The organism is Bacillus coreaensis, assembly GCF_050586445.1.
GTDB lineage: Bacteria > Bacillota > Bacilli > Bacillales > Cytobacillaceae > Robertmurraya_A > Robertmurraya_A coreaensis.
Window position 1 is genome coordinate 1 of sequence record NZ_JBOCCY010000018.1, and the last position, 57671, is coordinate 57671.

Consider the following 57671-nt stretch of genomic DNA (forward strand, 5'->3'; position numbering starts at 1 on the left):
AAAAAATGAAAGTAATTAATTGGTATACAATTAGCTTAGTGATAGTCGGATGTATATCATTTATCTTTTCTCTCACTCAACTCGAATGGTCTGGAATGAAAATCTTTTCCATAATGACATTCATAGTTATTATATTAGAAATTTTCCCTGTTAAATTACCTAGTGGGTATAAATATGCTGCAGGAAGTATTGGATTTCTATTTTTATTAATATACCTTGGTTTTTCTTATGCAGTTCTTGCCATATTTATTTCAACAGGTACCTACTATTTTATAAGTTTAAGAAAAAGGGAAATTCCAATCATACGACTATTAGTTACGATTGGCATGTATGTAATTTCTATTTTGGCAGCGTTTATTTCATGGAAATTCTCATTTCAAATAAATATATTTTTAGGAGTTAGTTTGGTTGCAATCATTTTTGAGCTGGTGAATTTTGTTGTAATGGAAGGAATTGAAGCAACTGTATTTCGAAAAAAGATGTTTTCTAACCTCAGGGAAAAATTAATCGAGTTAATAATACCTATAATAGTGAGTATTCTTGTCATTTCTCGACTTATTATAATTAAAACCGAGACACAATTAATTCTTTCCATACTCTATACTCTTTTCTTCCTATTAATTGTTATCTTCTTTTCACATGAGTTCACTAAACAATTTATGCTCCGAAAATCAACTTCAAATGCCTTCATGCAAATATTAGAGGATAGAATTAATCCCAGTTTAAAAGGGCACGGGAAACGAGTGGGACAGATCTGTGAACTTCTTTTAGAAGATTTAGGATATCCAAAAAGAAAACGAAATATGCTAATACAAATTGCTTCTATTCATGATATTGGTAAAGCTTTAATTCCAACTTATATTTTTAGAAAACGCGGGGATTTAACTTTATCGGAGGAACGTGAATACAAAAGTCACGTAGAAAAGGCTGAAGAGATATTAAAAAATATATATTCCGATGAGTCTTTAGGCAAATGGACACTACATCATCATGAACGTTGGGATGGAAAGGGCTTTCCAATTGGTTTAAAAGGGGAGGATATCCCTCTTGAATCAAGAATAATTGCTTTAGCAAATGAGTTGGATCATATCCTTTCACGCCATAACGATCCGGAAACGATATTTAAATTATTACATGAGAAGTCAATTACTATATTGGACCCCAATTTAGTAGCAAAGTTGGACTTAGGTCATATCATAATGTTGGTTGATAACATAAAATATCCATTAAAACATAAAGTGGTTACATCTGAAGATTTTTTAGATAATCAGTATGTAATGGAAAATTCATATACTAGTATAGGAGAATCATTTTTTGTTCAAATCAAAAAGGGTATAATTCTTTCTCCTCAACCTAAAATTCCAGAAAGTTTTTTCAAATCTCTCACTGAAATAGCAAAAGAACGCATGGAAATTGTTCATGATACTTTTACCTTTGGTCAATTGACATTGGATATCTATGCTCAATCTCTTGGAAATGGAGATGTCACAATATTTGCACATGATTTGTCACCATATCTAGGGTATAGAAGTAAATTAGAAAAAGGGATTTTAGAATCTTATGTAGGATTAGTAAATATATTATCGGAAGGTAAGATCATCCTGCATGTTTCTTCTAAAGAATTAATAACTCAGCTTGGTGAATTTGTTTGTGATATTCAAGTCTCAAAAACCCCGGATGTGCCAAAGAGTAGAGAAATGATTAAACAAGTCATTGAAAATTATGCTCCTCATTTAGATTCTATGAAAGTGCAGATCGCAGTAACCGAGGCAGTGACCAATGTTTTAAAACATGCAACAGGTGGTGGATTATTCATCTACCATAAAGAAAAACATTTGCAATTCTTTATTTCCGATACAGGTTCTGGAATCCCATTACATGAAATTCCAAAAACAATCTTGGTTTCGGGCTATTCAAGCAAAAAATCATTAGGACAAGGATTTAAAATGATTGCTAAATTCTGCGATAAGGTGCATATCCAAACTTCTCCAGAAGGAACAAATGTTCTAATTGAATATAATATTTAAAAGATTTATTTAGTAGTAATTGTTTTAGTGAAAATTGATTCACAATAAAGGTATAAATTTTTGCACTTTAAGTATTGGGGTTGTTCTTTAGATTAACTCCTTTTTTTTTTATTAAGATAATTTCCAATCGCAGTATGGGGATTTAGTTTAAAGAAAGTAAAGAAATTGTTTTAAAATTATACCTTATTAAGAGAAAAGTTTTGCTACTTGGTGGTTCTTAGCTTTAGAGCGGTGGGCTTTATAAAAATTTTAGTTTATGTCTAGGATAAGGATAAATTATCTAGACGAAGAAATAAAAAGATATTATCCTTTTTATAAGAGTGCTCATAATGCAGCTAAGAAGCTTATTAATTAATGCAGAGTTGAAAAAGTCGGATTTTAGTTCTGACTTTTTTTGTATTGAAAATCTCAACCCTTTTCGTTGTGTTTCCAACTTTATTTTTTATTATTAGTTTTTGATGATTGGAGTAAGGCCAAAGATAGAGGATTATTGTTTCCAAGTTTTTTTTACTAATACAACAATCCTTTATTGGAATGTGTCTTTTTTGTCTTTATATGTAACACTGCATTATATGATTATAACCATTATTATCCATCATTATTAATAACTGTTTATCCTTTTTTGAGTCAGCCTATATTGCGGCTAATTTTATCACACGTTCCAATTTAGGAGACGCTGTGATGAAAACCATCATTGAGATATTATCTTTACAATAAAATGATAGAAGAAGGACAAAAAAGTTGGATCATGGTTCCGACTTTTTTGCCCTGAAAATTTTTACCTTTGTGGTTATATATTTCTTTCAAGCCCTCTTTCAAACGCTGCAAGATGATTTTTGGATGCATTGCGTAATTGAGTAAACACCATTCTAATATCATTAGGAAGTTCATATGATAGGAACTTTTCATACATCGCTATATTGTTAACTTCTCCTTCCACACTAGCTGCAAACGCAGACTTTACATTTCTCGGTGTTTTTACGAACGATTGGGATATATCTTCTGGAACTGGTACTTGGTATTTTTCAAAAAGAGGTAAAAGTGCAGAGATATGTCTTAATTCTGCTTCTTTGATTTGTGCAAATGTACGTATATCTCCAAAAGTTTCAAGAACATTTTTATACCTTGATTGAGCTAAGTGTTCGTCTTGAAGCGCATAGGTTAGCATTTGGGGTATGGTTAAACTGGTATCATTTAATGCACCTTGAGCTCCATAATTATTAGGCTGGCGATTTGCATTTGTCACCATTTGTTTATTTAATAAAAAGTATAAAAACCATACGGCGTGATTTTGCTCATCAGCAGCAGCGCGACGAAAAGTCTCTTTAATAACGGGATTTTGGGACTTATCTGCAATATCTAGGTAAAAGTCTACCGTTTCTTGTTCATCTCTAAATGCAAACTCTACACCCTCTTTATACTGATCAGGACACTTTTCAATGCTTTCAGCAACCGGTTGTCTGCCCGTTAACTCTCTGTAAATTCTACTGAACTCCTCAAAGTGACGTATCTCATCCTGACGTATTTCAAGAATTTGATCTTTTTCAACCTGAGTTTTTGCCATTCTAGCTAATTTACCGTAACATTCTATGGCTCCATATTCCCCGTTGATTGCTTTTTTAATATCGTTTATTAAACTGACGTCAAAAGTATTTCGAAAATTAGTATGGTAAAAGGGATAATTATGATAGATATATTGCATGCCAGCTCCACCCCCCAGGGTAATTTATCAACTTATCATATGCTCAAATATCGGATAGGTGTCTAAAAGGGAGATACGATGACTATAGGGAGTAATTGTGAAGAAAAAGTGAACTTATACCCAAAGGGGTTTACATTATTTTTTAATATTCTATAATACCCATATAGGTATTATTGATTACCTTAAACGTATTAATAAAGTTAGTTGTTTATATAAAAAATTAATTATTGGAGGAATAGATATGACACAGAAAGTGGTTATTGTAGGCGGGGTAGCTGGGGGAGCAACAGCAGCAGCAAGATTAAGAAGAATTAGTGAGGATGTAGAAATCGTTCTTTTCGAACGTGGTGAGCATATTTCATTTGCAAACTGTGGATTACCTTATTATATCGGGGAAACGATTAAGGATAGAAGCAAGCTGTTGGTACAAACCATTAAGGGTATGTCAGAACGCTTTAAGCTAGATATTCGTAACTTAAGTGAAGTAGTGAGCATTGATCCGGATAACAAACAGGTGACAATAAAGAACCTTCAAAGTGGGGAAGTTTATGAAGAGTCTTTTGATAAGTTATTATTATCTCCCGGGGCAAGACCAATCGTACCACCGATTCCAGGGCTAAAGGAAAATGAGACCTTATTTACATTAAGAAATATTCCGGATACAGATAAAATAAAAAACTATGTAGATAATGTTCAACCGAAAAAGGCGGTTGTTATTGGTGGTGGTTTTATAGGTATTGAAATGGCGGAAAACCTAGTAGATCGAGGAATTGAAGTAACACTTATTGAAATGGCCAATCAAATTATGGCACCAATTGATTTTGAAATGGCAAGTATTTTACATGCTCATTTAAAAGAAAAGGGAGTTCACCTTATTCTAGAAAATGGTGTAAAAGCGTTTGAAGATCAAGGAAAGAAAATCATCCTCTCTGATGGTTTGGAAATTTCTACAGATATGACCATTCTTTCTATCGGTGTCATTCCTGAAAATGAGTTGGCCAAATCAGCTGGCCTTGAATTAGGACAGCGAGGAGGTATTATTGTAAATGAGTATCTTCAAACGTCAAATGAGGATATTTACGCAGTGGGTGATGCTGTGGAGGTAGTGGACTATATTAGTGGCACAAAGGCAATGATTCCACTTGCTGGCCCTGCAAACCGTCAAGGACGAATTGCAGCAAATAATATCATGGGTAAAAAAGAGAAATATCAAGGAACGATGGGGACTTCTATTGCAAAGGTGTTTGATTTAACCGTCGCTGCTACTGGGAATAATGAAAAAACACTAAAACGACTTGGGGTCTCTTACGAAGTCGTTCATATTCACCCAAGCTCTCATGCTGGATACTACCCAGGAGCTGCACCGATGTCCCTTAAGTTAATTTTTGATAAAGAAACAGGAAGAATATTCGGTGCTCAAGCGGTTGGAGCAGATGGGGTAGATAAACGAATGGATGTCATAGCTACAGCGATCAAAGGTGGATTAACAGTAGAAGACTTAACAAACTTAGAATTGTCATACGCTCCACCGTATTCATCAGCTAAAGATCCAGTCAATATGGCTGGTTATGTAGCAACAAATATTATGGATGGTGAATTGGAACATATTCAGTGGTTTGAAGTAGATCAAATCGTTGCTGAAGGTGGTTTACTGATTGACGTTCGTGAACCAATGGAACGTGAATTTGGCTTTATTGACGGTTCAATTAATATTTCGTTAAATGAACTGAGAAATAAATTAGATGAAATTCCTAAAGATCAGACCGTATATGTAAGTTGTCAGGTAGGGTTAAGAGGGTATTTAGCAAGCCGTATTTTAAAAAATAATGGATTCAAAGTAAAGAATGTTGATGGTGGCTGGAAGACCTATTCGTCCGTATTTGGAAGCAATATAGCCAATCAAGTTGAAACAAAAACAAACGACCTGGGAGAAACGGTTATCGAAGAAACCACCGATGACTTACAAGTGGATTCATTGGTAGATGTTAGTGGTTTAACCTGTCCAATGCCTATCGTGAAATTGAAAAAAGGAATAGAGGTATTAGGAAGTGGTCAGGTGCTAGAGCTTCATGTAACGGATAAAGGGGCATTAAACGATTTACCAGCTTGGTCAAAAAATGCTGGACACACGATCCTAAAAACGGAACAAGATGATAAGTTAATTAAGTTCTGGATTAAAAAGAAATAACATAACAAACGCGTGACTCAAATACGGGAGTCATGCGTTTTTTTTCGTAAAAAAATATGGTAGGAGGTATCTTGGCATGGAAAAGTCAAAAGGAAAGATAATAATTCAAGAAAGACGGATAAACGTTTATGAAGGAGGCAGAAAATGACTACTGAAACAGCGGTGAAAACGATCTCCGTAGAGGAAATTGCCAAAAAAGTGATCAAACATGAGGAAGTGTTTATTTTAGATGCAAGAAATACGGATGATTTTGATGATTGGAAGATCGAAGGGAAAAGTGTTCACATCATTAACGCCCCTTACTTTGATCTATTAGAAGGAGTTGACTCTATTAAGGAAAAATTACCAACAGATAAGACTATTTATGTCATATGTGCTAAAGGAGGATCCTCACAATTTGTGGCTCAACAGATCGCAGAAGCGGGCTTTACAGATGTATATTCTGTTGAGGGTGGAATGAAAGCATGGAGTGAATATTTAGAACCTATCAAGATTGGCGATTTAAAAAATGGAGGAGCATTATATCAATTTGTTCGGATAGGCAAAGGTTGTTTATCATACTTGATTGAATCAAATGGTGAAGGTGCGATGATTGATACAAGCCGTATGATTGAACCGTATGAAACTTTTATCAAAGAGCATCATATTAAATTGACGCATGTACTTGATACTCATCTACATGCAGACCATATTTCTGGTGGGAGAAGGCTTGCTGAAAAAATGGGAGCAACCTATTATCTTCCACCTAAAGATGCCACCGAAGTAAATTTTACGTATCAACAAATTAATGACGGGGATGAGTATCAAGTTGGTAAAACGACAATTAAGGCGGTTTACTCTCCGGGTCATACCATAGGGAGTACCTCTTTTGTCATCGATGACCAATATTTATTAACAGGAGATATTCTGTTTATTGACTCTATTGGACGCCCAGACCTTGCTGGAAAAGCAGAAGATTGGGTAGGCGATTTAAGAAATACGCTATATACGCGTTACAAGGACTTGGCAGATGACCTGCTAGTCTTGCCTGCTCACTATATGGGAATAAATGAAATGAATGATAATGGAAGTATTTCTGAAAAACTTGGTGTACTATATCAACAAAATCACGGACTAAATATTGTTGATGAGAATGAATTTAGAAAAGTGGTAACAGAAAACCTACCACCTCAGCCGAATTCATACCAGGAAATTCGAGAAACAAATATGGGGAAGATCATGCCAGATGTAGAACAACAAAGGGAAATGGAGATTGGCCCGAATCGTTGTGCGGTAAGATAGAAGAGAAATTAAAAATGAGGAAGGTAACTACTTCGGTTACCTTCCTTTTTATTTGAGGTAGAAATTTCCTGGTTGACTTTATACCCAATGGGGTATAGTATGTACATATCGACAAACTTCTAAGGAGGTATTTCAAATTACTTTTGTAACCATTCTACTGTTAGTGATTGGATATGTGTTATTTGAAAGGTATTTTCCGGTTTTCTCTGTAGCTTATATTCCCAGAGAAGAGATCGAAACAAAATCCACTATCATTGATTTAAGAGATTATAACCAATCAAGTAAATTCTCTGTACCGGGTGCAATAAACATACCTGTTGCTTATCTCAATAGATTTAGCACTACCATACCCAATCGTAAACTATATATTATTGCTTCAAACAATCTAGAAAAAAATGTAGGTATTCGTCTTTTACGTAAGAAAGGGTTTCAAGTGATTGGATATACCCTTGCTAGTCATCACTCAAAACTATTGAAAGAAGATAAACTTAGTATAAAAAATCTTTGTTAAAAGGAGGTAAGGATATGGAATACAATACTCAAATTCAAAATAGAGTAAAGCGTATGGAAGGACAGCTTAGAGGGATTTTAAGAATGATGGAAGAAAATAAGGACTGTAAAGAAGTGATAACACAATTATCAGCTGTTCGAACGGCTGTTGATCGTACAATGGGTGTAATTGTAAGTTCTAATTTAGTTGACTGTGTACAAAAAGCTAAAGAAAACGAAGAAACAAATGCAGAGGATCTGATCAAAGAAGCGGTTAACCTGCTTGTAAAAAGTAGATAAAAAAAGGTTGACATCGTTGAGTCATTCATTTAACATTATACCCGTAGGGGTAAATTGAAGTTTAAGGCATTAAACACAATTTATATTTTTTTAAACAATAATATACCTATACGAGTATACGTAAATATAAATAGAATTAAAAATCTAGGAGGTAACAGTATGTCAGAAAAGAAAAAAACTACGATTGTGTTATTTAGTGGAGATTACGATAAAGCAATGGCAGCTTATATTATTGCAAATGGTGCAGCAGCCTACGATCATGAAGTAACCATCTTCCATACATTCTGGGGGTTAAATGCTCTCCGTAAAGAAGAAAATATGATGGTGAAAAAAGGATTCATGGAAAAAATGTTCGAAAAAATGATGCCAAGAGGCGCAGATAAGATGGGTCTTTCTAAAATGAACTTTGCTGGTATGGGTCCAAAAATGATTAAAGGTGTGATGAAAAAGCACAACGCCATGTCGCTACCTCAGTTAATCGAAATGGCACAAGAGCAAGATGTGAAATTAGTGGCATGTACGATGACAATGGATCTGTTAGGTCTTAAAGAAGAAGAGCTTCTTGAAAATGTCGAATATGCGGGTGTAGCTGCTTATCTGGCTGATGCAGAAGATGGGAATGTAAATCTATTTATTTAATGAAAGATAGGGGATTTTCCCCTATCAATAAGGAGAGAGTAATATGGAATATGTAAATTACATTCTCATTGGATTGTTCTTGCTACTCATGATCCAACGAATGATTCCGACAAAGGGTGTTAGACATATAACAACAGCTGAATTAAAAAAGGAATTAATAGATAAAAATAAACAATTTGTGGATGTTCGAACGCCAGCTGAGTATAAGGGAAACCACATCAAAGGCTTTAAAAACATTCCACTTCATGTGCTATCTCAAAAATCAAATGAGATATCAAAAGATAAAGAAGTAGTAGTCATTTGTCAAAGCGGAATGAGAAGTCAAAAAGCTAGCAAAACCCTAAAAAAGTTAGGATTTAAAAAAATAACGAATGTAAAAGGCGGCATGAGCGCCTGGTCATGATATATAGGAGGAATCAACAGTGAAAACAATGACAGCTAAAGAAGTAGAAGCACTATTAAATGAAGGTAAAGCATTGGATATTATCGATGTGCGTGAAGTAGATGAGGTAGCAGCTGGGAAAATTCCTGGAGCAGTAAACATTCCACTAAGCCTTATTGAGTTCCGTATGCATGAGTTAGATAAATCAAAGGAATATATCATGGTTTGTCGTTCTGGTGGTAGAAGTGGTAGTGCTTCACAATTTCTAGAAAGCTATGGATACAAAGTCATTAATATGACAGGTGGTATGCTTTCTTGGGAAGGTAAAACAGAATAAAAAATTTTAAAATAAAATATACCCTATATGGTATAAAAGTAATGGAGGTTACTTATGGAGAACTTAAAAGCAAATGTCACTCTTGATGCAAAGGGATTAGCATGCCCGATGCCGATTGTTAAAACGAAAAAAGCAATGACTGGATTAGAATCAGGGCAAGTATTGGAAGTCCAAGCAACAGATAAGGGATCAAAAGCAGATATCAAAGCATGGGCTGAGAGTACAGGACATCAATATCTAGGTACTTTGGAAGAAGGAGATGTGTTAAAGCATTTTCTAAGAAAGTCATCAAGCGATGAAACCATCGAAAGAAAACATCCAAATGTAGTGACAAATGAGGAACTACAGTCAAAGCTAGAAGCAAATGAAAACATGATGGTTCTAGATGTAAGAGAAACGGCAGAATATGCATTTAATCATATTCCGAATGCGATTTCTATTCCACTTGGTGAGTTAGAAGCTCGTATGAATGAATTAAACCAAGATCAAACCATCTATATCGTATGTCGTACAGGTAACCGAAGCGATTTAGCAGCTCAGAAATTAGCTGAAAATGGATTTTCAAACGTACTAAATGTTATTCCAGGGATGAGTCAGTGGACTGGAACAACGGATCGTATCAACAATTAAGTGTGGGTTGCATGAAGAAATTAGGAGGAAATACAATGACAACTAAAGTAGCAATTATCGCAAGTAATGGTGGTCTATTCGATGCTTATAAAGTATTTAATATCGCGACAGCAGCTGCCGCAACAGATCAAGAAGTAGCAATTTTCTTCACCTTTGAAGGATTAAACTTAATTCATAAAGAGGCAAATAAACAACTTCCGATGCCGGAAGGAAAAGAACATTTTGCAGAAGGATTTTCTAAAGCAAATGTACCATCCATCCCAGAATTAGCTGAAATGGCTCAAGAGATGGGAGTAAAACTGATTGGATGCCAAATGACCATGGATGTTATGGGATTAGAAAAAGAAAGCTTTGTCGATGGAATTGAAGTAGGTGGAGCTGTAACATTCTTAGATTTTGCAAAAAACGCAGATATCACACTGACTTTTTAATCAAAAAATTTTAAAATCAATTATACTCTAGGGGGTAAATGAATAATGGCTGTTCAAGCAATGACTGCAAAAGAAGTGGCGAAGAAAGTGTTTAATAAAGAAGCATTCTTTATCTTAGACGTACGTAATGAAGATGCATTTCAAGATTGGAAAATTGAAGGGGGAAATTTTGAATATCTAAATGTACCGTACTTTGATCTATTAGATGGGGTAGAAGAAATTCTTGATAAAGTACCAACTGATAAAGAGGTTTTAGTCGTTTGTGCCAAGGAAGGTTCATCTATCATGGTAGCTGACATGCTTTCTGAAGCAGGACGTAGTGTATCATATTTAGCTGGCGGAATGAAAGCGTGGAGTGAACACTTAGAACCAGTTAAGGTTGGAGATTTAAAAGACGGTGGCGAAATTTATCAGTTCGTTCGTATTGGAAAAGGCTGTTTATCATACATGGTCGTATCAAATGGCGAAGCAGCTATCATTGACTCTACTCGTATGACAGATACGTACCTTGATTTTGCAGACTCAATCGGAGCAAAGATCACTCATGTATTTGATACTCACCTTCATGCTGATCATATTTCTGGTGGAAGAGTAATTGCTGAAAAAACAAATGCAACGTACTGGTTACCTCCAAAGGATGCAACGGAAGTTACATTTACGTACCAACCATTAGAAGATGGCAATGATGTAGAAATCGGAAATGTAAAAATCAATATCCATGCATTGTATTCACCAGGACACACAATCGGATCCACTTCCTTTATTGTGGATGAGAAGTTCTTACTTTCAGGAGATATTTTGTTCATCGATTCGATTGGAAGACCAGATTTAGCAGGCCTAGCACAGGATTGGGTAGGAGACTTACGAGAAAGTCTATACAAGCGTTACAGAGAGTTATCTGAGGAATTAATCGTACTTCCAGCTCACTTTATGATCATTGATGAGTTAAATGAAGATGGAAGTGTGTCAGAAAAACTAGGAACACTATTTGAGAAAAACCACGGTTTAAATATTGCGGACGAAGATGAATTTAGAAGAGTGGTAACGGAAAACCTGCCACCACAACCCAATGCATACCAACAAATCCGTGAAACAAATATGGGGAAAATCACTCCAGACGATGAGCAGCAACGTGAAATGGAAATCGGACCAAACCGTTGTGCGGTTCGATAAAACAATACTAGGAGGAATAAAAATGGAAGCAAATAAAGTATTAGACGCAAAAGGGCTGGCTTGTCCCATGCCAATCGTAAAAACAAAGAAAGCAATGAATGAATTAGAAAGCGGTCAAGTGTTAGAAATTCATGCAACCGATAAAGGGGCAAAAAATGACCTTGCTGCATGGGCAAAATCAGGTGGTCATGAATTAATCAAACACGATGAGGACAATGAAGTATTAAAGTTCTGGATTAAAAAAGGCTGATGTATAAGGGAACCAGTTGAGGTTCCCTTTTTCTGAAAAATGGTTTAGAGAGCAAGCGTCATAATAGGCGCTTTTGCTTTTTCAAAGGGGGAAAAAACGATGGATATAGGTTTTATAATCACCATCTTTTTAATTGGTTTTATAGGTTCATATATTTCTGGAATGCTGGGAATTGGCGGTTCAATCATTAAGTATCCGATGCTTTTATACATTCCACCTTTATTCGGTCTTGCAGCTTTTAGTGCTCATGAAGTATCCGGAATTAGTGCTGTTCAGGTGTTTTTTGCAACGATCGGTGGGGTGTGGGCTTACCGAAAGGGTGGCTTTTTAAATAAAAAATTAATCATTTACATGGGAGCGAGTATTTTAGTTGGTAGCTTTATTGGGGGCTTTGGTTCAAAGCTCATGAGTGAAGGTGGAATTAATATCATATACGGTATTTTAGCATTGATTGCAGCTGTGATGATGTTCATTCCTAAAAAAGGTCTAGATGATATTCCATTAGATCAAGTGACATTCAATAAATGGCTGGCAGCGGTCCTTGCATTTATCGTTGGGATAGGTTCTGGAATTGTCGGAGCTGCTGGTGCTTTTCTTTTAGTACCAATCATGCTTGTTGTATTAAAAATTCCCACTCGTATGACCATTGCATCCTCACTTGCCATCACATTTATCTCTTCTATTGGTGCGACTGTTGGGAAAATTTCAACGGGGCAAGTAGAATTTTGGCCATCTTTAATCATGGTTATAGCTAGTTTAATTGCCTCACCACTAGGGGCGGTGGCAGGGAAAAAAGTAAACACAAAGATTCTTCAAGTAGTCCTTGCACTACTCATTTTAGCAACAGCGATAAAGATTTGGATGGATATTTTATAAGTTACGATTGAAACTATAAAAATAGTTTAATGAATGGAGGTAAGGTTTTATGGTAAAAGTAACGGAAGCTGCCATTGCTGTTATTACCAAAGAGGTTAAAGACATGATAAATGAAGGAAAAAAACCATTTATTCGTTTAACAATGGGAATTGGCTGAGGAGGCCCACAGCTACGTCTGGCTCTGGAGGAGTCAGCTTTAGAGAATGATGAAATCACTGAACAAAGTGGAATACAGTTTTTAGTGAATGAAAGAGACAAGGTTTACTTTGAGAATGTCAAAATTGACTTTGTGAAATCCCTTTTTGGGGGCGGACAATTTAAGGTACTCCGAGTCTAAGGAAAAGGAAAGGCACCTGTCCCCACTCTTTATTGGAGGACAGGCGCCTTTTCTCATTTAAGTCAGTTCCCAAATAAATACATAATAAATACCGAAGAATAAAAATATTAACAAAAGCAGAATGGAAAGACATAAAGTAATAACTCTTGGATAATTGAAAGTTTGATGGTTGATGTCTCGGCCTTTCTTAAAATATCCAATCGTTGAAAGTATGATCGTGATAATTCCTACAAAAATAGAAGCTAACCCAATCGCTTGGGCTAGTATGTCCCCGAGTTGATCTTTTGATATAAACGAAAAATGTAAATTAGTTATTAAAAATCCAACCCCTATAATCGTTATACTCGTTCGTATCCATGCAAGGTATGTACGTTCATTTGCCAGATGCTGCTGAATGTAATTTGAATCAATCGTTGGCTTTTCCTTAAATATCATCATTCTGTACCTTTATTAACATTGATTTATTAACCTCCAGTTAAGAAGACCATCAAAAAATGATGGTCTTCTAGATGCTTTTATTATATTAGTAAAAGCATCTATTTTATTCCTTCTGTTAAACTTGTGAACAATCTACCGACAATTTTAATAAGCTTCAATGCAAATATTACAAGTAGGGATTCTTTTTGCGAATTGGTTATATACTGTATCAATTTATCTATCTTGGTAAAAATTAAGATGAGAAAATCACTGATTATGGGGTAATGAGAATGAAAAAAGTCGTTCGACCTAAAAAGCTAGAAGACATCACCCCGAAGGATTCTCCGGTTGTTGAGCAACAGTTGGAAACCAATGTGGAGGCAATAAAGAAGGAACTAACAGACTGTAATGATGTCGTATTCCGTTCACTCGTGATTGAAAATCGAAAAGCTACTGTTGTTTATGTAGATGGGTTAATAGATAGAGCCAGTCAAGAGCTTCATGGATTACATCAACTCCTCACATCCATTCCTATAAAGAACCTAACAGTTGAATACCTAGAGCAGCAAATTCTTTCCGTGAATCATGTACTTGAGTCTACGAAGATTGATGATCTAATCAAAAAAGTGTTAGAAGGAAACACGATTCTACTTGTAGACCAGCTAGAAAAGGCATTGGTGCTTGATGTAAAGGGTGGACAAAATAGAGGTGTAGCTGAGCCTGAAACAGAAGCTTCAATTAGAGGGCCAAGGGAAGGTTTCACAGAACAACTGGGTGTGAATACTTCCTTAATTAGAAAAAAGATTCGATCAAGGCACCTTAAATTAGTATCAAAAGAAATTGGGGCCGAAACGAAAACGGGAGTAGTTGTTATGTATATGGACAACCTAGCCCCCGAGAACCTAGTAAAGGAAGTTTTTAGCCGATTAGATAAAATCAAAATTGATGGTGTCTTAGAAAGTGGATATATTGAAGAGTTTATAGAAGATAATCCGTGGAGTTTCTTTCCACAAATGCAAAATACAGAAAGACCAGATACTGTCGCAGCCAACTTATTAGAGGGGAGAATTATTATTTTGGTGGATGGAACACCATTTGCTCTCATTCTCCCTGTGAGTTTTTGGCAGTTTCTTCAAGCGAGTGAAGATTATTATCAGCGATTCCATATTTCAATATTTTTACGGGTATTGCGTATCACTTTTATCTTTTTAGCACTTCTTCTTCCTGCCTTTTACGTAGCAGTTACCACGTATCATCAGGAGATGATTCCAACAAATTTATTATTTAGTATAGCAGCCAGCAGGGAAGCGATTCCGTTTCCTGTTTTTATAGAAGCATTAATTATGGAGATTGCATTCGAAGCGTTAAGAGAAGCAGGGGTGCGATTGCCAAAGGTGGTTGGTCAATCCGTAAGTATCCTTGGAGCACTTGTAATCGGGCAAGCAGCTGTAGAGGCAGGGATTGTATCTGCTCCAATGGTTATTATTGTATCCATGACAGGTATTGCTTCTTTTACGATTCCCCGTTTTAATATGGCCATCTCCATTAGATTGCTACGCTTTCCGATGATGGTACTTGGAGGTAGCTTTGGATTACTAGGAATTGTACTTGGCTCCATCGTCATTTTAACGCATTTATGTAAACTAACATCCTTAGGAATCCCTTACTTTTCTCCTCTTGGGCCACTGAATTGGAGTGAACTAAAGGATGTATTTATTCGTGCCCCTTGGTGGGCATTAAGGAAGAGACCAACCGAATATGTGAGTGGGAATGTAATTAGACAAAAAAACTAGTGAATAAACCAGTTTACTTTAAACAAAAGGGATAGAATGGGATGAAAAAAATATTTGGACTGATCCTTTTTCTTTGCTCGTTTTAACCGGCTGTTGGGATAGAAGAGAAGTGAATGATTTAGCTTTTGTTACCATGACCGGTTACGACAAAATAGATGAAAATCAATTCAGGACTTCTGTACAAATCCCTCTACCAGGAGCGATGGGTGGTGCAGGTTCCACTGGTGGAGGAGGAGGAACAAAAGGTGGTCCATATTATATTGATTCTGAAATCGGGAGAAATATAAGGGAAAGTAATGACTTACTACAAAGGAGAATGTCCCGTAAAACTAATTTTTCCCACAGAAGAGTCATTATCATTGGAGAGGAGTTAGCTAGAAGTGGTTTTAAAAAAACACTTGATGTGCTATTGGATCAACCACAGTCTAGAATAACTGCCTATGTGCTTTTAACTAAAGGAGAAGCATTACAGATTCTAAATTCGGAACCACATCTAGAAAAACTATCATCTGAAGCACTCCGGGAATTGTCAAAGGAAAACGAAGGGATAAACGTTAAAAATGTATTAAATGATATTTGGAGACCCGGGAAAGACCCAGTAATCCCTGTGGTTCTAAATAATGAAACTGAAAATGGGAATTCAAAGGATAAGAAGAAGGAGGTGCAACTAGAAGGTTACGCCATCCTAAAAGAGGATAAGCTCGATTTTTTTACAAATAGTGAGGAAACCATAGGTGCAAAATTTTTATTAAATAAAAAAAATCATAAAAACTATACTTTCCCTGTTGAGGAAAATGGAGAGGTAAACGTCCATTTTGAAAAAGTGAATAATAAAGTGAGTTATAGACTAATCAATGGAAAGCCAATTTTTACAATAAGCTTTAACATAAGTGCCTCCGTTATGCAAAATGAGCCCAACCTTGAATTAAATAATCAAGAAACATACGATCAAGTAACGAAAAGTTTAGAATCGTCTATTCAAAAGCAAGTACTGACACTTTTGAATCATTCGAAGTCGGAAGGAATAGATGTTTATGGACTGGGATGGTATTTATTTAGACATGAGAATAGGTTATGGGAACGGAATTTAAAAGAAAATTGGAGAGAAATATTACCAGAGCTAGAGGTCAACGTAAAAGTAAGCTCAAAGATTACGAGGTCAATTAATCCTGGAATTAACATAAAGGAATGATGTGTTTGTTAGGTGCATGTTGTTTTGGGGGAGTACTATTACTTTATATGGCACTAATTTATCGAGGAAATAAGAAATTGGATAAAAAAGAAAGAAAGCGAATTTTGTTCGTTACGATTTTGTCTTTAGCTTGTTCCTCTTTCTTCTTTTTTACTGATACGATCAATTTAATTATAGACTATTGCAATAAATACATAGGATTCGTAACAAAGATGGTGATAAAACTATGAATCAAATTTCCCCATCTCAACTTTCATTAATGATTGCGAACTTTATTTTAACAGGGACCCTCATTACACTTGCTCAAGTTATGACACAAGTGTCACATCAATATACATGGGTAGTACCCATTCTAGTTTACATGATTGTAATTGGCCTGATCTTAATCGTTTTTAGGAAGTCTAACAATCAGTCGAAAAACAATAACCTGCAAGCAAGATCATTTACTAGTAGAATCTTGAATATTAGTATGGGTCTTTTGCTTGTAGTTATCTATATTAGGGATTTACGGGCATTTATTGATTATCTTAGATCTTATATTTTACCTGAGACACCCATTGAAATTTTATCCATTTTAGTCACACTTGCTTTACTATATGTAGCGGCTTCAGGTTTACAGGCAATAGCTAGAATAACGGTTATCCAGTTTATTACGTTAACAGCCATGATTCTATCACTGCCAATATTATTGTTAAATGAAATTGAATTACCAAATTTGGTTCCCATTTTAACAACAGGTACCTTCTCAAATTTAAGTAAATCAACCTTTTTAATGTTTCCTTGGATTGGAGAAATCGTAATTTTCTTTCTAGTTCTCGAAAATATCACATACAAGAAGCACATAAAAAAGGCATTTATAAAAGGGATCAGTCATGGAATTCTGTTATTATTTATTTTACTCTTTTTAAATATATCTGTACTTGGCGCAGGTATTGTTGAAAATGTAACATATCCTAATATATTGACGATTCAACAAATAAATGTAACGGATTTTCTTGATCGCTTGGACTTAGCTATTGTAATCGTATGGATGCCCTGTCTGTTAAGTAAAATGGCACTTAGTTTATATTGTATTCAAAGAATAACGAATAACTTGAAACTCTTTCAAACCAATCTTCACCTTACCCCTGTTAGCCTACTTTTAGGAATTCTAGTTGTCGTTCTGTTTGAAAATAATATGGCTCATTTAAGATATGCATTTTTATCGTGGACGACGCTTGGATTTGCGCTTGAAATGATGATTTTTTCCCTTTTCTTTTTGCTACAGATTAATAAGAAAAGGGAAAAGAAAGCAACCGAGGGAGGAGCGAGCTATACTTAAATCGAATCAGAGCGGTAGGGCCACATCTCTTGGAGGCTCGTAATAAAAAGCTCCACGTTTTTCTTTTTTTTCATAGTAGGAGAGTAGACATAAGACAGTGTTCTAGGAAATTGAAAATCTTTAATGCGGATGATGGCTAACTCTCCATTTTTTACTTCTTTATGGATAACGCTATTAGATAAAAGTGAAAGACCCATGCCTTTGCTTATGGTTTCCTTAATTCCTTGATTGCTGCTAATAGATAGAAGAGATTTAACCTTTAATCCATTCGAACGGATCACATGGTTTAAGTATTCACGAGTCCCTGACCCAACCTCCCTTGTCACCCATACTTGATTTTGAAGATCTGATATGAATAGGTCTCTATTTATTGTTGCAAGAGGATGAGTAGCGGATGATACAACAAAAAGCTCGTCCTTTAAAAAAGGGTGGACAGAAAGCTCTTTTTCGTTGGTTTGTCCTTCAATTAGACCAATATCCACTTCATGCCTTTTAACAGATTGAACAATTTCCTTCGTATTCCCAATCACCACTTCAAGTTCAAGTGCCTGATGTTCCTTTTGGATGTTATAGAGAAGAGAAGGTAAAATATATTCCCCGATGGTAAAGCTTGCCCCGATTTTCAAGGATCCTCTAACAGATGTTTGCAAGTCGAGGATATCTTGTTTGGTCTGCTCATACATGCTTATTAACTGTTTGGCTCGATCATACAAAATCTCTCCAGAAGGAGTGATTTTTAGTTGTTTTGGAGAACGTATAAATAGTTTCGTTTGAAACTCGTTTTCTAAATTCTTAATATGTAAACTAACACTTGGTTGTGACATGAGAAGGAGTTCGGCTGTTTTGGTGAAGTTTTTTACTTCCACTAGAGTAACAAAGGTTTTTAACTCATCAAAATACATACAATTCCCTCCTAATTATTAAAAATATTAATAATTATCATTAGTTATATGTATTTTACCAATAGCTAAACTTAAGGTAAAGTAGTTATCATAGAAGAGAATTATCGGTTTAAATAATAAAACCGACTTAACTTATTGGAATAATTAAGATATAATAACACGTATAATATTTTGCGAATTTTGGGGAATTTAGTCTATTTATATTTTTGTGAGGTGGATATCGTTGCAACTTCAGGTTATGAACAGCCCGTTTAGTCAGGAGCAGGCAGAGCTTCTTAACAAAATACTGCCAACACTAACTGAATCGCAGAAGGTTTGGCTTAGTGGATATTTAGCAGCTATTCAAGCAGCATCAGCAACTACTATTACAGAAGCAGCTTCTGTAGCTCTATCAGTGGAGGCTTCAAAATCAGTGTCGAAAGAAGTGACCATCCTTTTTGGTTCACAGACAGGAAATGCACAAAGACTGGCTACAAAAGCAGGTAAAACGCTTGAAAGCAATGGTTTTCAAGTAACCATTTCTTCCATGAGTGATTTTAAGCCAAATAATTTAAAGAAATTACAAAACCTATTAATAGTTGCAAGTACACATGGTGAGGGGGAACCACCAGATAATGCGTTGTCCTTCCATGAGTACTTACACTCAAAGCGTGCTCCTAAATTAGAGGAACTCAATTATGCAGTTTTATCGTTAGGGGACAGTTCATACGAATTCTTCTGTCAAACAGGCAAAGAATTTGATGAGCGCCTAAAGGAGTTAGGTGGGAAGTCACTAACTGAAAGAGTTGACTGTGATTTAGATTTTGATGAACCAGCTTCTGAATGGATTGAGAATGTACTATCGGCCCTTGGTCAGGCTGGAACTGCGGCAAGCCAAGCACAGGCCGCAGGTGCAGCAGTACAAGTTGCTTCAGAAGAATCTCTTTATTCTAGAACAAACCCTTTCCGTGCTGAAGTATTGGAAAACTTAAATTTAAATGGTCGTGGATCAAATAAAGAAACTCGTCATCTAGAGTTATCGCTTGAGGGTTCAGGATTAACGTATGAACCAGGTGACAGTTTAGGAATTTATCCAGAAAACGATCCAGAGCTTGTGGAGCAAATCCTTGCTGATATGAATTGGAATGCAGATGAAAAAGTGACAGTTAATAAACAAGGTGAAGTAAAAACGCTAAAAGATGCGTTATTTACCAACTTTGAAATTACGGTATTAACGAAGCCGTTAATGGAACAAGCAGCTAAGCTTTCGGTTAATCAGGAATTACAGGAGCTAGTGAAACCGGAAAATGCAGAAAAAGTAAGAGAGTATATTCATGGTCGTGATTTACTCGATTTGCTTCGAGATTTTGGCCCATGGACAGCTAACGCACAGGAATTTGTTTCTATATTAAGAAAGCTTCCTGCACGTTTATACTCGATTGCAAGTAGTGTTTCTGCAAACCCAGATGAAGTTCATTTGACGATTGGTGCGGTCAGATATGATTCACATGGACGTGAAAGAAAAGGTGTATGCTCGATTTTAACAGCTGAGCGCCTACAAGCAGGAGATACGCTACCAATCTTTATCCAACATAATCCAAACTTTAAGCTCCCTGAAAACCCTGAAACTCCAATTATCATGGTAGGACCAGGAACAGGTGTTGCACCATTCCGCGCATTTATGCAAGAGCGCGAAGAAGCGGGTGCTGAGGGCAAGTCATGGATGTTCTTCGGTGACCAACACTTTGTAACGGATTTCTTATATCAAACCGAATGGCAAAAATGGTTGAAAGATGGCGTCCTAACAAAGATGGATGTTGCATTTTCAAGAGATACGAATGAAAAGGTTTATGTTCAGCACCGTATGCTTGAGCAAAGCAAAGAAGTATTTGCGTGGCTTCAAGAGGGAGCGGTCGTATATATTTGTGGTGATGAGAAACATATGGCACATGACGTGCATCAAACGTTAATTACTATTATTGAAAAAGAAGGCAGCATGGGTCGTGAAGAAGCAGAAAGCTATTTAGCTTCCATGCAAAAAGAAAAGCGATACCAGCGTGACGTATATTGAGTTTGAGTGAAAGGAGTTTTTAGCATGGTGGAAGTGAAAGAAATTTTAAAAGCGCCCGAAGGCCCTCCTAGTGATGTAGAGGGAATAAAAGATCGAAGCGATTACTTACGTGGAACGCTAAAAGAAGTAATGCTTGATCGAATCAGTGCAGGTATTCCAGAGGATGACAATCGATTAATGAAGCATCACGGAAGCTATTTACAGGATGACCGTGATGTGCGTGCAGAACGACAAAAGCAAAAGCTTGAACCAGCTTATCAGTTCATGCTTCGTGTCCGACTACCAGGTGGAGTAGCGACACCTGAACAGTGGTTGGTGATGGATGAGCTTTCTGAAAAATACGGAAATGGTACATTAAAATTAACCACTCGCCAAACGTTCCAAATCCATGGCATCCTTAAGTGGAATATGAAAAGTACCATTCAAGGCATTAATCAATCTCTAATGGATACAATTGCTGCATGTGGAGATGTCAATAGAAATGTGATGAGTACTTCTAATCCACATCAGTCAGAAATTCATGCAGAGGTATACGAGTGGGGCAAGAAATTAAGTGATGATTTACTTCCTCGCACAAGAGCCTATCATGAAATTTGGCTTGATGAAGAAAGAGTGGCAGGAACACCTGATGTAGAGGTTGAACCTATGTATGGACCACTCTACTTGCCTCGTAAATTTAAAATTGGTATGGCTATTCCTCCTGAGAACGATGTGGATGTATTTTCACAGGATCTAGGGTATATTGCCATCGTGGAAGAAGGAAAGCTGGTTGGATTTAACGTGGCAATCGGTGGCGGAATGGGAATGTCACACGGTGATAAGACGACTTACCCGCAGCTTGCAAAAGTTATCGGCTTCTGTAAGCCAGAGCAAGTATACGATGTGGCTGAGAAGATTATTACCATCCAACGTGACTATGGAAATCGTTCCGTACGTAAGAATGCGCGTTTTAAGTACACGGTAGATCGTTTAGGATTAGAAAATGTGAAGCATGAGCTAGAAAACCGACTCGGCTGGAAGCTTGAAGAAGCAAAGCCTTACTCATTTGATCATAATGGTGATCGATATGGTTGGGTAAAAGGCCTAAAAGGAAATTGGCATTTTACATTATTTGTGCAAGGTGGACGTATAGCTGACTTCGATGGCTATCCATTGAAAACAGGCTTACGTGAAATCGCAAAGGTTCATACGGGAGATCTCCGTTTAACAGCGAATCAAAACCTAATCATTGGTAGCGTGTCTTCTCAGAAAAAGAAAAAAATTACTGAGCTACTTGAAAAATACGGTTTAACAGATGGAAAACATCATTCAGCAATCCGTCGTAGTTCAATAGCTTGCGTATCTTTACCAACATGTGGTCTTGCCATGGCGGAAGCGGAGAGATATCTTCCAACTCTTATCGATAAGATTGAAGAAATCGTTGAAGAGAATGGGCTAAGAGATAAAGAAATAACGATTCGTATGACTGGCTGTCCAAACGGTTGTGCAAGACATGCCCTAGGCGAAATTGGTTTCATTGGTAAGGCCCCTGGAAAATACAATATGTATTTAGGTGCTGCCTTTGATGGAAGCCGTTTAAGCAAGATGTATCGTGAAAATATCGGAGAAGCTGAAATCCTTAGTGAGCTAGGCTCCATCCTTCCACGTTATGCCAAGGAACGTAACGAAGGAGAACATTTTGGAGACTTTGTGATTCGTGCCGGTATTATTGAAGCAACAACAGATGGAACGAATTTTCACGCTTAATTTTTAAAAAGACCTTTATTTTATCGAGAGATAGAATAAGGGTCTTTTTTGGTTTTTAACTGGGCAAAATAGAATTAGTAATTTTTTGAATCTGTTATATTACCATAATTTTTAATTTACAATTAACAAACAATTATGTAAAATGGCTAAGGTGCATTCGCTATTTTTCGACAATTATTTCAATTTCTATAGGAGGATATAATGGATTTATTTCGTAAGAAACAAGTAGGGAAATCAGTGTCTGAAAATTCCCTCAAAAGAGTATTAGGAGCATTTGACCTAACTCTACTCGGTGTTGGAGCCATTATCGGAACAGGAGTATTTGTTTTAACTGGAGTGGCAGCAGCTGAATATGCAGGCCCTGCACTTATCTTATCCTTTATTATTGCTGGATTGGCTTGTGCATTTGCCGCATTATGTTACTCAGAATTTGCTTCTATGATCCCTCAATCGGGTAGTGCATATACATATGGATATGTTGCGTTTGGAGAACTCCTTGCATGGGTACTTGGTTGGGATTTAGTGCTGGAATATGGGTTGGCTTCTTCTGCGGTTGCAAGCGGTTGGTCTGGCTATTTTCAAAGTTTAATGGCAGGGTTCGGATGGCATTTACCTACTTTTCTAACAAGTGCATTTGATCCATCAAAAGGGACAATTGTAGACCTGCCAGCTGTTATTATTGTCTTATTAGTCACCCTTTTATTAACAAGAGGCGTGAAAGAATCAGCTAAATTTAATGCCATTATGGTTGTGATTAAAGTAGCTGTTGTTCTCCTGTTTATTGCGATAGGGGTATGGTATGTGGAACCAACCAATTGGCAACCATTCATGCCATTTGGAGCTTCAGGAGTTGTAGCAGGCGCAGCTGTCGTTGTTTTTGCTTATTTTGGATTTGATGCTGTTTCAACAGCAGCTGAAGAGGTAAAGAACCCTCAACGAAGTCTTCCGATTGGGATTATTTCTGCTCTTGCCATATGTACCATCTTATATATTGCGGTTTCCTTAATCTTAACAGGGATTGTACCGTTCAACCTATTAAACGTAAAGGATCCAGTAGCCTTTGCCCTACGCTTTATCCAACAAGACTGGGCAGCTGGATTTATCTCGCTTGGAGCAATCGTAGGTATTACTACTGTTCTAATTGTCATGATGTTTGGACAAACACGTCTATTTTATGCCATTAGTCGAGATGGGCTGTTACCTAAGAGATTATCAACCGTTCATCCACGATCGCAAGTGCCTATGACAAGCACATGGGTAACAGGGGGATTAGTGGCCATTTTTGCAGGCTTTATTCCTTTAAACAAACTGGCTGAGCTAACGAGTATTGGAACATTATTTGCCTTTGCAACGGTATCTCTTGGAGTCGCTGTACTTCGTAAAACACAGCCAGATTTACACCGACCGTTCAAGACACCTCTTGTTCCAGTGATTCCGATCTTGGCAGTTGTGTTTTGTGTGTATTTAATGCTCCAGTTATCAGCATTTACTTGGAAGGGATTTTTGGTCTGGTTAGTAATCGGTTTAGCAATCTATATTGGTTATGGGTATAGAAATAGTAAATTAAACAACCCTGAACCATCCAATTCATAAAAGAAGAAAAAGTCGGTTCTGGAGTGAACCGACTTTTTATATAGATCATTATGAAATTTTCCGTTCCTTAGCATCGGACATATGTGGTAGTCGGATGAAAATGGTTGTACCCATTCCTTTTTTACTATCTATTTGTATCGTTCCTTTCATGCTTTCTACTATTCGATAGACGACCATCATTCCAAGTCCGGTTCCTTTTAAGTCTTTAGTAGAAAAATAAGGTTCTCCTAATCGATTGATTTGCTGTTGGCTCATACCAACTCCTTCGTCTTTCACACTTATTAAAGTTGTTTTTTGTTCCTTGATGCATGTAATCTTTAAGACACCACCAGAAGACATGGCTTCGATCCCATTTTTCATAATATTTACGATCACTTGCTGGAGAAGTCCAAAGTTACCAGTAATTAAGGAGGAATCTAATTTAGAGTCGATTTCCACCTCGAATTGTTTTGCCATTGGTTCGACTATCTGAATAGCTTGTTGAATGACCTGGTCAATCTCGAGGACTTCTATTTTTTCAGGAGTGGGTTTGGCAAAGGTTAAGTAATCTTTAATAATATGATCAGCCTGGTCAATCTCACTTATTGCCAAGGCTAGATACCCCTTTTCCTTCTCTGGGATTTCGTGTGACTCACTTAATAACTGTAAAAACCCACGGCTAGATGTTAAAGGATTTCTTACCTCATGAGAAATGCTTGATGCCAAGTGGCTAGCAACCTCTGCCTTTTCACTTCGTATTAATCTTAATAATAATAAATGTTGATTTTTTATTTGTTCTGCCATATATATAGCCAGTCCCATCCCAGCAGCTTGAATGCCTGTATACGCTACGGTAAACGAAAGGGTGATGGGTGAATGAAACAAGAGTTTCGATCCTGCCAATACCCAAATAGACATCACAATAAATAGTGAAACTTGAAGGGTGAGCTTTTTAGCTAATGAGTATTGCTTGAATTTCTCTCTTATTGAAAAAAATATAAAGAAGAAAAGAATGGCATTACCTATAGCAAACCATGAATGGTCAAATCCATGAATAGCTATTCGTAAGACAACAATGAGTATCAATAGCCACACACCTGTGTATTTGTTTGCATAAAGACAACCAAGAACCAGAGGAATGAATCTAAGGTCGAAAGGAATTCCACCTGGAAGTGTTAATGGATACAACATGCAAAGGGAAACAGATGCAGTAAGGGTAATAAACATAAATATCTCTAATTGGTTTTTTTTAAGGTGATGCTTAATAACGAAGCCCTGAAAAAAGAGTAACGAGACTAATATAATTAATAAATTTATAAGAAAATGTGTCATACTCTCCATGATAGCCTCCGAAAAATTATCTTTCTAATATTATAAAGGGTAGAAAGGGAAAAAGGGTTACAATTAACATAAATTAGGGATTATTACCTAGGTATAAAGAGAGTGGTAAAATCATTATTGGTAAATTATTACATTTGCAGGTTTTGTTTATAATAGTACTTGCTGAGGTTAACAGTGTGAGCTGTTGGGGAATTAAGTTGGTAACAAGGGAGTAAAGCCCTGTCCTTATCTTTATTAAGATACGGACAGGACTTTTTTAAAAAAAGGAGAAATCTTTTTTCACGACAATCTAAGAGCCATCTATTATGGTTACGGGTTCAACAAAACCAAGCGGAGATTTTCCGGTTATCTTGCAGAGTAGAGCTCTGTTTGGGGTTTATAAGCGGAGGTTTTCCGGTTAAGCAAAATAAAATTGCCTATTTTCACTTTTTTTGAGTAAATAGACGGAATCTCTCCGTCTATTCGAGCTATTTTCGGTGCTATTTTTTTATTAAGAGAAATTTCTCCGCTTAATGATCAAACCGTCGCCCATCTGGATCCTTGAGGGACCGCTCTTTTATGGTTGGGGAGGGAGTGTGTCTCTTATTGACAATTCAATTATGACAACATGGTTCATGACAAAATGCATTTTAGTTTGAATTGAATAGGTGTTGAAAACGCTTTATCATAAAGTTAGAAACAAGGACAAAAGAATTATATTTCTGAAAGGGGAATTATACTATATGTCTAATCAAGTAGCGCAAAAGTCGGATGTTCGTGTGAAAATCCAACGCTTTGGTAGTCATTTAAGCGGCATGATTATGCCGAATATTGGTGCATTTATCGCATGGGGGATTATTACTGCTTTATTTATTCCCACAGGTTGGTATCCGAATGAGGATTTTGCCAAGCTAGTTGGACCGATGATCACGTATCTTCTTCCATTATTAATCGGTTACACTGGCGGTAAGATCGTTTATGATACTCGTGGAGGAGTAGTCGGTGCCACAGCAACAATGGGTGTGATCGTTGGTGCAGAGATTCCAATGTTCCTAGGTGCCATGATTATGGGGCCACTTGGAGGATATCTAATCAAGAAGCTTGATGCTGTAATCGTTCCGAAGATCAGACAAGGTTTTGAAATGTTGGTAAACAATTTTACAGCTGGTATTTTAGGTGGAGTGTTAACTTTAATCGCATTTAAAGTAATTGGTCCAGTGGTAGAAGGTTTAAACAAAATGTTAGCATCAGGAGTAGAAGCAATCGTTGATGCAGGGCTTCTTCCATTAGCAAATATTCTAATTGAACCTGCTAAGGTATTATTCTTAAACAATGCTATCAATCACGGGATTTTAAGCCCACTTGGTGTAGAGCAAGCAGCAGACGCTGGAAAATCGATTATGTTCCTATTAGAATCAAACCCTGGTCCTGGACTTGGTATTCTTTTAGCCATTATGTTGTTTGGTAAAGGTTCAGCAAAAAGAACAGCTCCAGGTGCAGTGATTATTCACTTCTTAGGAGGAATCCATGAGATTTACTTCCCTTACATCTTAATGAAGCCTATGTTAATTCTTGCTGCAATCGCAGGGGGCGTGAGTGGAGTATTCACATTATCCATTTTTAACGCAGGTCTTGTAGCTCCTCCATCACCAGGAAGTATCTTTGCTTTAATGGCAATGACTCCAAAAGGTGGTCACTTAGGAGTACTACTAGGTGTAATTGTTGCAGCAGCTGTATCATTCGCAGTAGCATCATTTATTCTTAAGGTTAGCAAAAACAACGAAGAAGAAGATTTAGAAGCAGCTACAGAAAAAATGCAAGAAATGAAAGGAAAGAAAAGTTCAGTAGCAGAAGCATTAGAAAGCAAGGTGGACTATAAAAAGGTAAATAAAATTATCTTTGCTTGTGATGCTGGAATGGGCTCTAGTGCGATGGGAGCTTCGATTTTACGAAACAAAGTAAAAAAGGCAGAAGTAGAAGGGGTAGAGGTAGCGAACACTTCTATCAATAATCTTCCAGCGGATGCAGACATCGTTGTAACGCATAAAGACTTAACTGACCGTGCCAAAGCTAAGCTTCCAAATGCCCATCATGTGTCAGTGGAAAACTTCTTAAATAGCCCTAGATATGATGAAATTGTAAATAACTTAAAATAATAAACGAAAATGAACACCTCTAAATCACTTTAAGATTTAGGGGTGTTTTATGTTTGAATGAAATGGCAAGTTTGTCCCAGATAGAGCATATATATATAAATCCTTACAAAAGGAAATATGCTATTGGAGATGAGATGAAACAATGGTTTTGTGGTTGATAATCATCTTTTTGTTAGTATTACTTTTACCCTTAAGAGTAAGAGTTGTAGAGAATAATATTGAATTATTTATTTTTATTATGGGTGTTATTACTGCGCTTACTAGTGGAAGTTGGAGCAGAGATTTATTTTTAAAAGCCGCGAGTAATCCAATTGGGATCACCATCGCTGTATTAATGGCATCATTATTATTAAAGTGGTTTCACCGAAGTATAGACAGATTCATCAATCGGTTGTTACGTGCGTTATCCTTTAGATGGTGCGTAGCTATAACCGTGATTACCTTGGGTTTAGTATCAAGTATTATAACAGCGATTATTTCTTCTCTCCTCTTGGTAGCGATTGTCACTTCTATGAGGTTAGATACAAAATCAACCGTCCGTTATGTGGTCCTTTCTTGTTTTAGTATTGGATTAGGGGCAAGTTTAACACCTGTAGGTGAACCTGTGGCTACTATAGCCATCAACAAATTGGGGGAAGATTTTTTTTATCTTATCCATTTATTAGGACCGATTATTATTCCATTAATCATTTTATTGGGTATATTGGCTGCTATATTAGTCAAAAAGCCAAAGTATTTACACGAATTCAGAGAGTCGCATATTAACAATGAAACGTATGAAGAGGTTTTGTACAGAGGAATCAAAATATATTTGTTTGTTATGGGCTTAACATTACTCGGATCGGGGTTTAAATCCGTGATTGATCTCTATATTATTCATCTAAACACACCATTGCTGTACTGGATTAATACAGTTTCTGCTGTTTTAGATAATGCGACACTCGCAGCTGCTGAAATGAGTCCTCAGATGGGAGAAGAAAAAGTAAGAGCGGTTCTATTAGGATTGCTCGTTAGCGGAGGGATGTTGATTCCTGGGAATATTCCTAATATCATAGCTGCAAATAAACTGGGCATCTCAAGTAAGGAATGGGCTCATTTTGGGGTGCCTGTTGGATTAGTCATAATGGTTATTATTTATGTTTTCTTATTATAAGTTCAAGAGGGGCCTAGAATAAATCTGGGCTCTTTTCTTATGCATTTATTTAATTTTGTCAACAAATACTATGACGAATGTGTATTTATAAACGGTTGTTAACCACTATTTGCAAGAGTATCATTAGATATGTAAATATCTTTATTTTAAAATTGTCAGTAAGTTGGACTCTTTAGGAGTTGATGGTCTTGTATATTACAGCGAGAGAAAGGAAAATTCTCGAGGTGATACTTCTTAGTGAAGAGGAAACGACCGTGAGTAGTATTGCCAAAATACTTAATGTGAGTTCTCGGACGGTACACCGTGATTTAAAAGGAGTAGAAGAAATATTAAAGTCCTACGATTTGTCGCTTTCAAAGCAATCTGGGGTTGGAATTCTCGTCAAAGGGAGTAGTGAAAACAAAGAGAAGCTAAAGTTATTCCTGTTTAGTGCTTCCCATAACGAATACAGTCCTGATGAAAGACAAACCATTATTCTCTCTAGTTTGCTGGAGAGCTTAGAACCGGTGAAACTGGTTGTCTTAGCTAATGACCTCAATGTCACGATTGCGACAGTAAGTAATGATCTAAATAAAATTGAAGAAAAAATCAAACCGTATGGTCTATCACTTATTCGGAAAAGAGGATATGGAGTAGAACTGTCGGGATTAGAAACAGCTAAAAGAAAAGTCATGAGCAGTCTGATTTTAGATCACTTGGATGAGTTTGAATTTATTTCTTTTATCAGGGAAAATATCCGAAAGCGTTCCGCTATGGATATGGACACAGCAACCGATCGTTTACTTGGATTGGTGGATAAAAAGAAGCTGATTATCATTGAAAGTATCATTGATGACGTAAAAAAGGAACTGACTTATCCAATAGCTGATAGTGCTTATATCGGTTTGGTTGTCCATCTAGCTTTAGCCACAGAAAGGATTCAACAAGGTGTGGAGATCGTGTTAGATGACAGATTCCCCGATCAGCTTTTGGCAACAAAGGAGTATAAAATTGCTGAAAAAATTGTATCAGGATTAGAGAAGGCCTTTCAAATATCTGTTTCTCAAGGTGAAGCAAGTTATATTACGATGCATCTTTTAGGAGCAAAGCTGAGGAATGAACAAGGAGATATTTTCGAAGAAACGGCTGTACAAGTCGGATATACCGCTCAAAAGCTCATCCAGTATGTTGGGAACAAAATGGGATATCAATTTGAAAATAATATTGATCTATACCAAGGTCTAATTGCTCACTTGCGTCCTGCTATCTATCGGATGAAACAAAATATGAAGATTAGTAATCCATTGCTTGAGCGGATTATGGAAGATTACGAAGAATTATTTAGCATTATTCAGGATGGGGTTGAAATTGTTTTTCCAGACTTCATCGTTCCAATAGAAGAGATAGGATTTCTAGTCATGCATTTTGCTTCTGCCATGCTAAAGGGAGAAGAAAATAAGCAAATGAATGGACTAGTCGTATGTTCGAGTGGAATAGGAACATCAAAGATTCTTGCGACAAAAATCCAAAAAGAACTGCCGTGGTTAAAAACAAAAAATGTTTCACTATTTGATTTTGAGCAGATCAATCCTGAGGAGTATTCGATTATTATTTCGACAGTCCCTTTAAAGGATTATCAAGGTCAGTATGTTCTTGTAAGCCCTATCCTTTCTCAGGCTGAAATTGAAAGAATAAAACAGTCGGTTCGAGTTGATTATCCGGATCAGCCGAAAAATGATATCCACTCAGTCCTAAAAAAAGATATGGGGAAGGATTTTTTTACCAAAATTCAACGAAACAATCGTTTTACATCGGCAGCCATTGACATACTTTCCGGTTATAATATCGAAAAACTGCGAGGAGATTGGTCGATTGAATCAGTCTTATTGGACGCGTGTGAAACACTTCAAAAACAAGGTGTCATTAACGATGTAAAAAAAGTCGTAAATCACTTAGCGGAAAGAGCAGCATTAGGTGGACTTGGAATACCTGAAACTACTCTCTCGCTTTACCATACAAGAAGCACTGGGGTGACTAAACCCTCTTTCACGATGTATGAACTGGAAAAACCTGTGAAAGTGAGTGCGATGGATGGGACAGAGATTTCTAATAAACGAATTCTCCTGATGCTATCACCACAAGATTCAACTGAGGAGGCACTTGAGATACTAAGTCAAATCAGTGCTTCAATTATCCGAAATGATGATTCGATACACCTGTATGAGAAGGGAGAAAAGGATGCCCTTTTTGATTATCTATGCAACGAGCTAAGAGACATTTTTGAAACAAAAAATATTCACTAAGGAGTGGACAATATGTCAGTACAAATATTAACAGCAGAAAATATCCAATTAAATGTAGCTTTATCAACAAAAGAGGAAGCGATAAGAAAGACGGGACAAATTCTTGTTGAAAAAGGGTATGTTGAAGCATCATATATCGAGAAAATGCTTGCTAGAGAAGAGTTAACTTCCACATACATGGGGAATTATGTGGCTATTCCACATGGTACAGAAGACGCAAAGGACATGGTTAAGCACTCAGGAATCTCAATCATTCAAGCTCCAGAGGGAGTGGATTTTGGTGGTGGAAATATGGTGAAGGTTCTTATTGGAATTGCAGGAAAAAATAACGAACACTTAGATATTTTATCAAACATCGCCATCGTTTGTTCGGAGGAAGAAAATATCGAGAAGCTCGTACAGGCTAAAACAGAAGAAGAAATTTTAAGTTTATTTGCTGAGGTGAACTAATATGTTTGCTCTACATTTTGGTGCGGGGAATATTGGTCGTGGTTTTATAGGCTTGTTATTACAACAATCAGGTTATGAGGTTTGCTTTGCTGATGTGAATGCAGAAATCGTTGATTTACTTAATGAGCGTAAAGAATACAAAGTGGTATTAGCAAATAAGGAACAAACCGAGACAACGGTAACGAACATATCTGCTATTAACAGTGCAAAAATTGGTGAATTAGTTGAAGAGGCAATTGTTCAGGCAGATCTAATTACCACTGCAGTGGGGCCGAATATTTTAGCCGTAATTGCACCGATGATTGCTAAGGGGTTGAAAAAAAGAGCCGCTATTTCTGATAAACCATTAAATATTATCGCCTGTGAAAATATGATCGGCGGGAGTGCTTTTTTAAAAGAGAAGGTATATGAACATCTGACTGGGGAAGAAAGAAATATGTTTGATTCCCTATATGGATTTCCAAACTCTGCGGTCGACAGAATTGTTCCGAATCAATCGAATGACGACAAGCTCTTAGTAAAAGTAGAGCCGTTCTTCGAATGGGTCATTGAGCAAACGGCTTGGGTAGGAGAAAAGCCATCTATTGAGGGAGCAACACTGGTGGATGATTTGGCACCATTTATAGAGAGAAAGTTGTTTACAGTTAATACAGGGCACGCCGCTATTGCTTATGTAGGTTCTGTATACGGGTTTCATCCAATAGCAGAAGCAATACAAAATGATCAAGTTAATCAGATTGTTTCGGGAGCGTTACAAGAATCAGGAAGAGTGCTTGTGAAAAAGTATGGATTTTCCAATGACCAGCACCAAGCATATATTCAAAAGATTATTGGCCGGTTCAAAAATGAATACATTATTGATGATGTGAAAAGAGTGGGGAGGTCACCTCTTCGAAAGCTAGGCATTCACGACCGTTTATTTGCTCCAGCTGTAGAATATTTCAGCGTGTTTCAGGAAGCACCAGTTAATCTATGTAAAGTCATTGCAGCTGCGTTATTATTTAAATCAAATGATGATCAAGAAGCGGTGGACCTTCAAAAAAGCTTGGAGAACGATGGGGTTCTAGTGGTATTAACGAGGTTAACAAATTTAGATTCAAGTCATTCTATTGTCCAGACAGTTGTAGAGGAATATAAACATTTCCAAAATCAGCTATCATAATTATTGGGTAAAAGTGAAAAGCTATTATAGATATTCCTCCGAATATCAGCACGTATCCTGACCAATGAGGTGATTAGAGATGAGTTTTAGAGATCATTTGGATCAACATTCTCAACTTTTTTGTCACACGTGGACGAGACGAAAGCATGCAAGTAGTTCTCAAGTGAATGGGCAAACAAGAAAATCCCAATCAGAAATCATTCTGTTTAGGAACGCGAAAGCCCATCGCTGGTAAGGGATTGTTTGATGATATGAGGAAAAAGGAATAGTGGTTAGTGTTGCTAACCAAAAGAGGGAGAGCCGTTTAGGCTCTCCCTCTTTCCATTTGGAAAGAGTGTATCAAAAATAACCCATCCCTGGGGAAAGGGATGGGTCACTATTATGAATGGGAGATAGGGGAATCTCCTAATGGAAAACACTCTTGGATTTAACGGTTATACACCTTTGAATGCTTCACGGTAAATTTCTGCTAATTCTGTTACTAGCGGTAATTTAGGGTTAGCTGTTGTACATTGATCTTCAAAGGCACGCTCAGCTAGGTAATCAACTTTTGCTTCAAATGCTTCTTTTGTGACTCCGTTAGCTTCAATACTCATAGGGATTTCTAGCTCTTTAGCAAGCTTGATAACCGCTTGGATTAAGCTTTCAACACCTTCTTCAGTTGTACGAGCAGGAAGACCTAATGTTCTTGCGATTTCAGCATAACGCTGGTCAGCAATAAAGTTCTCGTATTTAGGGAATGCAGCAAACTTTGTTGGTTTTGTTGCATTATAACGAATAACATGTGGCATTAAGATGGTATTAGAACGTCCGTGAGCAATGTGGAATTCTGCACCAAGCTTATGCGCCAAGCTGTGGTTAATTCCAAGGAATGCGTTAGCAAATGCCATACCAGCAATTGTTGAAGCATTATGCATTTTTTCACGCGCTACTGCATCGCTGCCATCACGGTATGCTTTTGGAAGATATTCGAATACAAGCTGAATGGCTTTCATTGCTAATCCATCCGTATAGTCGTTAGCCATAATAGATACATAAGCTTCGAACGCATGAGTTAATACGTCCATACCTGTATCAGCAGTAATGACCTTAGGAACAGTCATAACAAACTGTGGATCGATGATCGCGACATCCGGAGTTAACTCATAATCTGCTAATGGATACTTAATATTGTTTACCTTGTCTGTGATAACAGAGAAAGATGTTACCTCAGAACCAGTTCCAGATGTTGTTGGAATCGCAACAAACTGAGTTTTTTCACCTAACTTAGGATACTTAACAACACGCTTACGAATGTCTAAGAATTTTTGTTTTAATCCAAAGAAGTCTGCATCTGGGTGTTCGTAGAATAACCACATACCTTTTGCAGCATCCATTGCAGAACCACCACCAAGTGCAATAATGACATCTGGTTGGAATGCTGCCATAGCTTCTGCACCAGCCATAACTGTGTCGATAGATGGATCTGGCTCAACTGCTGAAAATACTTCAACATGAACTAGATTTGGACGTTGACGAAGGTAACGAGTCACGGTGTCAACATATCCTAGTTTTACCATTCCAGGGTCAGTAACGATAAATGCTCTTGAAATATTAGGCATCTTAGCTAGGTATTGAGTAGAATTCTTTTCGAAATAGATTTTAGGTGGAACCTTAAACCATTGCATATTATTATTCCTCTTCGCTAACTTTTTAATATTTACAAGATGGATAGCTCCTACGTTTTGAGATACAGAGTTACCACCGAATGTACCGCAACCAAGTGTTAATGAAGGCATAAATGCGTTATAGATGTCGCCAATTGCACCTTGTGAAGAAGGAGCATTAACGATGATACGACCAGCCTTCATACGAAGTCCAAATTCCTTCATTACTTCTTCATTTGTTGAGTGAAGAACAGCTGAGTGACCAAGTCCACCGAATTCAAGCATTTCTTCAGCACGTGTTAAACCTTCTTCTAAGCTGTTTACCTTGAAGCAAGCAAGAACTGGGCTTAGTTTTTCACGAGAAAGTGGAGATTCAGGTCCAACTGTCTTAAGTTCAGCAATAAGAATCTTTGTATCTTCAGGCACTTCTACTCCAGCAAGCTTTGCAATTTTAGCAGCAGGCATCCCTACGATAGTTGGGTTAACAGCACAAGTATTTTCATTAATAACCAATGCCTCAACCTTTTTCTTTTCTGCATCGTTTAGGAAGTAGCACTTATTAGAAATTAGTTCTTTCTTCACTTCATTGTAGATTTCTTTATCGATAATTACCGCTTGTTCAGATGCACAAATCATACCATTATCGAATGTTTTAGATAAGATTAAGTCGTTTACTGCACGCTTAATTTTTGCTGACTTTTCGATATAACAAGGAACGTTACCAGCACCAACACCTAGAGCAGGCTTACCAGAGCTATAAGCTGATTTAACCATTCCAGGTCCACCAGTTGCTAAAATAAGTGAAATTCCAGGATGCTTCATTAATGCTTGAGTAGCTTGAACAGATGGCTTTTCAACCCACTGGATACAGTTTTCAGGAGCACCCGCTTTAACTGCTGCATCACGTACGACACGCGCTGCTTCACTGCTACATTTTTGTGCAGATGGGTGGAAAGCAAAGATGATTGGGTTTCTTGTTTTGATAGCAATTAATGATTTGAACATTGTAGTTGATGTTGGGTTGGTTACAGGTGTTACCCCAGCAACCACTCCAACTGGATCAGCGATTGTATAAACACCTTCATATTGGTTGTCATCGATAATTCCAACGGTTTTGTTATTCTTAATATTGTTGTAAACATATTCTGTTGCAAATATGTTTTTGATCATTTTATCTTCAAAAACTCCGCGGCCTGTTTCTTCTACCGCTAGTTTCGCTAGAGGCATATGTTGGTCAAGTCCAGCAAGAGCCATTTCTTTTACAATGTCATCAATCATTTCTTGTGTGAAACCTTGGAATTCTTTCAACGCTTTTTGACCTTTTGCCACTAACTCATCAATCATTTTGGCTACTTCTTGATTTTCAGTTAGTACTTTTTCTTCAACTGCCATGTTAAAGACCTCCGTTTAAACAATTTAGTTTGTGAAACATTTCACATTCAGTAGTAAAAAAATTAACTTGAAGTAATGCAAGATGTATAGGTAAACGCCTATATGGACGTTACGCGCAAACTGGATTTCTAGGGATCTTCTCGAAAGAAATATCTGAAATATATTTAGAACAGCTCTTTACGATGACTACGTAGTTAACTGTCCAAATGAATGCTGGAAGGCTTTCATTTTCTTTAAACATCATTGACTCGAATTCATCTCCAATGACTTCCTCAAAAACTTCTATTGTATAAGTCTCAGTGTCTGTAGAAAAGTTCTTCCATTCGCATACCATCATGTTTATCACCCCTAATGTTTTTCTTGAATTAAATATAACATATAAAAACAATAATAGTTTGTGAAATATTGAACAAAGTATGAACAATGATTTTACCCTTGAAGTGATAAAAAAAGACTGTAATTACAAGGATTTTTAGTAAGTGTTTATAAAATAATCGCTACTTATTGAAAACGCTTACAATAAAAACGGTATATTAATATAATTTAATTAAGCTGAGCTTATTGGAAAAAAAGAAAGTCAGCGACATTTGTCACTGACTTTCTCTTCTATTAATATTATTCTCCTAAGTAAGCGGTCAACATCCAAATATGTGTATCAAGTGATTCGATGAGTCCTGTTGCCATATCGTTTGTGATGATGTCATGGTTTTCTTCAGCCAAAGTAGCTAGAGAAGAAAGTTCTTCTTTTACTTGCTTATAATCGGCAACGAGAGCGGCAACCATCTCACTTGCTTTTGTTTCATTATTCGTCTCAGAGAGAGTAGCTGTTTCTAAGTATTCCTTCATGGAAGCAACGGGTTGTCCACCAATGGCCAAAAGTCGTTCTGCCAATTGATCAACTACTAAACCTGCTTCATTATATAATTCCTCAAACTTGGCATGTAGGGTAAAGAATAACGGACCCTTAACGTACCAGTGGAAACGGTGAAGTTTCGTGTATAAAACATTCCAGTTTGCGATTTGTTGATTTAATTGAGCTTGTAATTCCATAATATTATTCCTCCTCAGTTATCTTATGAATAAATTATAACATATCTAATATTATAATCAATACTAAATTATAATTATTATAAATAAAGGTATATTAGTCATCTAAAATAAAAAAAGTATAGAGAGATCAATCGACCTTTCTATACCTTCATTTAATAGTTAATTAGCCTCTAACTGTTTATTTAAGAAACTACGAAATATCCCTTTCTTATCGTTTGCTAACTGTATATATTCTCCTTTTTGTACAATTCTCCCTTTATCTAATACGATTACTTGATCAGCATTGTGGATAGTAGACAGGCGATGGGCAATGACAATGACGGTCATTTTTCCTTTCAGTCGTTCCAATGCCATTTGTATTTTTGACTCATTATCAGTATCCAAGGAGCTTGTTGCTTCATCAAGAATTAAAATAGAAGGATTTCGTAATATAGCTCTAGCTAAAACAATACGTTGTCTTTCTCCACCTGATAATCTTATTCCTCTATCACCAAGGGGGGTATCTAAGCCGTTTGGAAGTTCTTTTACAAAATCAGCGGCAGCAAATTCTAAGGAAGCCCACAAATGTTCCTCAGGTGCCGTTGGATTCATTAATAGAAGGTTTTGTCTAATGCTTGCGTTAAAAAGGAAGGGGTCCTGTGGAACAAAGCTAATGGTTTTCCTTAAGGCTAGCAATTTATCATCTGTTAAAGGCATACCATCTATTAATACTTCACCAGTTTCCGGACGCTGTAATCCCATTAATATATCAACTAAAGTGCTTTTACCAGCACCTGATTGTCCGACAATAGCGGTCATATGATTTGCTAGAATTTGTAAATTGATATTTTGAAGTGCATAGGACGTATTGTCTCCATTGTATTTAAAGCATACGTTTTTACATTCAATCATCTTATTCATATACAGAATCTCTTCATTATCATCTGATACTTCAATCAATTGTTTAGTTTCATTTTGTAAAGCTAATAATACTTTAAATGCTGGAATGGTTAATGCTAATTGCTGTAAATTTGACTGTATGGTAACAAAACGGGGCCATAATCTAGAAAAGATAATAATGACAATTAATAATTTCTCTGGTTGAGTATAGAACAAATTAGCTGAAAAAAAGATAAAACAAGAAAGAATTAATGCGAAAGCGGTTTTGTAAGACAACTGAGAGCTAGTCTGTAACTCAACAAATTTCACTTGTTCATCAAGCATTTTTATATTTAGCGATTTTAACCAAGTCATCCTCGATTTTTCCAGTCGGTTCGTTTTAATGTCTTTTAAACCATTTAGATGATCAGTTATACCTGCTAAATAGGCTCTCGAAATATCAGTTGACTCTTTCCCGAGATTTTTTGCTTGTCGAACAAATTTCCATGAAAAAAATGCCAGCCCTAACCCACAAACTAGAACAAGGCTCGCTATTTGAGGAGAGAGCCAAAAAGCAATTCCAATTTGAATCAATGTAAATATAAAGTTTGTAATAAACTGCATAAACATTTTAATTCCAGTACTAACTCGATTAATATCTTTTGTTAAAGAATTTATTAAATTGGATTTTCTCGTCCTTATAATAAACTCCCACTTAACATGTAATAAACTCTGATAGATTTCCTCTTTCAGGTGATTAATAAAGCCCTGATGAATCTTAATGTCACGAATGGACAGGTTTCTCTGTAGGAGGTTTTGTCCTAATACCAATATAACGTAAAATCCTAATATAAAAGGTAAACCAATCCCAGTAGGAAGATCCTTCAACAAATCTGAAAACACCCACATCAAAGAAGATTCATTAGCTGAATTTATAATTCCACTTATACTTAATATCGGAATCAATAATAGAATGGCTACACCATCAAGAAAACTGACTACTACCATTCCAAGAAAATTGATATACATAATGTTTCCGGTGTATTGATACAATTGTTTAAAATAATGCATGAATTCTTTCACTTAAGATCCTCCGTTTGTTTACTCTTTATTAAATACAAAGTAAGTTAGGAAAAGTTTTAATAGTAACAAGGAGAGGGACTATTGAGGGGGATTTCTGAAGGTAATAACAAGAATGTTATAAAGAGACTTTCAATTTTATAAAGAGTATTTGATCTTCAATGTGTAGTGGGATTATAAGGGACTTTATTAGCCCTTATAATCCCCAATATCATAGTTTTTACTTTCCGTTTCTACCATTACCGTTCCCGTTGTCAACAAAATCGGCGTTTTGATCGCTATTATCATTGTTATCATTTTCATTGTCATTACCATTTTTATCATTGCCACCAACAATATTAACGTCACTTGAACTTACAAAATTCTCACCACTAATTTTTCCACTGAGATACCCAATTTTATCTTCAGGATCTAGGTTTGTTTGTTGGAATGGAAAATGATAAACTCTATCAGCATATCCATCTCCGTTAATATCTTTTAATTCACCAAAGTGAGAAGGTGCTGCTCCATCGGTTGATGTATCCCCAAACCGAACCGTACTATTATCAATTTTTGAGACATCAAAGTTTGCTGAACCAAAAACTGCTACTGGAATCTTTCCATTTGAGTTTGCCCCATAGCTGCTTGGATCACTACCAGGTTTAATATCAATTATTGGGTAGGTAGGTTCACCTGGATCTGTGGGTTCTTCTGGCTCTTCGTTTGGTCCACTTATTAAAGTTTCGAATTTAATCGCTTGGTGACTAATTACCTTCGGGCTCGTGTACACTTTTTTAGTCATAATTGTTACACCTCTTCATTTATTAAATCGTTGGTTCTTAAAAAAGAACAAAAATACATCACTGCTTGCTATTCTTCATTTTGATTTGCTATCTCTCCTATTATACTATCGGAATTGTTCGTTTTAAAGAAAATAATTTCGACAAAATACTAGATAATAGCAAATGCCCCGTTCCTATAAAAGAACGAGGCTTTGTAGTATGAATCTTTAATATTCGTAACATCATTGCTTTCCTTCCGATCCAAACATATAAGTTTTTTTATGGTAATGAATACTGAATATTAAACCCATCGCAAACATATTGCCCATTAACGAACTTCCTCCATAACTGACGAAAGGGAGGGGAATTCCCGTAATTGGCAGAACTTGAATCGTCATTCCGACATTTTGGAAGACATGAAAGGTAATCATTGAGATGACTCCTGCACAAATATAGGTGTTAAACGGATCATTCGCATCTAAGGCAGTTTTTGTTAAATGATAGATTAGTATAAAGAATAGACCAATAACGATGCTTGCTCCTACAAATCCATATTCCTCACCAATCACACTGAAAATAAAATCGGTATGACTCTCGGGTATGTATACTTGTCTCTCCCCAAAGCCCTTTCCGGTTAATAATCCGGAACCAATTGCTCTTAACGAATTATAAAGATGATATCCGGACCCTGCTTGGTAGTTGTCAGGGTCAATCCAGGAGTAAATTCTATTAAACTGGTATGTTTGGACGTTTAAGTATTTTACAAGAACCTCTGGTGCCCAAACCACGTAGTAAATAATGGTTGCTCCAAGTAGCGAGCCAAGTCCATAAATGGTTAGAATAATCTTCCATGTAATGCCTGATACGAAAATAAGTCCAGTAAATATGGCTACAATAACAAGGCTAGTTCCTAAATCAGGTTGCTTCATGATTAACGCTAATGGAAGAGCCGTAGATAAGCTCATTTTAGTGAAAAGCCAAAAATCAGACTGAAAGGTTTTCTTTATGTATTTTTCGTGGTGAGAGGTTATGACCTTACTAAGGGAAAGGATGAGAAAGGCTTTCATAAATTCCGAAGGCTGAATTGTACCAAAACCCGGAATTTGAAACCAACTATGTGCTCCATTTCTTTCAGGCGCAATGCTTTCGGGTGCGATAATCAGAGCGAACAGCAGAAATATGCCGAATCCATATAGATACCAGGAAAGTTTTTTATATTGATCACTATCAAAAAACATAACGACCGCAACAATGATACTTCCTACTACATACCAAAATATTTGCCTAACAAAATAATTTTCGTTGTACTGTCCTGTCGTTTGAGCACTATAGATAGATAAGCAGCTTACTAGAAACAATAAAAACAAAATAAGACTTAAGGTCCAATCAAACTTTTCTGTCGGTTTTTTAACAACTTCCATTCATCTGCACCTAATTCCCTCTACTATTTACAATTTTATCCTATCAAACAAAAATTCCTCATTCAAGATATGCACAAAAGATTATGTTCATTCATTATCATAGTTCTTTTTATATAGACGAAGAAGACTAGGTAATAGTTTCAATTATTGGAGTGTTAAGAGCCATTCAGTTCCTTGTCTTTTTTGTTTTTCATCTTTTTCTTTAACACCTTGGTAATTGGGGTTCCATTCATAATCATCCATATAAAGATCGGAGCAAGAAGGTTTAAAGCCATAATCAAGACAACAAAAGTCCAAATGGCCCATTCAGCATTCAGGATATTTCGGTAGACCCAAGTGCTATAAAACTCCATAAAATCACCCGCCTTTCTCGTAGCCTATTTGGCTACATGTTTGCCAAACCCTTCAGGAAATAAACTAATTTCTGACTAGAATCTGTTTTTGTTGGAAAAATAAAGGAAAGGGTAATGAACGTGGAAATAATCATCTTAGGAGTTTTCAATTTATGACTGCAGTGGAAGAAAAGGATTATTTTTTTAGAGATTTGAAAGATAATGAAGAGTTGATGAATGAGATTTTGGGAACCAGTGTTGACTTAGTCAAACGGCGTATTACCTTTCATGAACATAAAAATGTTCAAGCAATTTGTTATTACACGGATGGGTTAGTTGATGTTATACAAATAGAACTATTTATTAGTGACCTACTTTATAAGGGGAATCTGTTGCTGCAACATTCGACCTTACCTACGGGACCTCCATTCACCTTGCTGAAGGACCATATGCTTTCAAATGCATCATTTCAGGTAATCAAGGAGGTTAGTCAAGCGGTAGATGGAATCCTTTCTGGAGTCGCAGTCTTGATTCTTGATGGAAGCGATGAAGTGTTTGTTATACAAACAAAAGGATGGGAAAAAAGAGGGGTAGATGAACCGCAGACAGAGCAAGTGGTTCGTGGTCCGCGAGATGGTTTTACAGAAAGCATACGAACCAATACGGCGTTAGTACGACGAAGAATTAGAGATCCAAAGCTACGGATTGAGCAAATGAATATCGGGAAACGCTCAAAGACAGATATCAATATTGCCTATATTGAAGACATTGTGAAGGATGGTTTGGTTGAGGAGGTAAAGAAAAGGCTACGTGATATAAAAATCGATGCCATTTTAGAAAGTGGATATATTGAAGAATTAATTGAAGATGCACCTCGATCTCCTTTTACTACCATACAAAGTACAGAAAGACCTGATAAAGTAGCATCGTCTTTACTTGAAGGAAGAGTAGCTATTTTTGTTGACAATACTCCTTTTGTATTGGTAGTTCCCAGCTTCTTTTGGCAGTTTTTACAGGCAAGTGATGATTATTATTCACGGTTTATGACAGGTAGTTTTTTTCGTGCGATACGATATTTGGCCTTTGTACTTAGCTTAACTCTTACCTCCATTTATGTAATGCTCGTAAGTTTTCATCAAGAAATGATTCCTACCCAACTGATACTAACCATTGCCTCCGGACGCGAGGTGGTTCCTTTTCCAGTTTTACTAGAAGCGTTAATGATGGAAATCTCCTTTGAGTTGATGAGGGAAGCAGGGCTTCGGATGCCTAAGCCTGTTGGTCAGGCTGTTAGTATTGTGGGGTCTCTTGTCATTGGCCAAGCAGCTGTTCAAGCGGGGATCGTTTCTCCATTTATGGTTATTATCGTTGCCTTAACGGGTATTTCGTCGTTTGCCATACCTAATTACGCTGCATCATTCTCGATTCGTCTTATTCGGTTTCCTTTGCTACTAGGAGCTGGGACACTTGGCTTGCTTGGGTTTTCTGCGATGTTCACCTTATTAGCCATTCATGCTCTTACTCTGCGCTCTTTCGGGGAGTCATACTTAGCACCAGCAACCCCTTTCCAACCTAAGGATCAGAAGGATTCGATCATTCGCTTTCCTTGGTGGAAAATGCAGGCGAGGCCTGAAGGGGTTACAGGTGATGAGAAACGTGTAGGAGATTATCAATTTCCAGAACCGCCCAATACAGATCCTTATTCTGATGAAGGGGGTAAAAGTAAAGAAAGTAATCAAAAAGGTGGAGATAAATCACGGAGGAAGAAAACCCGTCATATCATCAAGCTTAAGGGGGAGGATGAAGAATGAAAAGACACCTGGCATGGTCTCTTTTATTAATAATAATTCTCCTATTAGCGGGATGTGCAGGTAAGAGAGAGTTAAATGACCTAGCCTTGGTGATGGCAGTAGGTATTGATAAAGGAGAGGAAGAGAACTCCTTTAAAGTGACGGCACAGATAGCCAGACCAGCAGATGCTAGGGGACAGACAGGTGCTCCTTCTGGGCAGACGGGGGAGCCTATTCTCACCATTGTCGGACAAGGTGAATCTTTGTTTGATGCGATACGGGATCTTTCTTCCTTTACCACAAGAAATGTTTTTTGGGCCCACAATCAAGTCATTGTTATCAATGAGGATTTGGCCAAGGAAGGAATTGCGCAGGTGATTGATTTTTTTACAAGAAACCCAGAACTTCGGATGAGAACTTGGGTTGTTATCACTCCAGAAAAGGCTAGCACCTTAGTATCAACCGTTACGGGGTTGGAGCTCATACCGGGTGAGGCAGTTAATAAACTGTTTCGGTATGGAGAAATTTCAAATGTTGCTCCAAACACACAAATCATGGATGTTCAGGCAGCCTACTTAAGTCAGAGCTCACAACCAATTATCGCTAGAGTTTCCTTAAAGGAAGTGATGATCTCTAACAAAAAACCAGAAAAAGGCCCTACGATCAAACAAGTGGACTTGGCCGGTGCTGGAGTCTTTCAGGAAGATCGTTTGGTTGGAGTATTAAAACCAGAAGAAACAAGGGCATTAATGCTTTTTACAGAAAGATTACAGTCTGGTGTCGTTACGACCCCATGTCCAAGTAAACCTGAACGAACGATCAGTGTAGAGCTGAGGGACCAGATGTTTCAGGTTACACCTCATTTAAAGGGTAACCAAATCAGTTTTACTGCTGAGTATGATGCTTTTGCTAGGGTGGTTGAAGCAGGTTGTCCATTTTCTATTGATAATCAAGAGAAAGTAACAGAATTAGAAAAAGCAGTTGAGAAAAAGTTGGAAAAGGAAATAGAAACGACTGTAGATAAGGTGCAAACGGAGTATAAAACAGATGTAATCGAGCTCGGGAAAGTGTTTCACAATGAGTATCCCGGGTACTGGAGGCAAATTGCGGATGATTGGGAGGAAGTATTCCCTACGGTTGATATCGAAGTCTCTGTAAATGTGGAGGTGAAGGATTCAGTTCTACTATGGGAGGAAACAAACTCCGGTAAAAAGGAGAATAGTGCAAACTAATGAAGGTACAAATCTCAAATGGTATGTTTATGGCATTAATAATTAATATGATCTATGCAAAGGCAATCGGTGTAACGCAAGGATCAATGGCCAGAGAAGTAGGTGGGGATATATGGATTTCGACCCTGATTGCGACCATCCAAGGTGGGGTGATTATGTTCTTGGTGATCTTTGTCATCCGTCGAATGCCTGAGGGGGACTTAATTGACCAAGCGGGAAGGTTACTTGGCAAATGGGTTGGGAAATTTGTCGCGCTTATCACCTTTTTATTTTTTCTAGCTGCATATGGGCCTGTTATGTCCACCTTTGTTTTTCACTTAAAGGATTACTTCCTACCAGAGGCACCGATCTTATTGTTTATCCTTTCAGCTTTTTTAATAGGTACATATGCGATTTACTTTGGAGTAGAAGTGATAGCTAGGATGGCTTTAATCGGTGTGTTTTCAATTATCGCTTTAAATATATTGCTCATGCTTGGCTCTCTGTCCGAGTTTGATATTAGAGAATTACGTCCAACGTTTCAAATGGGTTTTTTAAAAACCGTTTGGGCAAGTAGACATCATAATACGGACTGGGCTATGGCAACAATTATGGCGGGAATTATTTTGCCGATGGTTGCCAATAAGGAGACTTGGGGGAAAATGGGGTTTGCTGGGATTGGTTACGGAATGGTATTCATTATTATGTGGCCGATTCTAGAGGCAGGTGTTCTGTCCCCTGAGACAGCTGCACAGTATATCGTTTCTTGTATGCAAATGGCTAGAAGTGCACAAATTGGTTATTTTGTTCATCGATATGAAATGATTATGATTGCTTTCTTTGCGTTATCGATTCTTACACAGATTATGATGAGCTTGTTATGTGCTTCGGTTGCTATGCAAAAAATGCTTGGTTTAAAGGATTATCGGAAAGTGATTATTCCTACTGCTATCATTCTCAGTGCATTTGGTTATTGGATCAACTTTGATAAAAATCGTGCCGTTGATTTTTTAGAAGGTTGGTGGGTGTATATTAGCATAGGGGTTGCGGTAGGTTTACCTTCGATGATTCTCGTAATGGGATTCTTTTTTAAGAAAAAGTTGAAAAAAGAAAGAGTAGCTGAGGAGGCAAAATAAAAGCACGAAGCGCTATGCTTCGTGCCTCTTTACTGTATATGATGTAGGAAAAGTGTAGCGATCCCAAAATAAGTTAAGAGTGAAAAAATATCATTTAACGTTGTAATAAGAGGTCCAGAAGCAATGGCTGGATCGATTTGCAGTCGATAAAGAACCAATGGGATAACTGTTCCTGCTAAGGTACCGATAATAAGAGTAAGTAGCAAGGAGATGCCGACTACAAGGCCAATCATTAAATTACCCTGCCAAATAAATGCGATAAGTGAAATAAGGATGCCACAGGTAATACCAATAATGACACCAACACCAAGCTCTCTCAGGACAAGTTTCGTGATGACACGTTTATTAATATCATTCGATACAAGTCCACGAACCACCACAGCTAGAGACTGTGTACCGGTATTTCCGGTCATTCCGGATATCATGGGAATGAAAAAAGCGAGTGCTACAATTTCTTTGAGTGTTTCTTGATACGTACTGATGATACTTCCTGATAAAATGCCGATTAGCAATAGAAGGATGAGCCATGGCAGTCTTCTATATGCAGCCACATAGGCACTTGTATCAAAATCAATGGATTTACCTGAAGCGGATAGTTTTTCGATATCTTCGTTCGCTTCTTGAATCACAACATCAATAATATCATCTACGGTAATAATACCCATAAGTACATTTTCTTCGTTTACAGCAGGAATGGCCATGAAATCATAACGTTGAATAAGCATAGCCACTTCTTCTTGGTCCGTATCGACTGAAACAGAAATGACCCGTTCGTACATAATATTTCGAACAACTTCGTCAGCTTCTGCCATTAGAATATCACGGTAGGAAACCACTCCAACTAGTTTGCGGTATTGATCAATCACGTAAAGATAATTTATGGTTTCTGCATAATCGGTGAACGATTTGAGCTTGGTCACAGCTTCCTTAACGGTATAGTAATCTCTTATCCATACAAAACGATTCGTCATCAATCGTCCAGCTGTTTCTGGAGGATAGTTCATGATATCCTGAACGGCTTTGGATTCCTCTTTTTTCATTCCAGATAAGAGCTGGCTGATTTTTTCAGGTGACAGGTCATCAAGCAATGAGGCGAGGTCATCGTTATCCATTTCATCGAGGACTTCACCCGAACGTTCAATACCCAGTCGATTTAGAACATCCAGCTGTTCGGTTTTGCTTAATTCCTCAATGAGGTCTGCAAGCATGTCTATATTTAAGTACAATAAAAATCTTTTTTTGTGTTTTTCGGGTAATTCCCCATATATTCTAGCGACATCATAAGGCTGTAGTTCATCTAATATCGCATCAAATTCTTTTCGTTTTGATTCTTTTAACGCTTTAATAATGTATAGGGTAATTTGATTTTCTGTCATATTTGTAATCATACGTATCACCTCTTTGGTGGGGAAGTTCAGTTTTAAAAGCAACATGCTAATTATAGAGAAAAACAAGTTATTTTAAAATGGAAGTTTCATAAAAGTTTGTGAATTGTTAAGAATGTGCTTGAATTATATAGTGCTTATACAATAGTATAGTTTTATTTAGAAGAACAGTGCGGGAAATTCTTCGAAACTTTTTTATACGTTCATTCGTCATAAGTAAGGGAGATATTACTATTATTGTGGGGGTTTACTAGGTGAAAAAAAGCAATCAGGAGAAACGCGATCTTCTCTACATATTCCTTAATGAAGGTGAACAATATGTTCTGACACACGGGATTGAATTTAAAGAGTTTGCTCGGTCTCTTTCCGATTCTTTGAATCATCTTTTGTTGATTAAACATGCTTACGAATCGGGAGAGTTTAATCGTCACACTTTACTAGAATATGTCCCTAAAGAGAAATTGCACCGGCTAATGGGTGACGATGTACATGGTTATGGTGATTTTTGCTGGGTAGATTTCGAGGAGCTTGAAGGAGTAAATGCCTTATCTGGCGAGGAGATTGCCGAGCTGCTTTATATGGGACATATGAAGGAGCACTTAAAGCAGCCATTTAACCGACATCTGAGAAATAGATATGGTTATTTTGCTCACGATGATGGCTGGTGGAATAAGGTTTATTACCGGACGTTAACTGATTTTTATCGGCTATTATCTGATCTCGTGCCTGAGAAGTTAAATGAGTTCAAACCAGAAAAAGGAGTTTTAGGGTTAAAAAAGAGGAGGGAGTACCCTCCGATGGATATTGATATTTCTCTTTCGTTAAAACCGTTGATGAAAGAGGGGATATTAATATCATTTAAAGATGCGGTCCAAAGTAGAACGAAAATTGAAGTACCTATTTGGGTTATTGGCGACTACATGAATATGGACGATATGTTCGAAGAATACGAAAAACTGTCTAAAACCAAGTCAGACGCAACCCTCACCTTCGACAAGAAAACAAAGCAATGGCAGTAAAAAGGTGTCAGACACCTTTCGTGGACAAATTGGGTTGATTTGTCCACGTGGGGTGGACACTTATGATTTTATTGCGATTGATAGTATGTTACTAGTTCATTAAACTGGGCTAGCATGCGTTGTGTCTCCTTTTCTTCAATATGACTAATAGGAGAGATTTGAACCCAGTTATTGTGTTTCAAATACGCACTTTCATAGTGTAGTAAATAGCCATTCATCTCCATGTCCTCTCCGATATAGGTAGAGGGTATTTTTGTTGGAAATGGAATGGTCATAATGGTCGGACAAGAATGCTCTAACTTAGATAGTACCTGGATGTTATGAGATTCGAGAAACTCTCGAATATACAGGTATTGACGACCGATTCTTTCAAAGGGCTGGTCATCTTCATAGGCTTCTAGTGCCTGATGAAGAGCGGAGATGAGATTTGAAGAGTGTGTAAATGGGACTCCGTCGTTCTCTATATACCATCCAAGATCAAGATAGCCGGGAATCCTCTCATCTTTTTTCATGTAATGCTGGTGAAACACAATGGAAAGACCTGAATACGAGCCCAGTGCTTTTCCGCTAACACCTGAGGCAAGATAGATATTTGAGAGATTTAATGGGCTAGCTCCTATAGAACTAATGGCATCAAGGCAGATTTTTATATCCTTTTCCATGCAGGCTTTATGCATATCTTCCAAAGAGTTTAAAACGCCAGTGGAAGTTTCGCAATGCGCAAACCAGATCCACTCAGGGTTATGTTTGTTAAGAACCTCTTTTATTTCTGTAAGAGTAAATGGTGTGCCCCACGGTATTTCGTAACTTTCAAAAGTTAAGCCAGCACGGATGGCGTGACCTTGAAGTCGCTTTCCAAACTCCCCGTTAATAAAAATAACTCCGTTCGAAAGTTTTTTCAGTTGCATGGCGATGGCATCATTCGCCAGCGTTCCAGATCCAAGAAGAAGCTGACAATTTGCCGCTTTAGTTAATCTCAATAGTCTTTCTTTTACAGAGTTAAATAATGTTAGAAAGGCTTTGGAGCGATGAGAAAGGGGTGGACTCATAAGTGCTTTACTAACTGCATCTGCTACCATAGTGGGTCCGGGTATAAACCGGCTCGAAGATATCCCGATGCGTGAAGAGACTTGTTTTTCAAAGGTGTCTCTAGTGATATACATAGGATGGAATTGTGCATCTTCTGTTCCGACTGGATCGTGAAATACAGTAAAACCAAGTTGTGTATACAGCTTTGTTTGTCTGGTGGTTCCTGAAATAACAGCTGCGTCGTATCCTTGTTTAATACAGTAGTTGGCTAATAATTGCGAAAGTCCTAGAAACACTCTACCGTTACGATTCTTTGCATCAACCGCGAGGAGGCGAATTTCGCACAATAGATGTGCTTGAAAAGGAAGATGATCTTCTACAGGACCAATCTTTTTATCAATGGAAAAAGGCCGCTTGTCTCGAACCGCAATCATTCCAATGAGTTGTTTATTCTTTAAGCAAATAAGGTACGTATTTTCAGCGTGAAAAGGGTCAACTCTTCTCTCTGTATCAGACTTTGGATGTTGTGGGATCTCTTCGACAAAGGTACGATAATTTAGTTTGTGAATTTGCTCCATTTCTTCTTCGCTTCTTGCAATCTTAAAAAGCAAGCCCATTTGGTTTCCCCCTATACTCTTTCTTTTATATTGGCTGTTTTCGTAAAGTTTGTTGTTTTGGAAAAATCCCAGAAGCCGGATTTTTCCCCGCATAACGCTGAGTTTATTGGTCTATTTGGAGAGTAGATCTTTTCTAAGGAGGATAAAATCCTGATTGGCTGCTGAAACATATAGTTTAATTCTGAAAAAGTGTGTATATAGCAACAATGTTTTAGAAAAGAGCCTTTATATTTGTTCGATGAGCAAAAAGAATCGTGATTATTGTGAGTACGATTATTCCGACGGATGTGTATGTATAAGTTTCAATAAAGAAATAGATCGGAAGGATGCATAGGCTTAGTAGACCAGATATAGTAAAACTGCGGAACAAGGGATATGTGAGGCCGAAGCTTACGAGAATGACAATGGTTACGGTCGGTTCAAAAGCAATGATTCCTCCGAGAAAACTAGAGATCCCTTTTCCTCCCTTAAAGGAAAGGGTGATGGGCCAAATATGTCCTATAAGCACCAATAGGAATCCAACTAATTGAATCTCCTCTGAAAAGCCTAGCATTCTGCCAAGAAGGATAACTGCCGCTCCTTTAGACGCGTCTCCTAAAAAGGTAGCGACAAAGGCCGTCTTATTTAAACTTCTCCCGATATTACGAGCACCTACGTTTCCACTACCTACCTCCCGAATATCAATCTTTCCAAACAGTCTTCCAATAATGTATCCAAACATGATGCATCCAATAAAGTAGGAAACGAAGAAATAAACCACTACTACCATAGAACATGACCTCCGCGCTCTGTTGTATATATTCCATATTATGCTAAGCAAAACCTCTTCACAATAAGAAGTTACTGTCCACCCCAGACGGACAAAACAACCCTAAGTGTCCACGAGCGGTGACAGACACCCTCCGTGGACATTTTGGCCATTTTGTCCACGAAGGGTGTCTGACACCTTTTTGTTAAAAAGGGGTTGCGTTTTTGGGGTTTTGTTGGTGTATAATCAGACGTAGCAGAAAATTTCATAATTCGACTAGTAGTAGGTGTCTTCATAACTGAAGACTTAAAAAGGAAGTTGGTGAAATTCCAACGCGGTCCCGCCACTGTAAATGGGAGCAAGCTGCAAGTAATACCACTGTACGTGAACGTATGGGAAGGTTGCAGCAAGCAATGACCATAAGCCAGGAGACTCGCCTATTGCTATGCACCGAATTTCCTACGAGGATAGGAGTGGTGTGGCAGACCTCTACCTATTTTATGGGCTTCCATTTAATGTATAACGTCTATCATACCAGCATCTTCCTGCCTCTGTAGGAAGATGCTTTTTATTTTGTACATATCACAGGGGGAAAGAACATGCGTCAAAAATTTTACGCACTATTTGCATTACTCGTACTATCACTAGGAATTCTTGCTGGTTGTGGGAGCACAACTGAAAACACAGAAGAAAACCAAAACACAGAAGGTCAAACGGAACAAACGGAAAAAGCAGCCTTTCCAGTTACAATCAAAGATGCGTTAGACAATGAAGTAGTAATAGAGGAAGAACCAACATCAATCATTTCTCTAATACCTAGTAACACAGAAATTATTTACGAATTGGGCCTAGGAGATAAAGTTGTCGGGCTTACAACAAATGATACGTACCCAGAAGAAACAGCAGAAGTCGAAAAAGTAGGCGATTTCAATGTAGATATTGAAAAAGTTATTGCACTTAATCCAGATTTAGTGTTAGCACACGAATCTTCAGCAGCCTCTTCTGAAGCTGGTTTTCAGCAAATGAGGGATGCAGGTATCACGGTTTTCATCGTAAATGATGCCGTTAATTTTGAAGATGTCTACGATACAATTGGTATCATCGGTCAACTGACAGGAACAACAGAAGAAGCAGAAGCGTTAACTGCTGACATGAAAGCCAAGATTGAAGAAATTAAGGAAAAGGCAGCAACAGTGACAGAAAAGAAAAAGGTATATATTGAGATATCTCCAGCTCCAGATATCTATTCAGTTGGTAAAAACACATTCATGGATGTCATGCTACAAACCATAAATGCAGAAAATGCGACGGGAGATCTTGAGGGCTGGCCAAGCATTGACCAAGAATCTATCCTTGAACGTAATCCTGATGTCATTATTGCTACTTATAATTACATTGAAGACCCTGTAGGTCAGCTCATGGCAAGAGAAGGTTGGGCGGATGTGAGTGCGATCAAAAATAAGCAGGTGGTTGATGTTAATCCAGATCTTGTTAACAGACCAGGTCCAAGGGTCGTTGAAGGGGTAGAGGAACTTGCAAAAGCCGTATATCCGGAAGTATTTAATAACTAATCGAATAGCAGCCTACTTAATGGGAGCCTCGTTTCTCCTACTGGCTATAGTACTAGGCATCTCACTAGGAACCGTGAAAGTTCCAGTTTTAAGTACGATTCAAATATTACTTGCACAACTTTTTCCGTTTGTTTCACTAGATGGAATTGACCAAATGCATGTCAACATTGTTTCGAATATTCGCCTGCCAAGAGTCATCTTAGCAGGACTTGTTGGAGCGGCTCTAGCTATTGCTGGAGCTGCCTTTCAAGGTTTACTCAGAAATCCACTGGCAGACCCTTATACATTAGGAGTTTCCTCGGGTGCTTCAGTTGGAGCAGTTGTTACTTTGTTTTTTCAACTGTCCCTTCCAGTCATTGGAGCATTCACCCTTCCTGTTCTCAGTATTTTGTTCTCTTTTATCACTATTTTCCTCGTATTAGGTTTTGCACAAAAAATAGAGCGATCGATGCGGGTGGAGACGATAATCTTAACAGGGATCATTTTTAGTTCCTTTCTTGGTGCCCTTATCTCATTAATGATTGCCTTAACAGGTGAGGAGTTGCGTCAAATTATTGGTTGGCTACTAGGAAGCGTTTCCATGAGAGGATGGGTATACATAAAAATTATTCTCCCATTCTTCCTTATAGGATCAGCTATCTTAATTTTTAACGGTAAAGAATTAAATGCGATGTCGTTTGGAGAGGAAAGAGCTCATCATCTTGGAGTGAATGTCCAACGAAGAAAACATATTATTTTGATGGCAGGCTCCATGTTAACTGGCAGCGCAGTAGCTGTTTCAGGTACGATTGGTTTTGTTGGATTGGTTATTCCGCATTTAGCAAGAATGCTTTGGGGGCCAGATCATAAGCATCTACTTCCGTTATCGGTTCTTACTGGAAGTGCCTTTTTAATTTTAGCTGACTTAGTGTCAAGAACCATCATTGCTCCTATCGAGCTTCCAATTGGAGTGATTACCGCTCTGATCGGGGCACCTGTCTTTGCTGTGATTCTCCTAAAAACAAAAGCAGAAAGAAGTGGTTAACATGCTACACATTCAGCATGTCAGTGGTGGATACGCTGGTAATTCTATCGTAAAGGATATTTCCTTTGAAGTGAGAAAAGGCGAGATGCTCGGAATTCTTGGACCGAATGGAAGCGGTAAGACCACACTTTTAAAAATGATAAGTGGAATTTTGCCGGCTTCTGAAGGAACCATTTCCATTGATGGTACTAAGCTTTCCAATTATACTCCCAAGGAGCTTGCTAAGCTGATTGCGGTGTTGCCTCAGCATGCAGCAGATCCATTTTCCTACACGGTAAAAGAAACCGTATCACTTGGGCGTTATGCCCATCAAAGAGGCTGGTTTCATAGCTGGAGCACAGAAGATGAGGAAACGGTTTTAAGAGTCATGGAGCAAACGGGAACATTGAGCCTCCAACACCGAAATATTCAAGACTTATCTGGTGGAGAGAGACAAAGGGTTTACTTAGCTCAGGCACTTGCTCAGGAACCACGTATCCTTCTTCTTGATGAACCAACCAACCATTTAGATTTAAGTTATCAAAAAGAGTTGTTTGATCTGTTGAAAAAGTGGTCAAAGGAATGTGAATTGATGGTTGTTTCCATTTTCCATGATCTCAATTTAGCGGGCTTATACTGCGACAGACTTCTACTCCTTCACGAGGGGAAGATTGTAATAGAAGATACTCCGAACGAAGTGTTGAAACAAGATCGAATTCAAACCGTTTATCATACGAAAATTGCCAAACAGCCTCATCCAAAGGTTCCGGTTCCACAAATGGTGTTATTACCAGAGTGGGAAAATGACCAGATAGAAGATGTATATCAAATTGATCCATCAGTGATTCATGCTTCATCAGAAAGAATTGTAGTAAAAACGGAGCAACCCTTAAAAACGATGAGCTCTGGAGTAATTGGTTCTGGAACGGGTTGGTATCAGAACTTTGTTAATCGCCATGTAGACAAAACCTATAATTGTAGTGACCATAAAAAAGAAATGGCCCACTACTTAGAAAGAAATGGGTTCCTTCCAGGGGAAACGGTTGGAATGATGACCGCTGTTAAGCTTGAAGATGTCACTTATAAGCTTTATATAGATGGCCAGGTTTCCATTTTTATAGTCGTGACGGCAGGTGTTGGAAATGCCATAGACGCATCTGTTATGGATCGAGAAGTGTTTGATTATAAGCCAGGTACCATCAATACGTGGATCTTTGTAAACGGTGAATTGTCTGAGGAAGCATTTATTCAATCCATCATGACAGCAACAGAAGTAAAAGTGAAGGTCTTGCAAAATGAAGAGGTGCTAGACTTAAATACCGGTACACTCGCAACAGGTACATCAACAGATAGCATCTTAATTGCAGCTACGCAAAAGGGGACATCCATTGAATATGCAGGCTCCTTTACTCAACTAGGTCGATTAATTAGCCGAGGAGTCCTCGAATGTACAACGGAAGCCATTCGTAAATCTAGATTGAGAAAAGAAGGCATGAGTTAATCTCGTTCAAAATTGTTCCTGGAGGAAAAGCTGTGAAAACTGTCCGTGCATTTCTATTAAACTTACAATTTTTTACATCAATTCCTGTTAACATGAACTTGCCAATGGATGCCACGCATATGAAACGTGCGGTTGGCATGTTCCCGTTATTAGGAATTTTACAAGGAGGCATGTATTCGGTCCTTCTTTTCACCTTAATAGAGTGGACCCCATTATCGACAGTCGCCATTGCTTTCATCTTATGGTTGGCTTGGATCTTCTTTACAGGAGGTCTTCATCTAGACGGTTGGATGGATGCAAGCGATGCGTTCTTTTCCTATCGCGACAAGGAAAAACGATTAGAAATTATGAGCGATCCCCGAACAGGAGCATTTGGTGTGTTATCTGCTATTGTGCTGTTAAGTGGTCGCTATTTGTTTTTATATGAAATCACGAGTTTTGCTCATTCTTACACTTACATCATCATCCTGTTCATTCCTTTTTTCAGTAGGGGAGTGATGGGTGCGTTATTAGTGCTTGCTCCACTGGCAAAGAATGAGGGACTTGCAGCGTTTTTTAGAGAACGGTTGAGCAAGATCTCTTTACTCAGTTATCCTTTCTATTGTATGGTCATGTTAATAGGATTAGCCCTGTTCTTTCCAGCGATTACTCCCGTGTTCCTCTTGTTATTAGCAAGTGCTTTTCTATGTTTTCTATTAATCCGAAAAAAAACAGTGCACTGGTTTGGCGGAATAACCGGAGATGTGTTAGGAGCATCTGCAGAAGGGACGGAATGGTTTTTATGGATGATTGTGTGGTTATGGCATTATGCAGGCATGGCCTAACAGAGGCAAATAAAAAAAGAGCCTATCTAGGGTGGACGGATTCCCCTTTATGCCATCAACCCTCACCATTAGTAACGACCTATGAAGGGTGTTTTACGAGCGATTTAGGACGTTGTGTTGCCACGTTACAAGCATTCTTTCCTGAGGTAGAACCAATCCGAATGAGTGAGCTAAGGGAGATGCATTTTGGTGACTTTGAGGGTTGTACCTTTGACGACTTAAAGGATAATGAAGAGTATAATCAATGGCTTGATCATTACAAAGAAGCAGCCACACCTAATGGCGAAAGCTTTCAGCAATTTGTAAGAAGAATTGATATGGGTTGGAACAAGATGATTTCGGAAGTGAAAAATAATCATTGGAAACGTTCGTTTGTGGTCACTCATGCAGGTGTGATCAGGCATTTATTAGCTAGATTTGCACCAGACGAACGAGCATACTGGGACTGGAATGTGTCCCATGATTATTATTATGAATTACTATTTTCGAAAAGAGACTTTGAAAAGGGAGAACGAGCCTTTTCACTAAAGAAAGTATCCATTTAAAGGGGATGAGCAAATGAAGATTTACACAAAGACGGGAGATAAGGGGCAAACAAGTATCATCGGTGGAAGAGTGGATAAGGATGATATCCGAGTGGAAGCGTATGGGACGATTGATGAAGTGAATAGCTTTGTTGGACAAGTGGCATCTGAGCTCAATGAAGATGTGTTTGGGGATGTTCTTGCAGACTTGGAGAAAATTCAGCATGAGTTATTTGACTGCGGGGGAGATTTAGCTAATGTAACGGCTAAGCGGGTTCCGAAGCTTACTGAGGATGCAGTTCAGTACTTAGAGCAAAGAATTGATGTGTATACCGAGGAAGCGCCACCGCTTGAACGATTTATTTTACCAGGAGGAACAAAGGCTTCTGCTACGATTCATATTGCTCGTACTGTTGCTCGTCGCGCTGAGCGTCTAATTGTCAGTTTATCAAAGGCAGATTCGACCACCCCAACTGTGTGCTTACAGTATGTAAACCGCCTTTCAGATTACTTTTTTGCTTTGGCGAGAGTAATAAATTTCCGTTTAGGTGTCAAAGATGTGGAATATGTAAGAAGTGCGAAGGTGTTTCGAAATTAGATAAAGTAGGGAAGAGGAGATTGTCGATGGAAGTTAAGCTTGGTTATGTCATTTTGTACGTGGACAGCTTAGAAAAAACAAAGCAATTTTATGGTGAACTACTCGGGTTAAAGCTTCGAAACGAGTTTGGTTCCTACATTGAATATGAAACAGGCTCGACGATCTTAAGCATGAATACAAGGGCGGGCGGAAGAGAAGTGACGGGATTGCCTATCCCAGATGGTATTCAAAGAAGTCATACGTTTGAGTTAGGTTTTGTGACAGAGAATGTCGAGGGGCTTGTAGACCGACTTCGTCAAGCGGGAGTACCTGTTTTGCTTGAGCCCACAGAGAAACCATGGGGCCAAAAGGTTGCTTATGTGGAAGATCCAGACGGGCATTATATAGAAATATGCACTCCTACTCCTTAAAAGAAAAATCGATCCTTTTGTTATGAAGGATCGATTTTTTTATGCTTTTTTATTGGATTTAAGTATATAAAAACCATCAAACTCAAAAAATAATTCTTGCTACTGATGTTAGAAAGGGGATAGAATGAGACACTTAAAATGGATACTCGTATATTTAGTACTTTTGTCAACGGTGATAGCTGTTCCAACCAGAAGCCATGCCATTGCTGCAAAAGGGGCTATATTAATGGAGCAAGAATCAGGACGAGTATTATTTGAAAGAGATGCTCACACGCCAATGCGTATTGCTAGTATCACGAAGATTATGACTGCGACATTAGCGATTGAATCTGGGAAAATGAATGAGATGGTGACCATCAGTAAAAAGGCATCCGTCACGGAAGGGTCCTCTCTCTATTTACAACCTGGAGATAAAATAAAACTAGAAGACCTTGTATATGGATTGATGCTACGTTCTGGAAATGATGCAGCTGTGGCTATAGCCGAACATGTGGGGGGGAGCCTAGACTATTTCGTCAAAATGATGAATAAAAAGGCGAAAGAAATTGGCATGACCAAAACGGTATTTGCGAACCCGCATGGCTTAGATGACCATGAAAATCATTATTCTACAGCCTACGACATGGCCTTGCTCACCAAATATGCGATGCAAAATGAACAGTACCGTAAGATCTCAGGAACAAAAGAATATCATTGTAAAAGTTTAAATCGTTCGATCGGAACTTGGTTTAATAAAAATAAGCTTCTTACGATACTGTACCCATATTCAACAGGCGGAAAAACAGGCTATACCATTCGAGCGAAACGCACTCTTGTATCAACGGCAGAAAAGGATGGTTTGAAATTGATTGTCGTCACGATCAATGACCGGCAAGATTGGAAAGACCATATGTCCCTATTTAACATGGCCTTTCAAAAATATGAGCGAGTAGAGGTAGTTAGCCAAGAGAAATTTGCCTCCTTCCAGGGCTCTTACTTAGGTGGAGTTGTACCAGAACATGAAATCGTCTATCCAATGACAAAAGAGGAAAAAGAAAGTGTTGAAGTCAAATTTAAGCCATCTAAACAAAAGGACATACGAAAAGGAAAAGTAGGCGAGCTTAAAGTACTTGTTCTAGGGAAAGAAATTGGAAAGACAGATCTACTCGGAGAAGATCTACCAAAACCAGAGAACGATGACAATGACTCCTGGTTGAAGAGGCTTTTT

The 57671-nt window shown here is 37.7% G+C and carries 49 protein-coding genes, 1 pseudogene and 1 riboswitch (1 of these 51 running past the window's edge); of the genes and pseudogenes, 36 read left to right on the top strand and 14 right to left on the bottom strand.

The window, feature by feature from the left end; translation table 11 throughout:
- Positions 1-2027, top strand: a 2027-nt coding sequence (locus ACQ5H4_RS19685; protein WP_430776687.1) for an HD domain-containing phosphohydrolase, incomplete at its 5' end; no start/stop codon positions are given.
- A gap of 790 nt (positions 2028-2817) precedes the next feature.
- Here the strand turns inward: ACQ5H4_RS19685 and ACQ5H4_RS19690 are convergent.
- The gene (locus tag ACQ5H4_RS19690) at positions 2818-3729 is read right to left on the bottom strand and encodes a ferritin family protein (RefSeq protein WP_430776688.1); all 912 of its coding nucleotides are present in this window, start codon (positions 3727-3729) and stop codon (positions 2818-2820) included.
- Between the two features lie 241 nt (positions 3730-3970).
- Between ACQ5H4_RS19690 and ACQ5H4_RS19695 the strand changes: the two genes are divergently transcribed.
- From ACQ5H4_RS19695 to ACQ5H4_RS19745, 11 genes and pseudogenes are all read left to right on the top strand, one after another.
- A complete protein-coding gene (locus ACQ5H4_RS19695) occupies positions 3971-5917 on the top strand; it encodes a CoA-disulfide reductase (protein WP_430776689.1) in 1947 nt (648 codons plus the stop codon).
- A 144-nt stretch (positions 5918-6061) separates the two neighbouring features.
- Complete coding sequence (locus tag ACQ5H4_RS19700) at positions 6062-7198, top strand: MBL fold metallo-hydrolase (RefSeq protein ID WP_430776690.1); 1137 nt, start codon at positions 6062-6064, stop codon at positions 7196-7198.
- A 525-nt stretch (positions 7199-7723) separates the two neighbouring features.
- Positions 7724-7987: a metal-sensitive transcriptional regulator gene (locus tag ACQ5H4_RS19705; protein WP_430776691.1), complete on the top strand. Its 264-nt coding sequence runs from the start codon at positions 7724-7726 to the stop codon at positions 7985-7987.
- A 159-nt stretch (positions 7988-8146) separates the two neighbouring features.
- Positions 8147-8626, top strand: a complete 480-nt coding sequence (locus ACQ5H4_RS19710) for a DsrE/DsrF/DrsH-like family protein (protein WP_066059137.1) — start codon at positions 8147-8149, stop codon at positions 8624-8626.
- A 43-nt stretch (positions 8627-8669) separates the two neighbouring features.
- Positions 8670-9029, top strand: coding sequence for a rhodanese-like domain-containing protein (locus ACQ5H4_RS19715; RefSeq protein ID WP_430776692.1), 360 nt, complete (start codon positions 8670-8672; stop codon positions 9027-9029).
- Between the two features lie 19 nt (positions 9030-9048).
- Positions 9049-9345: a rhodanese-like domain-containing protein gene (locus tag ACQ5H4_RS19720; protein WP_430776693.1), complete on the top strand. Its 297-nt coding sequence runs from the start codon at positions 9049-9051 to the stop codon at positions 9343-9345.
- Positions 9346-9399: 54 nt separating this feature from the next.
- A complete protein-coding gene (locus ACQ5H4_RS19725) occupies positions 9400-9975 on the top strand; it encodes a sulfurtransferase TusA family protein (RefSeq protein ID WP_430776694.1) in 576 nt (191 codons plus the stop codon).
- Between the two features lie 35 nt (positions 9976-10010).
- The gene (locus ACQ5H4_RS19730; RefSeq protein ID WP_430776695.1) at positions 10011-10406 is read left to right on the top strand and encodes a DsrE/DsrF/DrsH-like family protein; all 396 of its coding nucleotides are present in this window, start codon (positions 10011-10013) and stop codon (positions 10404-10406) included.
- Between the two features lie 38 nt (positions 10407-10444).
- A pseudogene (locus tag ACQ5H4_RS19735) lies at positions 10445-11579 on the top strand (MBL fold metallo-hydrolase).
- A gap of 22 nt (positions 11580-11601) precedes the next feature.
- Positions 11602-11829 (top strand): sulfurtransferase TusA family protein, encoded by a 228-nt coding sequence (locus tag ACQ5H4_RS19740; protein WP_430776696.1) that lies wholly within the window; start codon positions 11602-11604, stop codon positions 11827-11829.
- A 99-nt stretch (positions 11830-11928) separates the two neighbouring features.
- Positions 11929-12705, top strand: coding sequence for a sulfite exporter TauE/SafE family protein (locus tag ACQ5H4_RS19745; protein ID WP_430776697.1), 777 nt, complete (start codon positions 11929-11931; stop codon positions 12703-12705).
- A gap of 394 nt (positions 12706-13099) precedes the next feature.
- Here the strand turns inward: ACQ5H4_RS19745 and ACQ5H4_RS19750 are convergent, their stop codons facing one another.
- Positions 13100-13480, bottom strand: coding sequence for a YidH family protein (locus ACQ5H4_RS19750; RefSeq protein ID WP_430776698.1), 381 nt, complete (start codon positions 13478-13480; stop codon positions 13100-13102).
- A gap of 269 nt (positions 13481-13749) precedes the next feature.
- Here ACQ5H4_RS19750 and ACQ5H4_RS19755 point away from each other — a divergent pair, with 269 nt between their 5' ends.
- The 3 genes from ACQ5H4_RS19755 (at position 13750) to ACQ5H4_RS19765 (ending at position 17765) form a co-directional block, all read left to right on the top strand.
- Entirely contained in the window at positions 13750-15252 is a 1503-nt protein-coding gene (locus ACQ5H4_RS19755; protein ID WP_430776699.1) for a spore germination protein, read from the top strand.
- Between the two features lie 73 nt (positions 15253-15325).
- Positions 15326-16444 carry a Ger(x)C family spore germination protein gene (locus ACQ5H4_RS19760; protein ID WP_430776700.1) on the top strand — a complete coding sequence of 373 codons (1119 nt, stop codon included), beginning with the start codon at positions 15326-15328 and terminating at the stop codon, positions 16442-16444.
- Positions 16445-16670: 226 nt separating this feature from the next.
- Positions 16671-17765 carry a GerAB/ArcD/ProY family transporter gene (locus tag ACQ5H4_RS19765; protein WP_430776701.1) on the top strand — a complete coding sequence of 365 codons (1095 nt, stop codon included), beginning with the start codon at positions 16671-16673 and terminating at the stop codon, positions 17763-17765.
- Here the strand turns inward: ACQ5H4_RS19765 and ACQ5H4_RS19770 are convergent.
- Entirely contained in the window at positions 17762-18667 is a 906-nt protein-coding gene (locus ACQ5H4_RS19770; RefSeq protein WP_430776702.1) for a LysR family transcriptional regulator, read from the bottom strand. The genes ACQ5H4_RS19765 and ACQ5H4_RS19770 overlap by 4 nt on opposite strands.
- Positions 18668-18890: 223 nt before the next feature.
- Here ACQ5H4_RS19770 and ACQ5H4_RS19775 point away from each other — a divergent pair, with 223 nt between their 5' ends.
- The 3 genes from ACQ5H4_RS19775 (at position 18891) to bcaP (ending at position 24056) form a co-directional block, all read left to right on the top strand.
- Positions 18891-20717 (top strand): assimilatory sulfite reductase (NADPH) flavoprotein subunit, encoded by a 1827-nt coding sequence (locus tag ACQ5H4_RS19775; RefSeq protein WP_430776703.1) that lies wholly within the window; start codon positions 18891-18893, stop codon positions 20715-20717.
- Positions 20718-20741: 24 nt separating this feature from the next.
- Complete coding sequence (gene cysI, locus ACQ5H4_RS19780; protein ID WP_430776704.1) at positions 20742-22463, top strand: assimilatory sulfite reductase (NADPH) hemoprotein subunit; 1722 nt, start codon at positions 20742-20744, stop codon at positions 22461-22463.
- Between the two features lie 201 nt (positions 22464-22664).
- Positions 22665-24056: a branched-chain amino acid transporter BcaP gene (gene bcaP / locus ACQ5H4_RS19785; RefSeq protein WP_430776705.1), complete on the top strand. Its 1392-nt coding sequence runs from the start codon at positions 22665-22667 to the stop codon at positions 24054-24056.
- Between the two features lie 48 nt (positions 24057-24104).
- Here the strand turns inward: bcaP and ACQ5H4_RS19790 are convergent, their stop codons facing one another.
- Positions 24105-25376, bottom strand: coding sequence for an ATP-binding protein (locus ACQ5H4_RS19790; protein ID WP_430776706.1), 1272 nt, complete (start codon positions 25374-25376; stop codon positions 24105-24107).
- Positions 25377-26098: 722 nt separating this feature from the next.
- Between ACQ5H4_RS19790 and ACQ5H4_RS19795 the strand changes: the two genes are divergently transcribed.
- The 6 genes from ACQ5H4_RS19795 to ACQ5H4_RS19820 all read left to right on the top strand — a co-directional run bounded on the left by ACQ5H4_RS19795 (position 26099) and on the right by ACQ5H4_RS19820 (position 32793).
- Complete coding sequence (locus ACQ5H4_RS19795) at positions 26099-27511, top strand: PTS mannitol transporter subunit IIBC (RefSeq protein ID WP_430776707.1); 1413 nt, start codon at positions 26099-26101, stop codon at positions 27509-27511.
- A gap of 142 nt (positions 27512-27653) precedes the next feature.
- The gene (locus ACQ5H4_RS19800) at positions 27654-28664 is read left to right on the top strand and encodes a DUF1646 family protein (RefSeq protein WP_430776708.1); all 1011 of its coding nucleotides are present in this window, start codon (positions 27654-27656) and stop codon (positions 28662-28664) included.
- A 188-nt stretch (positions 28665-28852) separates the two neighbouring features.
- A complete protein-coding gene (locus ACQ5H4_RS19805) occupies positions 28853-30946 on the top strand; it encodes a BglG family transcription antiterminator (protein WP_430776709.1) in 2094 nt (697 codons plus the stop codon).
- 12 nt (positions 30947-30958) lie between these two features.
- A complete protein-coding gene (locus ACQ5H4_RS19810) occupies positions 30959-31396 on the top strand; it encodes a PTS mannitol transporter subunit IIA (protein WP_430776710.1) in 438 nt (145 codons plus the stop codon).
- Between the two features lies 1 nt (position 31397).
- Positions 31398-32558 (top strand): mannitol-1-phosphate 5-dehydrogenase, encoded by a 1161-nt coding sequence (locus ACQ5H4_RS19815; RefSeq protein ID WP_430776711.1) that lies wholly within the window; start codon positions 31398-31400, stop codon positions 32556-32558.
- Between the two features lie 79 nt (positions 32559-32637).
- Positions 32638-32793: a YpzG family protein gene (locus ACQ5H4_RS19820; protein WP_430776712.1), complete on the top strand. Its 156-nt coding sequence runs from the start codon at positions 32638-32640 to the stop codon at positions 32791-32793.
- 199 nt (positions 32794-32992) lie between these two features.
- Here ACQ5H4_RS19820 and adhE read toward each other — a convergent pair whose 3' ends face one another.
- From adhE to ACQ5H4_RS19855, 7 genes are all read right to left on the bottom strand, one after another.
- Complete coding sequence (gene adhE / locus ACQ5H4_RS19825; RefSeq protein ID WP_430776713.1) at positions 32993-35596, bottom strand: bifunctional acetaldehyde-CoA/alcohol dehydrogenase; 2604 nt, start codon at positions 35594-35596, stop codon at positions 32993-32995.
- 109 nt (positions 35597-35705) lie between these two features.
- Positions 35706-35933 (bottom strand): hypothetical protein, encoded by a 228-nt coding sequence (locus ACQ5H4_RS19830; RefSeq protein ID WP_430776714.1) that lies wholly within the window; start codon positions 35931-35933, stop codon positions 35706-35708.
- 278 nt (positions 35934-36211) lie between these two features.
- The gene (locus tag ACQ5H4_RS19835; protein WP_430776715.1) at positions 36212-36646 is read right to left on the bottom strand and encodes a Dps family protein; all 435 of its coding nucleotides are present in this window, start codon (positions 36644-36646) and stop codon (positions 36212-36214) included.
- A 159-nt stretch (positions 36647-36805) separates the two neighbouring features.
- On the bottom strand, positions 36806-38587 hold the full coding sequence (locus tag ACQ5H4_RS19840; RefSeq protein ID WP_430776716.1) for an ABC transporter ATP-binding protein: 1782 nt from the start codon (positions 38585-38587) through the stop codon (positions 36806-36808).
- Positions 38588-38804: 217 nt separating this feature from the next.
- A complete protein-coding gene (locus tag ACQ5H4_RS19845; protein ID WP_430776717.1) occupies positions 38805-39365 on the bottom strand; it encodes a hypothetical protein in 561 nt (186 codons plus the stop codon).
- Between the two features lie 222 nt (positions 39366-39587).
- Complete coding sequence (gene rodA / locus ACQ5H4_RS19850; protein WP_430776718.1) at positions 39588-40766, bottom strand: rod shape-determining protein RodA; 1179 nt, start codon at positions 40764-40766, stop codon at positions 39588-39590.
- Between the two features lie 155 nt (positions 40767-40921).
- Positions 40922-41119 carry a hypothetical protein gene (locus ACQ5H4_RS19855; protein ID WP_430776719.1) on the bottom strand — a complete coding sequence of 66 codons (198 nt, stop codon included), beginning with the start codon at positions 41117-41119 and terminating at the stop codon, positions 40922-40924.
- A 152-nt stretch (positions 41120-41271) separates the two neighbouring features.
- Between ACQ5H4_RS19855 and ACQ5H4_RS19860 the strand changes: the two genes are divergently transcribed.
- The 3 genes from ACQ5H4_RS19860 to ACQ5H4_RS19870 are packed head-to-tail and all read left to right on the top strand — an operon-like array spanning position 41272 to position 45235.
- Positions 41272-42909 carry a spore germination protein gene (locus ACQ5H4_RS19860; RefSeq protein ID WP_430776720.1) on the top strand — a complete coding sequence of 546 codons (1638 nt, stop codon included), beginning with the start codon at positions 41272-41274 and terminating at the stop codon, positions 42907-42909.
- Positions 42906-44120, top strand: a complete 1215-nt coding sequence (locus ACQ5H4_RS19865) for a Ger(x)C family spore germination protein (RefSeq protein WP_430776721.1) — start codon at positions 42906-42908, stop codon at positions 44118-44120. Before ACQ5H4_RS19860 ends, ACQ5H4_RS19865 begins: the two co-directional genes overlap by 4 nt.
- Complete coding sequence (locus ACQ5H4_RS19870) at positions 44120-45235, top strand: GerAB/ArcD/ProY family transporter (protein WP_430776722.1); 1116 nt, start codon at positions 44120-44122, stop codon at positions 45233-45235. Before ACQ5H4_RS19865 ends, ACQ5H4_RS19870 begins: the two co-directional genes overlap by 1 nt.
- 29 nt (positions 45236-45264) lie before the next feature.
- Here the strand turns inward: ACQ5H4_RS19870 and mgtE are convergent, their stop codons facing one another.
- Positions 45265-46623, bottom strand: coding sequence for a magnesium transporter (gene mgtE / locus ACQ5H4_RS19875; RefSeq protein WP_430776723.1), 1359 nt, complete (start codon positions 46621-46623; stop codon positions 45265-45267).
- A gap of 251 nt (positions 46624-46874) precedes the next feature.
- Between mgtE and ACQ5H4_RS19880 the strand changes: the two genes are divergently transcribed.
- Positions 46875-47639: a hypothetical protein gene (locus ACQ5H4_RS19880; RefSeq protein WP_430776724.1), complete on the top strand. Its 765-nt coding sequence runs from the start codon at positions 46875-46877 to the stop codon at positions 47637-47639.
- A 68-nt stretch (positions 47640-47707) separates the two neighbouring features.
- On the opposite strand, the gene ACQ5H4_RS19885 is transcribed toward ACQ5H4_RS19880, so the two are convergent.
- A complete protein-coding gene (locus ACQ5H4_RS19885; protein ID WP_430776725.1) occupies positions 47708-49285 on the bottom strand; it encodes an aminotransferase class V-fold PLP-dependent enzyme in 1578 nt (525 codons plus the stop codon).
- A 211-nt stretch (positions 49286-49496) separates the two neighbouring features.
- Positions 49497-50054: a glycerol-3-phosphate acyltransferase gene (locus ACQ5H4_RS19890; protein ID WP_430776726.1), complete on the bottom strand. Its 558-nt coding sequence runs from the start codon at positions 50052-50054 to the stop codon at positions 49497-49499.
- 246 nt (positions 50055-50300) lie between these two features.
- Positions 50301-50488: riboswitch (cobalamin riboswitch) on the top strand.
- 144 nt (positions 50489-50632) lie between these two features.
- Here ACQ5H4_RS19890 and ACQ5H4_RS19895 point away from each other — a divergent pair.
- The 8 genes from ACQ5H4_RS19895 to ACQ5H4_RS19930 all read left to right on the top strand — a co-directional run.
- On the top strand, positions 50633-51604 hold the full coding sequence (locus ACQ5H4_RS19895; RefSeq protein WP_430776727.1) for an ABC transporter substrate-binding protein: 972 nt from the start codon (positions 50633-50635) through the stop codon (positions 51602-51604).
- Positions 51567-52628: a FecCD family ABC transporter permease gene (locus ACQ5H4_RS19900; protein WP_430776728.1), complete on the top strand. Its 1062-nt coding sequence runs from the start codon at positions 51567-51569 to the stop codon at positions 52626-52628. Before ACQ5H4_RS19895 ends, ACQ5H4_RS19900 begins: the two co-directional genes overlap by 38 nt.
- Position 52629: 1 nt before the next feature.
- On the top strand, positions 52630-54108 hold the full coding sequence (locus tag ACQ5H4_RS19905) for an adenosylcobinamide amidohydrolase (protein ID WP_430776729.1): 1479 nt from the start codon (positions 52630-52632) through the stop codon (positions 54106-54108).
- A 32-nt stretch (positions 54109-54140) separates the two neighbouring features.
- Positions 54141-54932, top strand: coding sequence for an adenosylcobinamide-GDP ribazoletransferase (cobS, locus tag ACQ5H4_RS19910; RefSeq protein WP_430776730.1), 792 nt, complete (start codon positions 54141-54143; stop codon positions 54930-54932).
- Complete coding sequence (locus ACQ5H4_RS19915; protein WP_430776731.1) at positions 54881-55477, top strand: histidine phosphatase family protein; 597 nt, start codon at positions 54881-54883, stop codon at positions 55475-55477. The genes cobS and ACQ5H4_RS19915 overlap by 52 nt, the downstream gene beginning before the upstream one ends.
- A gap of 13 nt (positions 55478-55490) precedes the next feature.
- Positions 55491-56054, top strand: coding sequence for a cob(I)yrinic acid a,c-diamide adenosyltransferase (locus tag ACQ5H4_RS19920; protein WP_430776732.1), 564 nt, complete (start codon positions 55491-55493; stop codon positions 56052-56054).
- Positions 56055-56080: 26 nt separating this feature from the next.
- The gene (locus tag ACQ5H4_RS19925; protein WP_430776733.1) at positions 56081-56464 is read left to right on the top strand and encodes a VOC family protein; all 384 of its coding nucleotides are present in this window, start codon (positions 56081-56083) and stop codon (positions 56462-56464) included.
- A 124-nt stretch (positions 56465-56588) separates the two neighbouring features.
- Positions 56589-57671, top strand: partial view of a D-alanyl-D-alanine carboxypeptidase family protein gene (locus ACQ5H4_RS19930; protein ID WP_430776734.1) — the 5' portion only. It continues 6 nt past the right edge of the window; the window shows 1083 of its 1089 coding nt (coding positions 1-1083); its start codon is at positions 56589-56591; the stop codon falls past the right edge of the window.

What these genes read in the sequence shown, in the direction of transcription:
- ACQ5H4_RS19810 (WP_430776710.1), top strand. Translation starts at nt 30,959, where the DNA reads ATGTCAGTACAAATATTAACAGCAGAAAATATCCAATTAAATGTAGCT.
- ACQ5H4_RS19915 (WP_430776731.1), top strand. Translation starts at nt 54,881, where the DNA reads ATGGTTTTTATGGATGATTGTGTGGTTATGGCATTATGCAGGCATGGC.
- rodA (WP_430776718.1), bottom strand. Translation starts at nt 40,766, where the DNA reads ATGGAAGTTGTTAAAAAACCGACAGAAAAGTTTGATTGGACCTTAAGT.
- mgtE (WP_430776723.1), bottom strand. Translation starts at nt 46,623, where the DNA reads ATGATTACAAATATGACAGAAAATCAAATTACCCTATACATTATTAAA.
- ACQ5H4_RS19715 (WP_430776692.1), top strand. Translation starts at nt 8,670, where the DNA reads ATGGAATATGTAAATTACATTCTCATTGGATTGTTCTTGCTACTCATG.
- ACQ5H4_RS19860 (WP_430776720.1), top strand. Translation starts at nt 41,272, where the DNA reads ATGACTGCAGTGGAAGAAAAGGATTATTTTTTTAGAGATTTGAAAGAT.
- ACQ5H4_RS19885 (WP_430776725.1), bottom strand. Translation starts at nt 49,285, where the DNA reads ATGGGCTTGCTTTTTAAGATTGCAAGAAGCGAAGAAGAAATGGAGCAA.
- ACQ5H4_RS19820 (WP_430776712.1), top strand. Translation starts at nt 32,638, where the DNA reads ATGAGTTTTAGAGATCATTTGGATCAACATTCTCAACTTTTTTGTCAC.
- ACQ5H4_RS19830 (WP_430776714.1), bottom strand. Translation starts at nt 35,933, where the DNA reads ATGATGGTATGCGAATGGAAGAACTTTTCTACAGACACTGAGACTTAT.
- ACQ5H4_RS19795 (WP_430776707.1), top strand. Translation starts at nt 26,099, where the DNA reads ATGTCTAATCAAGTAGCGCAAAAGTCGGATGTTCGTGTGAAAATCCAA.
- ACQ5H4_RS19750 (WP_430776698.1), bottom strand. Translation starts at nt 13,480, where the DNA reads ATGATGATATTTAAGGAAAAGCCAACGATTGATTCAAATTACATTCAG.
- ACQ5H4_RS19890 (WP_430776726.1), bottom strand. Translation starts at nt 50,054, where the DNA reads ATGGTAGTAGTGGTTTATTTCTTCGTTTCCTACTTTATTGGATGCATC.
- ACQ5H4_RS19690 (WP_430776688.1), bottom strand. Translation starts at nt 3,729, where the DNA reads ATGCAATATATCTATCATAATTATCCCTTTTACCATACTAATTTTCGA.
- ACQ5H4_RS19800 (WP_430776708.1), top strand. Translation starts at nt 27,654, where the DNA reads ATGGTTTTGTGGTTGATAATCATCTTTTTGTTAGTATTACTTTTACCC.
- ACQ5H4_RS19865 (WP_430776721.1), top strand. Translation starts at nt 42,906, where the DNA reads ATGAAAAGACACCTGGCATGGTCTCTTTTATTAATAATAATTCTCCTA.
- ACQ5H4_RS19700 (WP_430776690.1), top strand. Translation starts at nt 6,062, where the DNA reads ATGACTACTGAAACAGCGGTGAAAACGATCTCCGTAGAGGAAATTGCC.
- ACQ5H4_RS19835 (WP_430776715.1), bottom strand. Translation starts at nt 36,646, where the DNA reads ATGGAATTACAAGCTCAATTAAATCAACAAATCGCAAACTGGAATGTT.
- ACQ5H4_RS19790 (WP_430776706.1), bottom strand. Translation starts at nt 25,376, where the DNA reads ATGGAGAGTATGACACATTTTCTTATAAATTTATTAATTATATTAGTC.
- ACQ5H4_RS19710 (WP_066059137.1), top strand. Translation starts at nt 8,147, where the DNA reads ATGTCAGAAAAGAAAAAAACTACGATTGTGTTATTTAGTGGAGATTAC.
- ACQ5H4_RS19730 (WP_430776695.1), top strand. Translation starts at nt 10,011, where the DNA reads ATGACAACTAAAGTAGCAATTATCGCAAGTAATGGTGGTCTATTCGAT.
- adhE (WP_430776713.1), bottom strand. Translation starts at nt 35,596, where the DNA reads ATGGCAGTTGAAGAAAAAGTACTAACTGAAAATCAAGAAGTAGCCAAA.
- ACQ5H4_RS19920 (WP_430776732.1), top strand. Translation starts at nt 55,491, where the DNA reads ATGAAGATTTACACAAAGACGGGAGATAAGGGGCAAACAAGTATCATC.
- bcaP (WP_430776705.1), top strand. Translation starts at nt 22,665, where the DNA reads ATGGATTTATTTCGTAAGAAACAAGTAGGGAAATCAGTGTCTGAAAAT.
- ACQ5H4_RS19765 (WP_430776701.1), top strand. Translation starts at nt 16,671, where the DNA reads ATGAATCAAATTTCCCCATCTCAACTTTCATTAATGATTGCGAACTTT.
- ACQ5H4_RS19740 (WP_430776696.1), top strand. Translation starts at nt 11,602, where the DNA reads ATGGAAGCAAATAAAGTATTAGACGCAAAAGGGCTGGCTTGTCCCATG.
- ACQ5H4_RS19855 (WP_430776719.1), bottom strand. Translation starts at nt 41,119, where the DNA reads ATGGAGTTTTATAGCACTTGGGTCTACCGAAATATCCTGAATGCTGAA.
- ACQ5H4_RS19695 (WP_430776689.1), top strand. Translation starts at nt 3,971, where the DNA reads ATGACACAGAAAGTGGTTATTGTAGGCGGGGTAGCTGGGGGAGCAACA.
- ACQ5H4_RS19770 (WP_430776702.1), bottom strand. Translation starts at nt 18,667, where the DNA reads ATGTATTTTGATGAGTTAAAAACCTTTGTTACTCTAGTGGAAGTAAAA.
- ACQ5H4_RS19895 (WP_430776727.1), top strand. Translation starts at nt 50,633, where the DNA reads ATGCGTCAAAAATTTTACGCACTATTTGCATTACTCGTACTATCACTA.
- ACQ5H4_RS19815 (WP_430776711.1), top strand. Translation starts at nt 31,398, where the DNA reads ATGTTTGCTCTACATTTTGGTGCGGGGAATATTGGTCGTGGTTTTATA.
- ACQ5H4_RS19725 (WP_430776694.1), top strand. Translation starts at nt 9,400, where the DNA reads ATGGAGAACTTAAAAGCAAATGTCACTCTTGATGCAAAGGGATTAGCA.
- ACQ5H4_RS19755 (WP_430776699.1), top strand. Translation starts at nt 13,750, where the DNA reads ATGAAAAAAGTCGTTCGACCTAAAAAGCTAGAAGACATCACCCCGAAG.
- cysI (WP_430776704.1), top strand. Translation starts at nt 20,742, where the DNA reads ATGGTGGAAGTGAAAGAAATTTTAAAAGCGCCCGAAGGCCCTCCTAGT.
- ACQ5H4_RS19870 (WP_430776722.1), top strand. Translation starts at nt 44,120, where the DNA reads ATGAAGGTACAAATCTCAAATGGTATGTTTATGGCATTAATAATTAAT.
- ACQ5H4_RS19925 (WP_430776733.1), top strand. Translation starts at nt 56,081, where the DNA reads ATGGAAGTTAAGCTTGGTTATGTCATTTTGTACGTGGACAGCTTAGAA.
- ACQ5H4_RS19745 (WP_430776697.1), top strand. Translation starts at nt 11,929, where the DNA reads ATGGATATAGGTTTTATAATCACCATCTTTTTAATTGGTTTTATAGGT.
- ACQ5H4_RS19705 (WP_430776691.1), top strand. Translation starts at nt 7,724, where the DNA reads ATGGAATACAATACTCAAATTCAAAATAGAGTAAAGCGTATGGAAGGA.
- ACQ5H4_RS19905 (WP_430776729.1), top strand. Translation starts at nt 52,630, where the DNA reads ATGCTACACATTCAGCATGTCAGTGGTGGATACGCTGGTAATTCTATC.
- ACQ5H4_RS19845 (WP_430776717.1), bottom strand. Translation starts at nt 39,365, where the DNA reads ATGACTAAAAAAGTGTACACGAGCCCGAAGGTAATTAGTCACCAAGCG.